This window comes from Mycobacterium asiaticum (genome assembly GCF_001673635.1).
Taxonomy (GTDB): Bacteria; Actinomycetota; Actinomycetes; order Mycobacteriales; family Mycobacteriaceae; genus Mycobacterium; species Mycobacterium asiaticum_C.
In genome coordinates this window covers 1-57,671 of the sequence record NZ_LZMH01000056.1, presented here as the reverse complement: position 1 = coordinate 57,671, position 57,671 = coordinate 1, and the positions used below count along the sequence as shown (strand labels likewise).

Here is a 57,671-nt window from a genome sequence, read left to right as displayed (position 1 = left end):
CTGGACCCGCTGCAATTCCGGGCCGACTCGGTGCTGGGCGTGGCCGGCCTGGTCAATGCCGCCCGGGCCGGCAACGTCGTCATCTCGAGCTCGATCGGCAACGGCGTCGGCGACGACAAACTCGTCTACACCTACGTGCCCACCATCATCGAGTACTACCTGGGCGAGAAACCGCTGCTGGCCAATGTTGACACCTATCGCTGCTGGCTCGACGACGAACGCGAAGAGGTGCTGGACCGCATCAACGAGCTGGTGATCAAGCCGGTCGAGGGGTCCGGCGGCTACGGCATCGTGTTCGGCCCGGAAGCATCCGACAGGGAGCTTGCCGCGATCAGCAAGAAGATCCGCGACGACCCGCGGGCCTGGATCGCCCAGCCGATGATGGAGCTGTCGACCGTGCCCACCCGCATCGGCGATTCGCTGGCGCAGCGCTACGTCGACCTGCGACCGTTCGCCGTCAACGACGGCAACGACGTATGGGTGCTGCCCGGCGGGCTGACCCGGGTGGCGCTGGTGGAGGGCTCCCGGGTGGTCAACTCCAGCCAGGGCGGCGGTTCCAAGGACACCTGGGTGCTGGCGCCGCGCGCGTCGGTGCTCGACCGCGAACTGGGGCGTGCGGAAGTGGTGCGCTCGCTGCCCCGGGCGGTGCCCGAGCAGAATTCCGACGACGCCCGGCCTACACCGGTCGCCCCGGTGCCGACCCGCCAGAGCCAGGGCCGATCCGAGGAGCCGCAACAGGAGCAGGAAGAGCAACAGCAACAGCAGAAGGCGGCCGACTGATGCTGGCGCGCAACGCCGAAGCCCTGTACTGGATCGGGCGCTACGTCGAGCGGGCCGACGACACGGCGCGCATCCTGGACGTCGCGGTCCACCAATTGCTCGAAGATTCCAGCGTCGACCCCGACCAGGCCTCCCGCTTACTGCTGCAGGTGCTGGGCATCGAGCCCCCCGAGCACCAACTCGATGTCTGGTCGCTGACCGACCTGGTGGCGTTCAGCGCCAACAGTGACGGAGGATCGTCGATCGTCGACGCGATCTCCGCGGCGAGAGAGAACGCGAGGTCGGCAAGGGAAGTCACCTCCAGCGAGACCTGGGAGTGCATCAACACCACCTACCATGCCCTACCCGAACGCGAGCGTGCCGCCAAACGTCTTGGACCGCACGAGTTTCTGTCGTTCATCGAAGGGCGCGCGGCGATGTTCGCGGGTCTGGCGGACTCGACGCTGTCCCGCGACGACGGCTATCGCTTCATGGTGCTGGGCCGCGCGATCGAGCGGGTCGACATGACGGTGCGCCTGCTGTTGTCCCGGGTGGGGGACAGCGCGTCGTCCCCGGCCTGGGTCACGCTGCTGCGTTCCGCCGGTGCGCACGACACCTACCTGCGGACCTACCGCGGGGTGCTCGACGCCGGCCGGGTCGTCGAATTCATGTTGCTGGACCGGCTTTTCCCGCGATCGGTCTTCTATTCGCTGCGGCTGGCCGAACACAACCTCGAAGAGTTGCTGCACAACCCGCACAGCCGCATCGGCGCCACCACCGAAGCCCAGCGACTGCTCGGGCAGGCACGCAGTGAGCTTGAATTCGTGCAGCCCGGGGTGCTGCTCGAGTCGTTGGACAGCAGGCTGGCGAGCTTGCAGAGAACCTGCCGAGATGTCGGAGATGCGTTGGCGTTGCAGTATTTTCACGCTGCGCCCTGGGTGGCATGGACGGATGCCCGGCAGCGCGGGGTACTGGCCGATGCCGTCGAGACCAATGGGGAATCCTGATGTGGCGGATGCGGGTGGTGCACACCACCGGGTATGCCTACCGGTCGCCGGTGACCGCGTCCTACAACGAGGCTCGGCTGACTCCGCGGTCCAACACACGCCAGAACGTCATCCTCAACCGGGTCGAGACCATTCCGGCCACCCGGTCCTACCGTTACATCGACTATTGGGGCACCGCGGTCACGGCATTCGACCTGCACGCGCCGCACACCGAACTCACCGTGACATCCTCATCGGTTGTCGAGACCGAGCGCCCGGAACCGCCCGCCGCCAAGACCAGCTGGGAAGAGCTGCAATCCATCGCCGTCATCGACCGCTTCGACGAGGTGCTTCGACCCACGAATTACACCCCGACCAGCAAACGCGTTGCGGCCGTGGGGAAACGGATCACGAAGAACTACGACCCGGGGGAAGCCATCGTGGCGGCGGCCCGCTGGGCCCGCAGTGAACTGGACTATCTGCCCGGTACCACGGGAGTGCATTCGTCCGGCCTCGACGCGCTGGAAAAGGGCAAGGGCGTGTGCCAAGACTTTGCACACCTGACCCTTATCCTGTTGCGCAGCATGGGAATTCCGGGCCGGTATGTGTCCGGTTACCTGCACCCGAATGCCGAGGCCGAGGTGGGTAAGACCGTCGCGGGCCGCAGTCACGCCTGGATCCAGGCGTGGGCCGGGGGCTGGGTCAATTACGACCCCACCAACGACACCGAGATCACCGAGCAATACATCAGTGTCGGCGTGGGCCGCGACTATGCCGACGTATCGCCGTTGAAGGGCATCTACTCCGGGTTGGGCGCCACCGACCTCGACGTGGACGTGGAAATCACCCGGCTGGCGTAGCGCAGTCGATAGGGCAGCCAGCCAATTCGGCCCGCGTGCGGGCCTCCGATAGCTTTCTGACCTGCGCAGACGACCTCCCTGGAAGGTTGCTGTGAGAAAGCTGGGCGATTCGTGTTTCGGGGTCACCCACCCTGGCAACCCAAGACTGCACGGGGGTCGCTCCCACAGCCCGGAGGGGCGGGGACCTAACTGCACAACTGTCAACCCCATGACTACAAGGAGTTCCCAATGGACTTGAAGAGGTTTTTCGCAGGCGCGGCCATGGCAGGCGCACTCGGAGCCGGTGCCCTCGGCATCGGGGCCGGTATGGCGCAGGCGGACCCGCATGGACCTAATATCCCTGGCTGTGTCGGCGGGCCCGGCGTCAACTGCAACGGTCCGGGCACGCCGCTGCCTCCGGGGCAGCGCGGCTTCCCGCCCCCTGGCCACTACAACGACCCGATCGGCTACGGCTTGCCGGCGGTCTGGATGCCGCCGGGACAACCCATCGCCTACCCGGTGGTCTTCAACGCGAGTGTGAACTCGTGGGGTGTGTTCCTGCCGAGCGGTGAATTCGTCGCCTACGTGACATAAGCAGGCCCAACGAGACAGCCGCCGCCAAATTTGGCGGCGGCTGTTCGTCTGTAAAGCCGATCAGGGGCCGCCGAGCAGCTCCCGTGCCGGGCCGTTGACCGCGCCGAGCCCACTCTTGAGTGCGGCTGCGCCCACCGCCTCCGCGTTGGCGTAAGCGTTACCGCCGGAGGCCACGGCCTGCACGAACTGGTCGTGGAACGTCGCCATCTGCGCGCTGATGTCCTGATACGTCTGAGCGTGGGCGCTGTAGAGCTGTGCGACCAGCGCCGAGACGGCATCCGCGGCCGGAGCCGGTATCGCGGTCGTCGGGGCGGCAGCGTTGGCGCTGGATTCTGCGAGCGTGGAGCCGATGCCGGCCAGGTTCCTCGCCGCAGCGGCAATCGCCTCTGGGCCTGCGACGAACCACGACATCCCGCACCTCAAATCAAGAACGGCAGGAGCGGATCGTACCGCGATTTATGCCCGAAAACAGCGTTTCGTCCGCTTTTGCCTGCCTGCGCCAGTACGAGTCTAACGGCACTGCGGCGCGGCCACCGACACGATCTTGCGCCGAGCGCGCCGGAGGGTTGGCTGGGAGTCTCCCGCGGGTTATTGCCGCCGCTGTACCTCCACCCGGTGCAGATCGTCGCCCAGCTCGACGCGCCCGCCGAATTCGGTGGCGGCAAGCGCCCGCCACTGCTCCTCCTGGCCGGGGGCGATGGCCGGCACGTAGTGGGTCAGGATGAGGGTCGCGACGCCGGCGCGTTGCGCGGTCGCGGCCGCCTCCTGGACGGAGGAGTGGTAGTCGCAGACGTCCTTGATCCGCTGTACCGGGGCGTGGGTGAGCATGTCCTTGCGAATCGCCGTGTGTACCAATGCGTCTGCGCCCGTTGCCAGTTCATCCAGGGTGGGGCACGGCACCGTGTCACCGGCCAGCACCACCGCGGCGCCGTCGAATTCGATCCGGAATCCGATCGTCGGCGCCACCGGGCGGTGGTCGGTGGGACCGACCCGGATCGTCATCCCGTCGCGGTCCCACACCGTGCCCTCGGTGTACTCGTGCACTTCCACCGGAGGTGGCGCATTCAGGTCCGCGTGGTGGGCGATGCGGTAGCCGATGTCGTGGCCGAACGCCTTGAGCGTCGCGTCGACCACCTCGGCGGTACCGGGCGGCCCGATGATCTGTAGCGGCGGGGGTTCCGGCGTGAAATTGCTCACCCAGGCGGTGATCAGCACGTCACCGAGGTCTGCGATGTGGTCGCTGTGCAGGTGGGTGAGCAGCAGCGCCGACAAGTTGGCCGCCCCCACGCCGACGGCGGCGGCGCGCTGCAGCACCCCGCGTCCGCAATCCACCAAGAACACTTGGCCGCCCGCGCGGACCAGGGTCGACGGGCCGGCGCGGTTCGGGTCCGGGATCGGGCTTCCGGTTCCGAGCAGGGTGACCTCGATCATGGCCACATATCTATCAAGCGCGCCCATCGCACATCACCCGTTTGACGGGAATCCGGATCGATTTCCTACCGTGACGGCGCCGTCAAGCCGACATGACGGTTTGGTGGCGACGCGGCCGTGGGTTGCGACGTTCGCTTTTGAACCGCCCGACTTAGCCGTAGCCTGGTGTGAAACCGGTCACTTTGAAGTTCCCCACGGACGGAGGCCTAGATGCGGATCGCGGACGTCTTGCGAAACAAGGGTGCGGCGGTGACGACGATCAACCCCGACGCGACGGTCCGGGAACTGCTGGCGGGTCTGGCCGAACAGAACATCGGCGCCATGGTGGTGGTCGGCGACGAGGGCGTCGTGGGCATCGTGTCCGAGCGCGACGTGGTGCGGCAGCTGCACGTCCACGGGGCCAGCGTGTTGTCCCGCCCGGTCGCCAAGATCATGACCAAGGCCGTCACCACCTGCACGAAGTCAGACACGGTGGACAGCGTCAGCGTGCTGATGACCCAGAACCGGGTGCGGCACGTACCGGTGCTCGACGGCCGCAAGCTGATCGGCATCGTCAGCATCGGTGATGTGGTGAAGACCCGGATGGGCGAACTGGAAGCCGAGCAGCAGCAGCTGCAGTCCTACATCACGCAGGGATAACTCAGCGCCACGCGTACTGCGCTTCCGGGCTTACGCAGCTGCGCGAGCCCAACGTGGCTGCGAAATTCACAGCGGAAAATGACAGCCAGGTTCGCCTCGCGGAGAAAGTGCACTAGCGCCAGGAGTATTCGGCCCGCAGCCGGGCGGCCACCACGTCGAAGGTTTCCCGATCCAGGATCGCGCCCTCGCGGCGGATGCTTTCCTCGGGCACGTCGAGCACCCGGTCCAGCCGCACCCAGCTCTGTCTGCCCTCGTAGTCCCAGTCGCCGGAGCCGATCTTGACCCAGTCCCGGTCGTCGTCGCGGCGTTCCTGGCTGGACAACATCAACCCCAGCAGCACGCTACGGTCCCGGCCCACCACGAGCACCGGCCGGTCCTTGCCGCGCGTCGGGTCATCCTCGTAGACCACCCACGTCCACACGATCTCGCCGGGATCCGCGCGGCCGTCGAGATCCGGCGCGTACACCACCTTGCGGGCTCGCTGCGCGGTGGGAAAGCTGGTCTTGGTCACCGGGCGGCCGGCGGTGATCTCGGCTGGCGCGGCCGGCAGCCCCATCGCCATGATGTTGGCGGTGATCTTCACCGCTTGCTGGATGGTCCGCAGCGTTTCCTGCGTGTTCTGCAGTCGCTGGACGACTTTCGGAGCCTCGTTGACGAGATTCTCCGCAAACCGCTGGAACGTCTTCCACTGTGACTTGCCGGGCGTCTTCCTGTCCGGTGCCATGTTTGCAGCATAGACGCGCAGCCAGACCCGCTCCGAAACCACAATTGTGTTCCGGCCGTTGAGCACCGATACGCTGGGCTTACTCATCAACCGTTCGCCAGGAGATTCCCATCAGCAGCTTCGCCGACAAAACCTTCACTGCGCCGGCGCAGATTCGGAACTTCTGCATCATCGCTCACATCGACCATGGCAAGTCGACGCTGGCCGACCGCATGCTGCAGTTGACCGGTGTGGTCGACGAGCGCTCGATGCGGGCCCAGTACCTGGACCGGATGGACATCGAGCGGGAACGCGGGATCACCATCAAGGCCCAGAACGTCCGGCTGCCCTGGCAGCTGTCCGGCGGGGTGGACGCCGGAAAGAAGTATGTTCTGCACCTGATCGACACGCCAGGTCACGTTGACTTCACCTACGAGGTGTCCCGGGCGCTGGAGGCGTGCGAGGGCGCGGTGCTGCTGGTCGACGCCGCCCAGGGCATCGAAGCCCAGACGCTGGCCAATTTGTATCTGGCACTCGACCGCGACCTGCACATCATCCCGGTGCTCAACAAGATCGACCTACCGGCCGCCGACCCCGACCGCTACGCCGGCGAGATCGCCCACATCATCGGCTGCGAGCCGAGCGACGTGCTGCGGGTGTCGGGCAAGACCGGCGAAGGCGTCGCCGATCTGCTCGACCACGTGGTGCGCGAGGTGCCGCCCCCGCAGGGCGACGCCGACGCCCCCACCCGGGCCATGATCTTCGACTCCGTCTACGACATCTATCGCGGCGTGGTCACCTACGTGCGTGTCGTCGACGGCAAGATCACCCCACGCGAGCGCATCGCGATGATGTCGACCGGCGCCACCCACGAACTGCTCGAGGTCGGCATCGTCTCCCCGGAACCGAAAGCCAGCGAGGGGCTGGGGGTCGGCGAGGTGGGCTACCTCATCACCGGGGTGAAAGACGTTCGTCAGTCCAAGGTCGGCGACACCGTGACCACCGCGCGCAATGGCGCCAAGGAGGCGCTCACCGGTTACCGGGAACCGAAGCCGATGGTCTATTCGGGCCTGTATCCGGTCGACGGCTCGGACTACCCGAACCTGCGTGACGCGCTGGACAAGCTGCAGCTCAACGACGCGGCCCTGACCTACGAGCCGGAGACCTCGGTGGCGCTGGGCTTCGGATTCCGGTGCGGCTTCCTGGGTTTGCTGCACATGGAGATCACCCGCGAGCGTCTGGAGCGCGAGTTCGACTTGGACCTGATCTCGACGTCCCCGAACGTCGTGTACCGGGTTGAAAAAGAGGACAACACTGAAATCGTGGTGACGAATCCGTCGGACTGGCCGGAGGGCAAGATCCGCACGGTTTACGAGCCGATCGTGAAGACCACGATCATCGCGCCGAGCGAATTCATCGGAACCATCATGGAATTGAGCCAGTCACGCCGCGGCGAGCTGGGCGGCATGGACTATCTGTCGCCCGAGCGGGTGGAACTGCGCTACACAATGCCGTTGGGCGAGATCATCTTCGACTTCTTCGACTCGCTGAAGTCGCGCACCCGCGGTTATGCCAGCCTGGACTACGAGGAAGCCGGCGAGCAGGAAGCTCAACTGGTCAAGGTCGACATCCTGTTGCAGGGCGAGGCCGTCGACGCCTTCAGCGCCATCGTCCATAAGGATTCGGCATTCGCCTACGGCAACAAGATGACCACCAAGCTCAAGGAGCTGATCCCGCGCCAGCAGTTCGAGGTGCCCGTGCAGGCCGCGATCGGTTCGAAAATCATTGCCCGGGAGAACATCCGCGCCATCCGCAAGGACGTGTTGTCCAAGTGCTACGGCGGTGACATCACCCGAAAGCGCAAACTGCTGGAGAAGCAGAAAGAGGGCAAGAAGCGGATGAAAACCATTGGGCGGGTGGACGTGCCGCAGGAAGCGTTCGTCGCGGCGCTGTCCACCGAGACTTCGGGGGACAAGGGCAAGAAATAGCAATGCCTTTCGCGGGGACGGTCCGTGCTCGCGTGATCGCGCTGTGCGCCGGGCTGCTTATCAGCGGCTGCGCCACCACCGTGGACGGCACCGCACGGTATTCGCCGTCGCCATCGTCGATGGCGCCTGTCGTCCAGATCATGCCCACCGACGAAGAGATCCGGGCCGCGGTGGGCAACGAACTGCAGCAGAATCCGCCGCCGCGGGTCGGCGGTATCGAGGTACTGCCCGACGGGATTCGCACCGATAAGGATGCCGCACCCATCGAGTGCCTCGGGGCCGTCAGCCCCCGGATGCATATCGTCTACGAAAAGGGTCCGGTCCGCGACGCCGCGGTGCAGGATTACTGGAACTACGACCTCGATGTGGCGGCGTCGAAAGCGACGGCAGCGGCCATCAAATTCGCCTCGACGGCCGATGCCGAGCGGTTGTTCGCGACGTTCGTTCAGCAGTGGCAGCACTGCCAGGGCACCACGCTGACGATGTTCACCTGGGACTCCAGCAAGACCCAGCTCTATCACCAGGTGACGGATGTCCAGGTGCGTGGACCGCTGCTCTCGGCCACGATCCTGAGCTGGGACAACCACCACACCCCGCAATTCCCGGTCGAGCGTGCCGTCGGCGTCGAGTCCGATGTCATCGTGGATGTGCAGGTCGCCGTGCGGCCGCACCTGCAAACCGGCAGCAGGGCAACCGATCTCGCTAGAACGATGCTGCGCAAGGTGGCCGGCTCGAGTTGAGGTCGAAACAGAGAGGCATCCGATGAAGTTCCGCTGGGTTGCCGCACTGTGGGCGGTGTCGCTGTTGGCGGGCTGCACGCACGCCATCGCCGGCACCGCCCGCCCGGCGGCCGGGTTGAAGCCCAATCCACTCACCGGCGAGGCGATCAAGGGGGTGCTGCTCGACGAGGTGGTGCTGGCCAACATGCTCGGTCAACCGTTCAAGGGGGACCCTCGCCTGCCGCCGCGATTCGGTGGTCCGGAAAAACTGCAGGCCGGGCTCGGTGACATTCAACCGGCCGAATGCGCCGGGGTCTCGACGATGACCATCAGGAGCGCCTACGAATCCGCCGACGTCAAAAACGTCGCTCGTGAAACGTGGTGGAGCGCAGGCGAATCCGGCAAGGTCATCAGCGTCGCCGAAGCCGTGGTGGCGCTGCCCACCGCCGCCGACGCCGCCGCGCTGTTCGCGCAGTTCACCCAGCAGTGGAACGGCTGCAACGGAAAGACCCTGACGATCTCGGGCGGCGCCCTCAATTTCAGCGACGAAATCACCGAGGTACGAGTGGACAACTCGGTGCTGGCCGCCACGGTCTACGTGCAGGCCGCCGGCGCGACCGGCGGACGCAGGCCCGAAGCCCGGGCCCTCGGGTTGCGAGTGAACTGCCTGGTCGAGGTGGAGGTCGCCTTCTTCAGCGTCCAGAATTCCTCGGACCCGGGGACGGGCGACCCGCACACCAGCGCCGTCACCATCGCCCAGGCGGTGATGGACAAGATCAGCGCGCGCAGCTGACCTCAGACGGGGGCGTTGGCAGGTTGGAACGCCCCTGACCCGTCGGCCTCCTCCTCAGCGCGGATCACGTGAACCACGGCGTTGATCAGCGCCAGGTGGGTGAACGCCTGCGGGAAGTTGCCCAGGTGCCGGCCGGTCCGCGGCTCGATCTCCTCGGCGTAGAGGTGCAACGGGCTTGCGTAGGCCAGCAGTCGCTCGCACAGCCGCTTGGCGCGGGCCACCTCGCCAATCTCCACCAGCGCCGACACCAGCCAGAACGAGCAGATGGTGAAGGTGCCTTCCTCGCCGGACAGGCCGTCGTCGGTCTCTTCGACCCGGTACCGCAGCACCAGGCCTTCCTCAGTGAGTTCGTCGGCGATGGCCAGCACCGTGTTGCGCACCCGGGGGTCATCCGGTGGCAGGAACCGGGTCAGCACCACCAGCAACAGCGACGCGTCCAACGCATCGCTGCCATACCGCTGGGTGAACACGCCGCGGGAGTCCACGCCGTTCGCCAGGATGTCTTCCTTGATCTCCTCGGCGATCTTGCGCCACTGCTGGGCGTAGCTTTTCTCGCCCTGCCGCTCGGCCAGTTTGGCGCCGCGGTCCAGCGCCACCCAGCACATCACCTTCGAGGAGGTGAAGTGCTGTGGCTCCCCGCGCACCTCCCAGATGCCGCGGTCCGGCTCGCGCCAGTGTTTGATCGCCTCTTCGACCTGCTTCTTCAGCACCGGCCACAGGTTCTCCGGAACCTGCTCGCGGGAGCGGGCATGCAGGTAGAACGAGTCCAGGATGGAGCCCCAGATGTCGTGCTGCATTTGGTTGTAGGCCCCATTGCCGATGCGGACTGGCCGGGCGTGGTCGTAGCCGGACAGGTGGTGCAGTTCCTCTTCGATCAGGCTGCGTTCGCCGCCGACGCCGTACATCACCTGCAGCGGGTGCCGCTCGTCGCTGTTGGCGCCCGACACGTCGGCGATGAACGCGAAGAAGTCGTCCGCCTCCCGATCCAGGCCGATCGTGTACAGGCCCCACAGCGCGAAGGTGGAGTCGCGGATCCAGGAGTAGCGGTAGTCCCAGTTGCGCTCGCCGTGCGGCGTCTCCGGCAGCGAGGTGGTGCTGGCGGCCAGCAGCGCGCCGGTGGGCGAGTAAGTCAGACCCTTCAGGGTCAGCGCGCTGCGCTGTAGGTAGGCGCGCCACGGGTGGTCCGGGAAGTTGCCGATGTTGATCCACTGCCGCCAGCATTCGGTGGTTTGCCACATCTTGTCGGCGGCCTCTTGGTAGGTCTGTGGTGCTGGGTGTTTGGTCCAGCTGAGCGCCACGAAGATGTCGTCGCCCTCTTTCATCCGGGTGCGGGCGCGCGCCTCCCGGCCTTCCAGCCCGATGTTGAGGTTCGTGGTCAGCCGCAGCGTGGGGTGGGCGTCGGGTTGTTTGGCGGCCCGCGCAATCGCCTCGCCGTAGGCGTTCGCCGAATATTCCCAAGTGGTGCCGACGCGGTGGTAGTCGAACGCCGGCTCGCAGCTCATCATCAGTTCCACCGTGCCGCTGACGCAGCGCACCGTGCGCAGCAGGATGTGCTCGGCGTCCCAGTCCATCGGGGTGCGCCGGTGGGTGCGGGACCGGCGCTCGATGTCGTGCCAGCGACCCATGACCAGCGCGTCACGCACGATCAGCCAGCCGGTGTGCGTCTGCCAGGTGGTCTCCATGATCAAGCTGCCGGGCAGATAGCGCCGCGCCGAGGGCACCGAGACGCCGTACGGCCCGATCCGAAAGTGGCCGGCGCTACGGTCCAGAATCGCGCCGAACACGCTGGGGGAATCCGGCCGCGGCACGCACAGCCACTCCACCGAGCCGGCCGGCGAGATCAGGCAGGTGGTTTCCCAGTCGGACAGGAAGGCGTAGTCGGCGATCGGGGGGAAGGGGTTGCGCGAGGGGGAACTGGAAACGTAGGGCGCCAGCGAGTCGAGTTCGGCGGCCGCCGCATCGATCGGCGCCAGCGCGGTGGGCTCAGGTACGGCGGGCAGCCCGTCGACCGAAGCTGCAAGGTGGTCGTTGACTGAGTCGGCAGAGTCGGCGTGCAGGACCATCCCGACATCATCGAACGTCGACCCGCTTCGCGTCCACCACTGCAACCTAGGTGTTACCGGGGCCGCCAGGAACGGCCGCGGGCCTTTCGGCTCACGTTGGCTTCAATTGACCGGACCAATAGGGTGGACGCGGTGAACGGGTTCTTGAGTTGGTGGGACGGGGTCGAGTTGTGGCTCTCCGGCCTGCCCTTCGTGCTCCAGGCCCTGACGGTCATGCCGGTCGTTCTGTTCGTGGCGTATTTCCTGGCAACGGTCCTGGACGCGTCGCTGGGCAGGGGAATCCAGCTGCTGCGCCGGGCCCGTCATTCCGACGAGGCCTCCGGATAGCCGGATGCCCCGTTCGCACGTCACGCTGATCCTGGTCGGACTGGTCGGTTTGGTGATCCTGATGTGGTTGCTGACGCACTGAGTCCGTTGCTCACACACCGCGTCGCCCGCCGAATTGCCAGCTGTGAGAACTCTGTTAGGCTTCGCGACATGCATGCAGCGGCCGGTGTTTTGGATCGCCACGTCGTGGCGTCCGGCTGCGCTACTTGCGCCGTGGTGGTTTGCCCCATGGCCGACGCACACTGTTGTCGCTGACTCACCGACCCGTGCGCGGCCTGGTGTGAGTTCGATGCGACTCCTCGAATTTGCCTGATTGCCATTCCGTAGCTACGGGGACACCTGATCCATCAGTCCCGCACCGGAAGGTCACCAATGTCGCAGATGTTCCCCGACGTCAGACGCGTGCCGCGGCTGCGGCACTCCGTCGCGCTGGCACTGGTCGTCGGCCTCGTCGGCGTCCTGGCGGCGTGCCGCGGCGGCCCCAGCGATGTCGTTGGCGGCGGGGGACTGGCCAATGCGAAATCCACTGTCACGCTGGTCGCGTATTCGGTGGCAGAACCCGGCTGGAGCAAGGTGATTCCGGCGTTCAACGCCTCCGAAGAAGGCAAAGGCATTCAGGTGATCACCTCCTACGGTGCCTCCGGTGACCAGTCGCGCGGCGTCGCCGAAGGCAAACCCGCCGACCTGGTGAACTTCTCCGTCGAGCCGGACATCACCCGGCTGATCAAGTCCGGCAAGGTCGCCAAGGACTGGAATACCGACGCCACCAAGGGCATTCCGTTCGGGTCGGTGGTGACCTTGGTGGTGCGCAAGGGCAATCCGAAGAACATCAGAAACTGGGATGACCTGCTACGCCCCGGGATCGACGTCATCACCCCCAGCCCGCTGAGCTCCGGCTCGGCCAAGTGGAACCTGCTGGCGCCGTACGCGGTGAAGAGCGAAGGCGGCCGAAACGGCCAGGCGGGCATCGAGTTTGTCAACCGATTGGTGAGGGAACACGTCAAAATGCGTCCAGGTTCGGGACGGGAGGCCACCGATGTCTTCGTCCAGGGCAGCGGCGACGTTCTGATCAGCTATGAGAACGAAGCCATCGCCGCTGAGCACGCCGGCAAGCCGGTCGAGCACGTCACGCCGCCGCAGACCTTCAAGATCGAGAACCCGATGGCGGTGATCGTGACGGGTACCCATCTGGCCGCCGCGACGGCGTTCAAGAACTTCCAGTACACCGCTGCGGCGCAGCGGTTGTGGGCGCAGGCCGGGTTCCGGCCGGTCGATCCGTCGGTGGCGGCCGCCTTCCGGGACCAGTTCCCGGTGCCGGCGAAGCTGTGGACCATCGCCGATCTCGGCGGGTGGGCCACGGTCGACCCGCAACTGTTCGACAAGAGCGCGGGCAGCATCACCAAGATCTACACACAGGCCACCGGATGACCGTGATCACGACCCCGAACCCGCCCGCCGACGAGGCGCCCGCCGTGCGCGGCGTCGGCCGCGCGGGCAGCACCTCGCTTCGCGTCGGTGTGGCGACCTTATGGTTGTCGGTCATCGTGCTGCTGCCGCTGGCCGCGATCCTGTGGCAGGCGGTCGACGGCGGGTGGAGCGCGTTCTGGCTGGCCGTCACGTCGCACGCGGCGGCGGAGTCGTTGCGGGTGACGCTGACCATCTCGGTCTGCGTGACGCTGCTGAACACGGTCTTCGGGCTGCTGATCGCCTGGGTCCTGGTGCGCGACGACTTCTTCGGCAAGCGCCTCGTCGACGCGGTTATCGACCTGCCGTTCGCGCTGCCCACGATCGTGGCCAGCCTGGTGATGCTTGCGCTCTACGGAAACCACAGCCCGGTCGGACTGCACCTGCAGCACACCGAATGGGGCGTCGGGATCGCTTTGGCATTCGTGACCTTGCCGTTCGTGGTGCGCGCGGTCCAGCCGGTGCTGCTGGAGATCGATCGGGAGACCGAGGAGGCGGCGGCGTCGCTGGGTGCCAATGGCCCGAAGATTTTCACCTCCGTGGTGCTGCCGTCGTTGTTGCCCGCCTTGTTGTCCGGTGCGGGTCTGGCGTTTTCGCGGGCTATCGGCGAGTTCGGTTCGGTGGTGCTGATCGGTGGTGCGGTGCCGGGTAAGACCGAGGTGTCGTCGCAGTGGATCCGGACGCTGATCGAGAACGACGACCGTGTCGGTGCCGCCGCGATCTCGATTGTGCTGCTGAGTATTTCGTTCGTCGTGCTGCTGATCCTGCGCCTCTTCGGCGCCCGGGCGGCCAAGCGTGAGGAGCTGTCGGCATGACGTCGTCGCGTTCGGTTCGCTACCTCCTTCGTTACACCGCCCTGGCGTATATCCTTGTGCTGCTGATCATTCCGGTGGTGCTGATCCTGTGGCGCACGTTCCAGCCGGGGCTGGGCCAGTTCTACGACTGGGTCAGTACGCCCGCGGCGATATCCGCGCTGAACCTTTCGCTGTTGGTAGTGGCGATCGTGGTGCCGCTGAATGTGGTGTTCGGCATCCCGACAGCGCTGGTGTTGGCGCGCAATCGTTTCCGCGGCAAGGGGGTCCTGCAGGCGATCATCGACCTGCCGTTCGCCGTGTCACCGGTGATCGTGGGCGTGGCGTTGATCGTGCTGTGGGGTGCCGGCGGGGCCCTGGGGTTTGTCGAGCGTGACCTCGGGTTCAAGATCATCTTCGGCCTGCCCGGCATCGTGCTGGCCAGCGTCTTCGTCACCCTGCCATTCGTGGTACGCGAGGTGGAACCGGTGCTGCACGAACTGGGCACCGATCAGGAGCAAGCGGCGGCCACCCTGGGTTCGGGTTGGTGGCAAACCTTTTGGCGGATCACGCTGCCATCCATCCGCTGGGGACTGACGTACGGCATCGTGCTCACCATCGCGCGTACCCTCGGCGAGTACGGCGCGGTGATCATGGTGTCGTCCAGCCTGCCGGGCCAGTCGCAGACGTTGACCCTGCTGGTGTCGGACCGCTACAACCGCGGCGCGGAGTACGGGGCCTACGCGCTCTCGACGCTGCTGATGGGGGTGGCGGTTTTGGTGTTGATCGTTCAGGTGGTGCTGGACGCCCGTCGGGCGCGGGCAAGCAAATAGGCCGGACTAAGGAGACGCAACGATGGCAAACACAGCCGGTCAAGGCAGTCACGCAATCGTCGTGCGCGACGCGTTCAAGGAATACGGCGACTTCGTCGCGCTGGACCACGTGGATTTCGTGGTGCCGCACGGTTCGCTGACGGCACTGCTGGGCCCCAGCGGCTCGGGCAAGTCGACGTTGCTGCGCACCATCGCCGGCCTCGACGAGCCCGACTCGGGAACCGTGACGATCAACGGTCGCGACGTCACCCGGGTGCCGCCGCAGCGGCGCGGCATCGGGTTCGTCTTCCAGCACTATGCGGCGTTCAAGCACCTGACCGTGCGCAACAACGTCGCCTACGGTCTGAAGATCCGCAAGCGTCCCAAGGCCGAGATCAACGAGAAGGTCGACCATCTGCTGGAAGTGGTGGGCCTGAGCGGTTTTCAGAACCGCTATCCCAACCAGCTCTCCGGCGGCCAGCGGCAGCGCATGGCACTGGCCAGGGCGCTGGCGGTGGACCCGCAGGTGCTGCTGCTCGACGAGCCGTTCGGCGCCCTGGACGCCAAGGTCCGCGAGGATCTGCGGGCGTGGCTGCGCCGCCTGCATGACGAGGTGCACGTCACCACCGTGCTGGTCACCCACGACCAGGCCGAGGCGCTGGATGTGGCCGACCGGATCGCGGTGCTCAACAAGGGCCGTATCGAGCAAGTCGGTTCTCCGACCGAGGTTTACGACACGCCCGCCAATGCCTTCGTGATGTCCTTCCTCGGCGCGGTGTCCGCGCTGAACGGTGCCCTGGTGCGCCCGCACGACATCCGGGTGGGCCGGCGGCCGGACATGGCGGTGGCCGGCGGCGACGGCACCGCCGAGTCGATCGGTGTGGTGAAGGCGACGGTCGACCGGGTGGTGGCGCTGGGCTTCGAGGTCCGGGTCGAACTGACCGCCGCTCCCTCGGGCAGTCCGTTCACCGCGCAGATCACCCGGGGTGACGCCGAGGCGCTGGCATTGAAGGACGGCGACACCGTCTATGTGCGTGCCACCAGGGTGCCGTCGATCGCGGACAACACGCTTTCCCCCGATGGCGACGAGGATCGGTCCGAGTTGACACCCGCCTGAGCGCAGCCTCAGGCGCTCACCAGCGCGCCACAAGTCCCACGGCCACGGCCACAAACAACGCGACAAAGATGGCGACCATGACGATGCTCGCGATCGCGAGCGGGGTGAGTCGACGGTTCGGTATCGGCTGAGACTCCGAGACCCCGGACGTTTGTGCGGAGTCCGGAGGGGTGGATCCCGGCGCGACACCCCCACCTGGTTCCAGGCCAGGGGTTTTCGACGGCTCGGGGTCCGGCGGCAGGGCGGTCATAGGAATAAGGGATACCCCGTCGCGGGTGGGTTACACAGTTCGAACCGGCCCGCTCCGGTGCCGTTGCTAGGCCGCGATGCGTGCACCGGCGGCCCGATCGAAGCGGGCCAGCACCGTCTCGGCCACCAACCGGTGCGCACCCAGCGGTGCCGCCATCGCAAGGCCGGCATCGCGTGCGAACCGCTCCACCCGGTCCGGGATGCGCCCGGGGGCGAGGAACCAGGGGGCGATGACCACCCGGCGCGCACCCATGTGCCGCAAGCGCTGCACCGACTCAGCCAATGAGGGTTCCGGGTGGGTCGCGAAAGCGGTTGTCGCAGCGGCCCATCGAGTACCGGCCAACAGTCTGGGCGCCACCCCGGCGGTGTGGGCGTTGGCGACGGGGTCGGAGGAACCGATCGCCACCACCAGCACACCAATCCGGTTGTCGCGCCGGGAAACCCGCAGCTCCGTCACTCGCTGGCGCAGCACCGACACCAGTCGGTCGTCCTCGCCGAGCACGTCGGCCTGCAGCACGCGGTCGGCGGCGCCGCAGCCGGCGATCTGGCTCGGGATATCGACGCGCGCATGGTAGGCGTTCGCCAGCAGCAGGGGAGCAACGACCGCCCGGTCCGGGCAATCGCGCAGCACATCGACCAGACCCGGAGAATTGTGCTCGCAGAACGCAACTCGCACATCCAGACCCGGTCGCAGGCGCGCCACCTCGCGGCCGATGGCCCGGGCGTTCGCCGCCGACCGCGGGTCCGCACTGCCGTGCGCAACCAAAACGAGAGGGGTCACGACGCGTGCAACCCGCATTCGGTCTTGGCCAGGCCCTGCCAGCGTCCGCTGCGCGGGTCGGCGCCCTCGATCGGCTTGGCCGTGCACGGGGCGCAGCCGATCGACGGATAGCCTTCGTGGACTAGAGGATTGACCAACACGTCGTGCTTTGCGATGTAGTCGTCCATGTCCTCGTCCGACCAGGCCGCCAGCGGGTTGATCTTCACCAGCTTGAACGCCTCGTCGAAGCTGATCAGCGGGGCGTTGGCGCGGGTGGGTGCGTCCACCCGGCGCAACCCGGTGACCCACGCCGAATACCCGCGCAACGCCTTCCCGAGCGGGAGAACCTTGCGCAGCCGGCAGCATTCACCGGGGTCACGGGCGAACAGGTCCTTGCCCAGCAACTTGTCCTGCTCGGCCACCGAGTGTTCCGGGGTGACGTTGACGACCCGGATGTCGTAGACGGATTCGATCGCGTCCCGGGTCCCGATGGTTTCGACGAAGTGGTAACCGGTGTCCAGAAACATCACCGGCACTCCGGGGCGCACCTTGGCGGCGAGGTCCACCAGCACGGCGTCCTGCATGTTGGACGCCACCACGTAGTTGCAGGTGGCCCATCCGCGCGGGCCGTTGATGTTGCCGAAGTGCCGCTCCGTCCACTGCAGCAACTCGGTGGCGTCGGCCCCTTCGAGCTCGGCGGCACCGCGGGCCGCCAACTCGCGCAGCTCGTCTTCGGTCAGTCTTGGCGCCTCCGTCATCTCAGGTCGTCCTCCTCGGCCCGAATTGCCCACTGCGCGAAGCGTTCCCCTTCGTTGCGGTGCTTGATGAAGTTGCGCGTCACCCGGTCGATGTAGTCGCCCAGCTCCTCGCTGGTGACCTTGTGCTGGCGCAACTTGCGACCGAACCCGCTGTCCAGGCCCAGGCTGCCGCCCAGGTGCACCTGGAAGCCCTCGACCGAACCGCCGTTGCCGTCGTCGACCATCTGGCCCTTGAACCCGATGTCGGCGACCTGGATTCGCGCACAGGAATTGGGGCAGCCGTTGATGTTGATGGTGATCGGCACATCCAGCTCGGAGTTGATGTCCTCCAGTCGGCTCTCCAGCTCAGGCACCAGCGACTGCGATCGCACCCGGGTGTCGGCGAACGACAACTTGCAGAACTCGATTCCGGTGCAGGCCATCAGGTTTCGCCGCCAGTGCGACGGCCGGGTCTGCAGGCCGAGTGCTTCCAGGCCGGCGATGGTCTCGTCCAGCTTGTCGTCGGGCACGTCGAGGATGACCAGCTTCTGATACGGAGTGAACCGGATCCGGTCCGAACCCGCCCGCTCGGCCAGCTCGGCGACGGCAGTGAGGATGCTGCCCGATACCCGTCCTGCGATGGGAGAGGCGCCGACGGCGTTGAGCCCGTTCTTGGTTCGCTGCACGCCGACGTGGTCGATCGGGTGTGTCGTCGGTGTCGGCGCCGGTCCGTCGATCAGCGGGCGCTTGAGGTACTCGGTTTCCAGGACTTCGCGGAACTTCTGGATGCCCCAGTCCTTGATCAGGAACTTCAGCCGCGCCTTGGCCCGCAGTCGGCGGTAGCCGTAGTCACGGAAGATCGAGGTCACCGCGGCCCACACCTCCGGCACCTCGTTCAGCGGCACCCAGACACCGACCCGCTGGGCCAGCATCGGGTTGGTCGACAATCCGCCGCCGACCCACAGGTCCAGGCCCGGGCCGTGCTCGGGGTGGTTGACGCCGATGAACGCGATGTCGTTGATCTCGTGGGCGACGTCCTGCAAGCCCGAGATGGCGGTCTTGTACTTGCGCGGCAGGTCGGCGAAATCCGGCTTGCCGATGTAGTTGCGGACGATCTCATCGATCGCCCAGGTCGGGTCGAGCACTTCGTCGAGGGATTCACCGGCCAGCGGGGAACCCAGAATCACGCGCGGGCAGTCACCGCATGCCTCGGCGGTCTGCAGTCCGACCGCATCCAGCCGCCGCCAGATCTCGGGGACGTTCTCGACCTCGATCCAGTGGTACTGGACGTTCTCCCGGTCGGAGATGTCCGCGGTGTCGCGGGCGAATTCGGTGGAAATTTCGCCCAGCGTGCGCAGCGCGGCCGTCGAGATGGCGCCGCCGTCACAGCGCACCCGCATCATGAAGTACCGGGCTTCGAGCATGTCCATGTTGTCGTCGCCGGTGAACGAGCCGTCATAGCCCTGCTCGCGCTGCGTGTACAGGCCCCACCAGCGGAACCGACCACGCAGGTCGCTCTTGTCGATGCTGTCGAACCCGTTCTTGGCGTAGATGTTCTCGATGCGCTCCCGCACCTCGAGCGGCGCGCCGGCCTGCTTCATCTCCTCGTTGCCGTTGAGCGGCTCGCGATTCCCCAGCGCCCACTGCCCCTCATTGCGGGGCGCCTTTGCGGGGCGTGCTGTGGTCATTGCGGATCTCCTTCGCAAACAAACTGGGCTGGATCCCGCGCAGCTCACCGATGGTCCCGGCGGCGCAGATCCGGCAGCCAGAAGTAGGTGGTGGGCTGGGTCTACGACATCAAGGCAGACAGCAACAGCTGCAAACGCGCTTGAGGTCGATGTGCCGTCGGGCCACCAGCGCTACACGCAGGCTCGAATTCGCAACGGTCACGGCTGCCATTCTGCCATGGATCGGGCACACCGTTGCTACCAGGTCAAATTTCGTCTCACGGTGATTAAAACTACTTGGCAAAGCTGGGTAGCTAGGTAAACAAAACCGGGAATTACCTGGGAAAACCGCCCGATCGGGGGCGTCGTGCCAAGATTTGGCCATGGCACCTGTTCAGGCGGCGATAGACCTGCCGGCAATGCGTCCGACTCCCGGTCGGCCGTTCGGCCTCTATGTGCACGTTCCGTTCTGCATCACCCGCTGCGGTTACTGCGACTTCAACACCTACACGCCGGCGGAGCTGGGCGGCGTCAACCCGGACGCTTGGCTGGATGCGTTGCGCACCGAGCTCGAGCTGGCGAGCGCGCGCCTGGACGGGCCGACGCTGGACACCGTGTTCGTTGGGGGCGGCACACCGTCCCTGCTGGGCGGGGCACGCCTGACCACCCTGCTCGACATGGTGCGCGAGCACTTCGAGCTGGCGCCCCAGGCCGAGATCACCACCGAGGCCAATCCCGAGTCGACCTGGCCGGAGTTCTTCGAGGCGATCCGGTCGGCCGGCTACACCCGCGTGTCACTGGGCATGCAATCGGTGGTCCCGCACGTGCTGGGCGTGCTGGACCGGGTGCATACCCCGAACCGGTCCGCGGGCGCCGCCCGCGAGGCCCTCGAGCTGGGCTTCGAGCACGTCAGCCTCGACCTGATCTATGGCACCCCCGGCGAGACCGACGACGATCTGCTGCGCTCGGTGGACACGGCGATCGAGACCGGCGTCGACCACGTTTCCGCGTACGCGCTCGTGGTCGAGGAGGGCACCGCGCTGGCGCGGCGGGTCCGTCGCGGCGAGCTGTCCGCACCGGACAACGACGTGCTGGCCCGCCGTTACGAATTGGTCGACGAACGCCTGCACGCGGCCGGTCTGAGCTGGTACGAGGTGTCAAACTGGTCGCGGCCCGGCGGCGAGTGCCGCCACAATCTCGGCTACTGGAACGGCGGCCAGTGGTGGGGCGCCGGGCCGGGGGCGCACGGTTACATCGGCACCACCAGATGGTGGAACGTCAAGCACCCCAACGCCTATGCGGATCTGTTGGCCGCCGCCGCCCTGCCGGTGTCCGGCTATGAGGAACTCGAAACCGACGCGCTGCACACCGAAGAGGTGATGCTGCAGATCCGGCTGCGCCAGGGGCTACCCATCAGCCTGCTGGACGCCGCCGAACGCGAGCGCGCCGACGTGGCGGTCGCCGACGGGCTGCTCCTCGCCCGGGACGATGCGCTGGTGCTCACCGACCGCGGGCGCCTGCTCGCCGATGCTGTTGTGCGAATGTTGTTGGACTAGGCGCTGTTTCAGGTCGTATGGAACCACTGCCCGACAATGCGGGCGATCTCGATGTAGAGCGGGATGCCGATGGTGACGTTGTAGGAGAACGTCAACCCCAGCGATGCCGCCAGCGGCAGCGTCGGGCTGGCCTCGGGGATCGCAAGTCGATGCACGGCCGGAACGGCGATGTAGGACGCCGCTCCGCACAGCACCGCGAACAGCACGTACGTTCCCGGCTTGAAGTCGGCGTTGGTGAGGGCCGCATAGCTGTGCGCCACGATGATGCCGAGTGTGGCAAACAGATTCGGCGCCAGCAGGCCGAAGAAGATGAAGCCCTTGCCCGCTGATCGCAGGTCACGCAACTTGCGGGACGCGGTCATGCCCATCTCGAGCAGGAACAGCGCCAGCACGCCCTGGAAGGCCGTGACGAAGAAGGTGTCGTCGTCGTGCACCACCTTCTCGCCCTGCAGTCCGCTCACCAGGCCGATGATGATGCCGCCCACCAGCAGGCAAAGTCCTGGGTTGAGGAAGACTTCCTGTAGCAGTTCGCGCGAGAACAGTGACGGCTTCTTGGCGGGGTCCCGCGTCTCATGAGCATCCCGGACGCCGTCCTCCCGCCGCTCCAGGGACAACCCCTGCTCGATCTCGCGGTGCTCACTTTCCACGCTGTGGCCGTCGGCCGGCCGAGCCACCGTGCCGGGGCCGATGCTGACCCGGGCGCGCGTGTAGCCGGGTTCGTCGGGCATGTTTCCCGCCTCGTCCATGCCGTGGTGTCGTAGGCGAGCCACCAGGTAGAGCGCCACCAGGCAACCCGGAATCTCCATGATGGCCAACATCACCGGCATGTAGGCGTTGAAGGCGATGCCGATGCTGGTGAGCACGGCGACGCAAGTGGCGAACGTGCCGGCCGAGTCTGACCCGTAGTAACCGGCGACCGTGGCCCGGTCGACTCGTCGCATCCGGCTCAGGTAGCGCAGTAGGTAGTAGGCGATGCCGCCGATGAGGAAATTCAGCAGGAAGCCCACCACCATGAAGCCGACGATGACGCCGATGCTGGACGGTTTGATCTTGGCCAGTTCTTCCCCCCCGTGCCAGCCGATGGCCAACAGCAGGTACATGGTCAGCCCTTGGTAGATCACGTAGGGAAACTCGAACCGCACCTTCAGGATCGGGATCAAGAAGCCGAAGTAGAAGAACAGCAGTAGCGGCTTGAACAGGTTGTGCGTGAAGTTTTCCCAGAACTCATGCAGCACCTGGCACCTCCCAGCGTCGTGCGGCGATTAAGGAAGTACTGACCGTCCAGGCTCTTTCAAGGCGACCACGAACATCCCAGATAACGCTGAGAATTTAGCCTGGGCTTTTGGCGAGCCGCCACTCAGAATTTCGGCGGAGACGACGATTTCCTGCGATGTCTCCAACGAGTAGCCGCGGCGAAACGCCCACGTAACGAGCCAAAACCCGAACTCCGCTGGCTAAAGCGTTTTCGCGGCTATAAGTGTGGATTGGGTACCAATCAGCTGCTAATTCGCTGGGAGATTTGTGTCGTGTCAGCGAACTGAAGAAAGGCGGGACGGCGCGACACCGATGTCCTTCTTTCGGTGCGTCACCGAGCGCCACCCGGCCGGCGAGTAGTGGGTGGTGGTTTCTTCGAAGCCGTCGACGGTGCGGACGGTGAGCACGCCGGTCTCGTGGTTGATCGACAGGTTCTCGGAGTCACCCTTGATCTCTTCGCCGTCGGTCGTCCGGATGATGAACATGGACTGGTCCTCCCCTTGCCGTGCTGACTCGAGTGCTGCGTCCCCGGGTTCGATCGGATCCTAGAAGTGAGCCTGGATCCCGGCCCGTCGGGCGGGCGGCGGTCAGGTGAACGGTTCGGAAACGTTCGGGGATTGCCGGCGAAACGTGGCTGCGGCGTAGATTCCAGGCCGGAACTCACCAGGGGGTCGCGCGCCCCGGCGTAGGTTAGGCTACATTTACTTTTGTGATGGAGGCCGGGGTGGAGACGAGTTCTGTCAGCACTGCGTCACTGAACCTGCCCCTGCCCGTCGGTATCGACCCCGCCGATCTGGCGGCCGAGCTGGCGGCCGTTGTGGTCGAACCGGCCGGCGAGGAATATCTGCTCTACGAACATGACGGGCAATGGACGCTGGCAATCGGCGTGCAGGCCATGGTCGAGCTGGACACTGACGAACTGCGAGTCACTCGCGACGGTGTCACCCGTCGCCAGCAATGGTCGGGGCGGCCCGCCGCGGTCCTGGGTGAGGCCGTCGACCGGTTGTTGCTCGAGACGGACCGGGCATTCGGCTGGGTCGCGTTCGAATTCGGCGTGTACCGGTACAGACTGCAGCAACGGCTGGCCCCGCACACGCCGCTGGCGCGAGTTTTCTGGGCCCGCACCTGCGTCTCGATCACCCAGGACGAGGTGCGCCTGTCCGGTGCCGCGACGCGCGAGCGGGAGGCGGTGCGGCGGCTGCTCAACGACGGGCTCCCCGAGGTGCCGCGGTCCCGCGCGGTGGACCTCTCCGCAGACCCGTCCCGCTACCGCGATCGGGTCGCCACCGCCGTGGGCGAGATCGTCAAGGGCGACTACCACAAGGTGATCCTGTCGCGTTCCGTCGAAGTGCCGTTCCCGCTCGACTTTCCGTCCAGCTACCGGCTGGGCCGTCGGCACAACACACCGGTGCGGTCGTTCCTGCTCAGGCTCGGCGGTATCCGGGCGCTGGGCTACAGTCCCGAGTTGGTCACCGCCGTCCGCCCGGACGGATTGGTGGTCACCGAACCGCTGGCGGGGACCCGGGCGCTGGGTCGCGGCGCCGCCCATGACCGCGAGGCTCGCGAAGATCTGGAGTCGAATCCGAAAGAGATTGTCGAGCATGCGATCTCGGTTCGCACCTCGCTGCAGGAGATCGCCGAGATCGCCGAGCCGGGCACCGCGGCCGTCGTCGATTTCATGGCGGTACGCGAGCGCGGCAGCGTGCAGCACCTCGGTTCGACGATCACCGGACGGCTGGATCCGTCGAGCGACCGGATGGACGCGCTGGAGGCGCTTTTCCCGGCGGTCACCGCGTCGGGCATCCCCAAAGCCGACGGTGTCGAAGCCATCCTGCGCCTCGACGAGGGGCCACGCGGACTGTATTCCGGTGCGGTGGTGATGTTCTCGGCCGACGGCGGGCTCGACGCGGCGCTGACCCTGCGGGCGGCCTACGAACGCGACGGCCGAACCTGGCTGCGGGCCGGTGCCGGCATCATCGAAGCCTCGGACACCGAGCGGGAATTCGAGGAGACCTGCGAAAAGCTGTCCACATTGGCGCCGTATCTGGTTGAGCGCCAACCGGACAGCGGCGTTTAGCCTTATTGCGCCGGCTGCCCGGCGGTATCCGCGCCCGCCGATTTCTCGAGGTATTCCGAGAGCAGCCGGCTGACCAGTGACTCGATCGTCGACTCGATGGATGACGCCAGCGTGGCGGTAACCGTCGCAACCGCCTGGGTACGGAACCGGACCAGCATGGTGATCAGCTCGGCCACCTCGGCGTCCGCGGGCAACGCTTCACCGGGTTTGATGCGGTCCGCGACATGTTCGAATCCCGCGCGCACCAGCAAGTCGCTGATCTCGTCGATCTTGGGCAAGATCTGCTCGTGCAGGTCGATCAGCTTGTCGGTGCTGACGCCGTAGCCCCGGACCTCGGTGAAGGCTTCGATGAGTTTGGGCCGGGTGACGGTCGCCCGGTCGCCGTCGAGGCGGATCACCCGCAACTCCACGAGACGCTCGAAGGCGCGTTGGCTGTCGACGAGTCGGCGGGCTTCATCCACCGACATCGTCTGCGGCTTTTCGGTGGCCCAACTGCCCACGATGGCGGTTTCGAGTCCCAGGACGTCGCCCAGGTTCTTGCCTTCCTCCCAGGCGCCGAGCATCTCCCGGACGTGGGCGATGTTGTACCCACGGTCGAGCATCGAGGTGATCAGGCGCAGCCGAGTCAGATGGGTGTCGTTGAACAGCGCGATCCGTCCGACCCGCCAGGGCGGCGGCAGCAGGCCGCGGTCGCGGTAGACCCGGATGTTGCGCGTGGTAGTACCGGCCAGCCGGGCCAGTTCGTCGATGCGGTACTCGCCTGACGCGGCGGCTCCGTGCGGATGGCGTACCGCGGCGTCGAACAGCTGGGTCACCGCCGTCTCGAGGAACTCGCGGGACTGGCGCCGGACGCGTTGCGGCGCGCGGCGCACGTTGTTCAACACGCTGGCGATGGTGCCGGGGTCGGGTCTCGACGATCGGTCGAGTGGACGTTCGACTGCCAAGTCGTACCGCCCGTCAGGCCGTCACGGCACCGCGGTCGCGGGCGACCGCGGTGTAGTGCTGGACGCGGAAATCACGCATCTGGCGAAGATACTGCGTCGCGGTGCCCGGGTACATGGATGCGTTGAAACCGTCCTTGGTGAGATACCAGCTGCGGCAACCGGACATCCAGGTCGTTCTGGTCAGCCGGCGCTGGATTTTCTCGTTGTGCCGCCGCTGCACATCTGCCCGCACATCCAGGTATCGCAGGTCGTTGTCCAGGATGGTGGTGATGCCGCGGACCGCATAGTCGAGCTGACCCTCGATGTAGACCAGCAGCGAGTTGTGGCCGGGCCCGGAATTGGGGCCGGTCATGAAGAACAGGTTCGGGTAGCCGTGCGCGTTGATGCTCTTGTAGGCCTGACCGCCGCCGGCCCAATCGTCGGCCAGTGACCGGCCACCCAAACCGGTGATCGCAAAGGGTGGTCCGGTCAGGTGCACGTCGTAGCCGGTGGCGAAGACGATGCAGTCCAGGTGGTGTTCGATGCCGTCGCTGGTCCGGATGCCCGCCGGGCTCAAAGTAGCTATCGGCCAGTCGATCAGCTTGCAGTTATCGCGTTGCAGCGCGGGGTAGTAGTCGCTGGACACCAGCATGCGTTTGCAGCCGGGCGTGAAGTCCGGGGTGAGCTGGCGCCGTAACCAGGGGTCTTTGACCTGCGCCCGGATATGCGCCTGGCCGAGCCGCGCCACCAGCGAAGTGAGGGGTGTATTCCACACCATTGCCGTCGCGGTGGCCTCGTGTCCCCAGAACAGCAGCTGCCGGGCGAACAGTTGGGCGGCAGGCACTTTGGCGAACAATTCCTGCACCGGCGCCGGCGTCGCGACGTCCAGCCGGGGCAGCACCCAGCCGGGGGTGCGCTGGAAGACCTTGACGAATCCGGCCTGCTTCACCAGTTCCGGGATGATCTGGATTGCGCTGGCCCCGGTGCCGATGACCGCGACCCGCTTGCCGGTGAAGTCGTAATCAGGATCCCAGCGGGCGCTGTGGATTTTGTGGCCGCGGTAACTGTCCAGCCCGCGGATGTCGGGCAGGCTGGCGTCGGAGAGCGGACCGGACGCCAGGATGACGGTGCGGGCACGGAAGTGGTCGTGATCGCTGGTCTGCGCGGTCCAGACGCCGGCCTCCTCGTCGAAAGTCAGTCCGGTGACCCGGTGGCCGAACCGGATACGTTGGCGGACGCCGAATCTCGTTGCCATGTCCTCGATGTGCTCACAGATCTCCGACGCGGGGGAGTAGGTGCGTGACCACCGTGGATTCTTGACGAACGAGAACGAGTAGAGCAGCGACGGGATGTCGCAACTGGCGCCCGGGTACCGGGTGTCTCGCCATGTTCCACCCACCCGATCGCCGCGCTCGAGGATGACGATGTCGGTGACGCCGGCCTCGGCCAGTCGGATGGCCGCGCCGAGCCCGGTGAAGCCGGCTCCGACGATGAGGGCGGCGTAGGTGTGATCCTCGGACATGGTCACGCCGCCGGTTCGTGGGTGAGTTCCCGGAACCAGCTAGGCACCGGCTTGAGCAGCGGGCGGGGATAACGCTCGGACAGCCAGACCATGGAATTGGCCAGCAGGTGGTAGGGGTGGTGTGGATTGACCACCATCGCGGCGTGCCGCTTCAGGACACGGTAGGCCGGTACTCGGGGGGTCCGTTCGCCGCGCTCGCCGAGTTGCTTGAATCGCTTGACCGCGTTGTAGAGCCGCTCGGCATCCATGCCCATGCCGGCCATCTCGTTGCGAATGCGATTCAGCAGCGGCACATACATCAACGCGCCGATGATCAGGCCCGGAGTCGCGACTGTGCCCACGAACTCGATGGCCAGCCGGCGTGCGGTGGCGTTGCCGATCATATCGAGGACCGCGAAATCGACTGCTATATGTCTAGATTCGTCATTGTTGATCTTTTCGAAAACCTCGTGACAAACCGGGTCCGTCACGGAGTCCAGCAGGAACTTCAGCAGTGCCCCGTCCAGGGCCACCTCCAGCATCGGGATGACCGTCCCCAACACCGACAGTGGCATGTCATCGGCATAGGTGTCGAGCCAGTCGATGGCCAACCGGATGTTGACGTTGGGCTCCGGCAATTCCCCGTCGTCGAGCATGCCCCACCGCTTCATCAGGGCCAGCTCGGCGTTGGCGTGGCGTTGCTCTTCGGCGTGGAAGTACCGGTAGATCTCGGCGATCGTCGGGTTAGGCGCCTTCTTTGCCAGGGCCGCGAAGCCGCGAGCGCCGATGTTCTCGATCCAGCACAGATCGGCCATGAAAGCTTTGAGTTTCGGCCGGAATTCGGGCCGGATCGTGTCGGCGCCCGGGGCGTCCCAGTCGATATCGGCCAGCGCCCACTGGCGGTCCTTGATCTTGGCGAGCATGGCTTCCATTTCAATGGCCACCAGGCGCTCCTTTCCAATCTTGGTCAAACGGCCCGGGGTATCAGGTATTTCCCACCCGGGATGCGAGGCCCACTGCGCGGGTGAAGGTGCCTGGCACCAAACGCTTGATGTTCCAGCCGATTTTGGCTTCCAGCTGTGGCATGCAATACAGATCGCCGCGGTCGTGGGCGTCCAGGCAGGTGCGCGCGACCTTGTCCGCCGAACGTCCGATCCAGCGCATGAACCTGTCGCCGATCTCGCCGTATTCGGTGCTGATGTGGCCGGCCTCGACGATGTTGGTCCTGACAAAAGTTGGGCACAGAGCGGTGACTTCAACTCTGCTGCCGGATAGTTCGGCGGCGAGTGTCTCAGACAGCGACAGGACGCCGGCCTTGCTTACGTTGTAGGCGCCCATGCCGGGGGCCGCGCCGTAGGCCGCTGCCGACGCGACATTGATGATCCCTCTGGGCGCGGGCAGGCGCGGGGCGTCGCGGAGGATGGGAGCGAACACATGGCAGCCGTGAATGGCCCCCCACAGGTTCACGTTGAGGATCCACGCCCAATCGTCTAGCGGCGTTTCGCCGATCGCGGCACCGGCCACCGCCACGCCGGCGTTGTTGACCACCAGCGTGGGCGGTGCGCCGAACCAGGCCTGCGCCTGTTCGGCCAGTGCCACGACATCGTCGAATCGGGATACGTCGCAGTGGATTACCTTGGCGTCGGCTCCGCTGTTGGTGATCGCTTCGGCGGTTTGGCGGGCCTTGGCGTCATCGATGTCACTGCAGACGACCGCGCCGCCACGGCGGGCGAGTTCGAGGGCGAAGGCGGCGCCGATGCCGCTGCCGGCGCCGGTGACGACTGCCAGGGCATCGTTGCTCGTCGCCGACCGGCTGAACACTCTGCCCAAGGGCCCGAACACTTTTCAGCCCGCCGTTCCGGTGGTCGGTTGTCGGCGCACCGAACCTGCCACCCGAACGCCGTCGTTCATCAATGCAGTCAATACCAAATGGTGACATTAGTCAATGGCAATGTTGGTTCGGACAAGCGCGAGGACACCCAAACCGGTAGCGCGGGCAGTTCTGCAGCGGTAGCGTTCATGCGATGAAGGGGCCGTGAAGGGGCCTGGTGACCACACCGCCGCGCTGCGCAGTCTGCGGTTGCCCGGGCGACCGTAGCGGTCGTCTGCGGCCGGTCCGGTTCGCCGATCAGGAATCTACGGCGAACGGCGATCTCGCGTCGTTTTGTCTCGCGGATTACCAAAGCGCTTTGCAATTACGCGAACTCGAACGGGCCGACGCCGTCGCGTGGCTAAAGGACGAGTTCGACTCCGGCGGCGACGCGTCCTGCCGAGTAGGGTCGCGGTTCGGCCCGTTCCAGCTGCTGCGGTTGCTGGGGCGCGGGCAGCTCGCCCGAGTGTATGAAGCCGAGCACTCGATCACCGACGCGAGAGTCGCCGTGAAGGTCGTCCTGCCTTGGCATTGCGCGGACCGGTCATTCCGCCTACGGATGTCGCGGAATCTTCCGCCCATCGCGCGGATACAACTGGCGGAACCGCACCTGGCGCCCATCTATGAATGGGGCGAGACCGACGAACGGTGCTACATCGTCATGCCGGTGATCGACGGCATCGATCTCGAGCGGGTGCTCGTCCGTCACAGGCGGTTGCCGCCGGCGCAGTCGGTCGGGTTGGTGAGTCAGATCGCCACGGCACTCGACGCGCTGCATTCCCAGGACTGGATGCATCGAAATGTCTGCCCAGGCAACATACTTCTCGGTCGAGATCAAGCGGTTCTGCTGGCGGGGTTCCGGTACCTCTCCAGCGAGGCCGTGGAAGACGCGCATCCGTTGCAGTACGCCTATGCGGCCCCCGAGACGCTCACCGGTGACGCGGCGACGTTCCGGTCCGACATCTACGCGCTGACTTGTGTTCTCTACGAGTGCCTGACGGGGTATCCGCCATATCCGTGCGACAACCTGGCCACGGTCCTCGGCGGCCATCTGCGGCAACCGGTCCCGCGGCCGGGCGCAGATATCCCGGCACTCAAGACCTTTGACGGGGTTATCGCGCGGGGAATGGCCAAGGAGCCCAAGCGGCGCTTCGCCACCGCCGGTGCCCTCGCGTTGGGCGCGCGGGAAGCTTATGCGACTGCCGGACGAGTGTAAAAGCGACACGTCAACGGGTTTGGGTTTCAAACAGCTCAGGACTGTTGTGAGCGATGTAGCGGGCGAGTCTCCAGGCGCTGTACAACAAATCCAACAGCGTCTCCACCTGATCGGGCATTGGCGGGCCGCCGGCGTCCGACCATTGTCTGTCGTCCGTGAAGCGGGCTCGTGGATATGCGGTCGGCAGATGCCACTCGCCGCGCCGTTGGTAGTGATCGTCGTCCCTGAAGCGCGAGAACGAGTGTCCGTGACCCAGATGGACGGTGGCCATGACTCCGGCGACGTGGACGTGAGCCGGTTCGATGTGCACTGTCTCTGCCGGCGGTTCGTCCCGCGGGGGTACGACCCGCCACAATTCAGAATGCATCCAGTCGGGCTCGGGCGGTCCCTCGCCGACGGTCTTGACGTCCGCCCAATCTCCGTCGCAGAGTCTGTGATCGAAGAATTCCGGTGCCAGCCAAAGATCCTCGGGAGGCTCACCTGGCCGCGCGTAGGAAAACCACACCCGATTCCCGTCCCGGCGGATGTTGTCGACGATGCCCACCCCCTGGCGCCAGGAGCACATTTCCACATTCGGCCTACCGTCCATGGAGCCACCGCCTTTCGGAGGAGTTCGAATGATTATCGTCGCTTCCCCGTTTGCGCACCAGGCCGATCTTCGGTGCGATGCGCACTCGAAATCCATGAGTGTCAACTGGATACAGCCGCCGGGGCTGCCGTCGGCCGCTGCCTGAGCGGACGGGGCCGCACGAACGTCGGCCACCAGAACCACGGCCCCAGGATCCGCAGGATGCACGGCACCACGAACGAGCGCACGATCAGCGTGTCGAGCAGCAAGCCGATACACACCGTGGAACCAACCTGGCCGATCGTCCGCAGATCACTGGTCAGCATGGCCAGCATGGTGAACGCGAACACCAGACCGGCGGATGTCACCACACCGCCGGTGCTGCCGAGCGCACGGATCAGTCCGGTGTTGATGCCGGCGTGGATCTCCTCCTTCACCCTGGCTATCAACAGCAGGTTGTAGTCCGAACCCACCGCGACCAGGATGATGAAGGTCAGCGGCAGCACTAGCCAGTGCAGGTGCAGGCCGATGAGATGCTGCCACACGAGTACCGATAGGCCGAATGCCCCCGCGTAGGAGAATGCGACCGTGCCCGGAATCACCAAGGCGGCCACCAGACTTCGCGTCAGGAACATCATGATCAGAAAGATCAGCACGAAGGCCGCGATCGCCGCGATCAGCAGATCGGACATTACGTACTCCTTGATATCTCGGTCGTTCGATCCCGAGCCGCCGATGTAAACTCTCGCGCCGGCCAGCGACGTTTCCTTCAGCACCGTGGTGATGGCGTCCGGGAAAGCCTCGACATGTTCCACGCCTTCGGGGCCCATCGCGTCGCCTTCGTGGGTGACGATGAACCGTGCGGCCTTGCCGTCCGGCGACATCATCAGTGTGATACCGACTTTGACGTCTTCGTTCTCGAAACCCTCTCTGGGGATGTAGAAGAAGTCGTCGCTGCGGGAGCGGTCGAAATCGAGGCCGACGTTGATCATGTCGTCGAAGGTCTGGTCGGTCTGGATCGACTGCAGATCGGCGGATCCGTAGGTGTTGACCAGCATTGCCTGCAGCGCCATGGTGTCATCTCGCATGATCTTCATCTGGGTGATCATCTGCGGCAACAGCCGGTCGATCACCTCGAGCGAACCGACCGCGTCCTTGATGTCCTCAGCCATCTTGTCGATGCCGTCGAGGGCGTCGAACAGCGACCTGAACGCCCAGCACACCGGGATGTCGAAACAGTGTTTCTCCCAATAGAAGTAGCTGCGGATCGGGCGAAAGAAGTCGTCGAGATTCGACAGCTCCTCGTCCAGTTCCATGGTGACCCGCTGCATGTCCTCCATGGTGAGCACCGTCTGGTGCATCTCGTCGGACATGTGCTGGAACAACCCGATCAGTCGGTCCAGTACCTCGACGGTGTTCGCCTGAATCTTCGCCTGCTGATCGGTGTTGGCGTTCTGCTCCCTGTTGAACGGAAGCTGCTGCCCGTTGCCGCTGCCCTGCGTGGTGAACAGATACGGCAGGGTGGCATGTTCCAGCGCCCGACCCAGCGGCCGGGTGATGCTCTGCACCATCGCCACGCCGTGCAACCGGATGAGCGCCTTGGCCACCCGGTCCAGCGAGATGAAATCGGCGGAGTTGCGCATGTCGTGGTCCGTCTCGACCATCAACATCTCGGAGAACAGCTTGCTCTTGGGGAAGTGCCGGTCCGCCGCGGCGAAGCCCACGTTGGCCGGGGCGTCGGCCGGCTGATATTGGCGGTCGTCGTAGTTCACCTGATACGTCGGCACGAACACCGCGCCGAACAAGACCACCGCGGCACTTGCCGCCAGGATCGGCACCGGCCACCGCACCACGCTCGCACCGATGCGCCGGTAAAGATGCGCCTTGGCCTGCTGTTTCGGATCGAACATCCCGAACAAGCTGCCCACGGTCAGCAGCGCCGGGCCGAGCGTCAGCGCCGCAGCGATGGTGAACAGCATGGTGGTGGCGACCGCCGGCCCCATGGTGTGGAAGTAGTTGAGCCGCGCCAACGTCAGGCAGTAACACGCTCCCGCGATGGTCAGGCCCGAGCCGATGATGATCGGCGCCACACCGCGATAGGCCGTATAGAAGGCGTCCTCCCTGCTCTCACCGGCCAGGCGCGCCTCGTGGTATCGACCCATCAGGAAGATGCCGTAATCGGTTCCGGCGCCCAGGGTTAGCGCGATCACGATGTTCACCGCGAAAGACGACAGCTCGATATAGCCCAGATGCCCGAGGGTCGCCACGATTCCCTTGGCGACGAGCATCTCGATCAGGACTCCGGCCAACGGCACCAGGAGCGTGCTGAGCGACCGATAGACCACCAGCAGCATCGCGATGATCAAAAAAATCGTCACGATGGTGACGTTGTTCAGACTCGCGTTGGCGATCGACAGGGTGTCGGATGCGAGCGGTGCCGCGCCGCTGACGTACACCTTCAGCCCGGGCGGAGGCATGTCCTTCTTGACGATGTCCCGAACGGCTTGGACCGACTCGTTCGCCTGGATCTGACCGATATCGCCGGCGAGGCGCAGCAGCACGTAAGTGGCTTTGCCATCGACACTTTGCGCGCCCGCCGAGGTGATCGGCTTGCCCCACAGGTCCATCACGTATTGGACGTGCTTTGTGTCCCGCTTCAATCGGCGCATCAGATCGTCGTAGTACCGGTGGTCCTGGTCGCCCAACGGCCGGTCGGCCTCGAACACCACCATGGTCAGGCTGGTGGAGTTCGACTCGCGAAACTTCTCCCCGATGTGCAGCATCGACCGCTGCGAGGGTGCGTAGTGCGGGATCATCGGGCCCGCCAGTTCCTCTGCGACCCTTTCCACCTGGGGCATGAAGGTGTTCGTGGTCACGGCGATGAGGGCCCAGAAGACCATGATCGGTATGGCCAGAGCGCGTACCGTTCTGGCGACGAGGGGTCGTTTCGCGCGATGCTCGCTCATGCCGATTTCACCCGGCAGATGACATCGGCGTTCTCATGCGTGGTGGACTGCTCGTCGCGGACAACGCCGTTGACCGATATCCGGCAACCGATCTGGCCACCCCGGCTGTGTGCCGAGACACTGCCCGATACCACAGTGAGTGTGGTGGTCTCGGTGTGCGACCACGGCAAGGTCGCGAAGTCGATTTGATGCGGGTGCCCGTCGACATCGACGTACACCAGCTTTCCGCCGTCACCGGACGACCCGAACAACTCGTAGGTGAGCCGTTTGGGCGTGGTCTGTTCGGGTGCCTGCTGTCCATTGACGGTGACGACCGGAGCGGGCTCCGAGAACTGATGAACCTTCCACATGCACAACCCGCCGGCTCCGATCGCGATGACGGCGACCAACGGCATCCACCCTCGGGCCAGGGCGGTTCGGCCCATGGAACGACGACTCATGGGATTACCCCCCGGCCTTCTTCAGGCGTCGTTTCAGCTTGGCGCTGCTCAGCATCCGAAGGGCCAGGCTGGTGGAGGTCAGTATCGGGATCACACCCAGAAATGTCCGCTCCGAGGGCGTCGCACCGTGCAGGTGCTCCAGGCTGCCGAACACATAGAAGCAGCCCAGCAGGAACACCATGCCGGGGATGGAAAGCGCCAGCAGAGATCCGCGGTTGGTAACGACTCGCTTCGCGTACTCCCATTCGTCCTGCGACATGGGCTCGCGGTGCCGCAACTTCTGCACCACTATTCGTGCGCTGCCCGGTTCTTCGCTGACCGCTGTGGTCGGTTGTTTACTGAGCCGCCTGACATAGACCGCGGCAAAGGACGCCGCTATCAGCATGAGCACCAGCGAAGCGACGGTCAGGAAACCGTATAACCCCGAACCAATCATTGCCCCAGCTCTTCCCCTGCGCCGTTGAATTTAGAGAACACTACCGTCTGCTATTGCGACATCTCAAGTGGTATCGGGCAACGTGTTACCGGCAGCCGCTCGGATAGGGCAGCGGGGCAGGCGCGAAGGAGCCGCAGGTTGCTGCGGCAGGTGCGGACTAGTGCGCGGCGAGCTGCGCGACGATTGCCTTCTTGTCGATCTTCCCGATGGGGGTCGTGGGCAATGTCGGCAGCGCGACCAGCTGGTCGATTCGGGCGTGGGTGGCGACGCCGCGCCCGTCGAGATGGGCGTTCAGCTCCGCGAGTGTGGCTGGGGGGCCACCGAAAACTACTGCGGCACAGATTCTTTCACCAAGATCCGGATCGGGGAGCGGCACCGCCGCCGCCGACCAGATCGCCGGATGGGTCAGCAGCTGCTCCTCGATGTCCTGGGCGCCGATCGTTTCACCACACCGGCAGATGACATCCTTGACGCGACCGGTGACCAGCAGGTACCCGTCTTCGCGCAGCCGCACCAGGTCGCCACTGCGGTAGAAGCCCTCGGGATCAAAGCTGCGTTCGTTGTCGCGCGCGGCACAGAAGTAGCCGTTGAGGGTGTATGGCCCCCTAACCAACAGTTCGCCTTCACCGCCGGGCGCGACGGGTGTGCCGTCGGCGTCGACTACCCGCACTTCGTCGCCCGGGCTCAGCGGTCGGCCCTGGGTATGGTCGAGCAGGTCGGGCGGATCGTCGAGTCGGGTGAAGTTCAGCAGACCCTCCGCCATGCCGAACACCTGTTGCAATCCCGGGGTCAGGGCTTCCCGCACCGCACGGGCGTCCTCGGGCTCCAGCTTGGATCCGCCAACCTGCAACAGCCGCAACGACTTCGGTGTCACGGGCTCCCAATCGCAGGCTTGCGCCCACAATTTCGCCAACGCCGGCACCAACGCGGTGACGGTGACGCCGGTGCGCTCGATCGTGGCGAATGCAGACTCCGGACTCGGGTCGTTGGTGAACACGACGGTCGCGCCGACACTGAGCGCCCCCAGCAGGCCCGGGCACGCCAGCGGGAAGTTGTGTGCGGCCGGCAACGCCGCCAGGTACACGTCGGAGCTGGTCAACTCGCACAGTCGCGCGCTTGCGGTGGCGTTGTAGACGTAGTCGTCGTGCGTGCGCGGGATCAGCTTGGGCAGGCCGGTGGTGCCCCCGGACACCAGCAGCAGCGCCGGGGCAGACGGGTCGACCACGACCTCGGGTGCGGCACCGCCGGGCAAGTCCGGCCAGGCCAGGAATGGGCCGGGCTCGCCGTCGACGACGACGTGCCGCAGCCGCGGATGCGTCGCGGCGAGTTGTTCGGCCATCGGTCGGTAGTCGAAACCGGCCGCGCAATCGGCGACGACCAGCGCCACCGCGTCGCTGACCTCGGCGAAGTGGGTGAGCTCCGCCAGCCGGTGTCCCGGCAGGCACATGACGGGGATGGCGCCGGCCCGTAGCAGACCGAACAGTGCGACGGCGAACCGGCAGGAGTTCGGCAACTGCAGCAGCACGCGTTCGCCGGGAGCGATCGGCAAGGCGGCGAACCCCGCCGCGGCCTGATCGGCGAGCCGGTCGAGGACGGCATAGCTGAGGGTGCTGTGGGCATCCCGCACGGCGGGACGGTCGGGCCACTGTGCGGCCGCCTGACGCAAGATCGAGTCCAGGGGGCGCCCGCTCCAGTAGCCCGCCGCGCGGTATGCCGCGGCTCGATCTGCGGGAAAGGGTACGAACCCAGTCGGAAACGCCCCCGACGGGCCAGAGGTAACAGGCACTCGACAGCTCCCTCGGGGCGAGCGTGTGTGCCCCGCGAATATAGGGTAGCGTACAGAAAAGTTAGGGCAGCCTGAGCTAAGCAACGGAGGTGGGGGACGTGGGCGACGCATCATTCGCCGGCTTGCCGGCGAACCGGGTGCGCCCCTGCCGCGTACCGAATGGCCCCTGGCGGGCGGGTGCAGCCCTGTGAGTGAGACCCTCGCCATCATCGGTGCCGGCGCAAAGGCGGTGGCAGTGGCCGCGAAGGCCGCGGTGCTGCGGGAGATGGGCATCGAGACGCCCGAGGTGCTGGCGATCGAACGGTCGTCGGTGGCGGCGAACTGGATCGCCGGCGGCGGCTGGACGGACGGCCGGCAGCGGCTGGGCACCAGTCCCGAAAAAGACATCGGCTTCCCGTACCGATCGGCGCTGGTGCCGGGTCGCAACGCCGAGATCGACGAACGGATGATGCGCTGGAGCTGGCAGGCGTACCTGGTCGCCACGAACCAGTTCGTTGGCTGGGTCGACCGGGGCAGGCCGGCGCCGACACATGACACCTGGGCTCGGTATCTGCGCTGGGTCGCCGACATGGTGGGGCTCAAAGTCGTTCGCGGTGAACTGATTCAGATGTCGGTGAGCGGCTCGCGCTGGAACCTGCACACCCGCGACACACAGCTGTCCGCGGACACGGTGATGATCACCGGGCCGGGCCAGCCGCAGCGCTCCATCCTTTCCGGGGACCCGCGCATGCTGTCGATCGCCCAGTTCTGGGAGCGCACGTCGTCCCATGATCGGATCGTTGCCGAGAAGGTGGCGGTGATCGGCGGCGGCGAGACGGCCGCCTCGATGCTCAATGAGCTGTTCCATCACCGGGTTTCGACGATTACCGCGATCTCGCCGCAAGCTACCCTCTTTACCCGCGGTGAGGGGTTCTTCGAGAATTCGCTGTTCTCCGATCCCACGCATTGGCGGACGTTGACGCTGGCGGAACGGCGTGACTGCATTGCCCGCACCGATCGGGGGGTCTTCTCCGCGCGGGTGCAGGAGTTGCTTCTCGCCGACGAGCGGATCAAGCACCTGCGCGGCCGCGTCGCACACGTCGCCGATCGTCATGAACGAATCTGGATCACCCTGCAAACCGACCAGTGCGGCGAACGACTGGAAAGCGTGCACGATTTCGACCTGGTCATCGACGGGTCGGGGGCTGACCCGTTGTGGTTCCTGCCGCTACTGAGCCAAGGTGCGGTCGACCTGCTGGAGCTGGGGTTGGGCGGACCGCTGACCGGCGAACGGCTCGAGGAGTCGATCGGCCACGATTTGGCTGTCGAAGGCGTCACCCCGAAACTGATGCTGCCGAACCTGTCCGGGCTCAACGAGGGTCCCGGCTTCCCGAACCTGAGTTGCCTGGGCCTGCTGTCCGATCGGGTCTTGGGCGGCGAGGCCGCCGTTCACACCGGGCCGCGCGGGAGAAGCGGTGAATATCAATCCGTTTGACGACGACGGCGGGACGTTTATCGTCTTGGTCAACGCGGAAGATCAACACAGTCTGTGGCCGGCGTCCGTCGCGGTGCCGGCGGGCTGGCGGACGGTGTTCGGCGCGGACACCCGGGCGAATTGCCTGAGTTACATCGAGCGGCATTGGGCCGACCTGCGACCCAGAAGTCTGAAAGAGGCGACGAACGCCGGCTGAGGGACGCTGAAAAACTACGCGTTCAGCTTGGCCAGCACGTCCGCGATCGATGCTCCGCCCAACAGGTCGGCGACCTCGAGATCCTGATTGAACTCCTGCTTGACCCGGCGCCGCAACTCCAACGCTTGCAACGAATCCAGCCCGATCGCGACCATGGGGACGCTGGTGTCGATCGTCTCGGCGCTGTCGAGTCCGATGGCTTGGGCCAGTAAATCCACGAACCGCTGCGACGGGCCGGTCACGACGGCGGGGTGCTGCACCCGGGGTTCGGCGGCGCGGCGCGGCGCCGATTCCAATTGGGACAACAGGGAATGACGACCGCAGGTCTGCAGCACCGATCGCGCCCGCTCCAGATCGAACGCCGCGACGATCACGTTATCGCCGAACCGCGCCGTGCCCACCGCGAGCGCGTCCGCGGGACGCATCGGTACGACCCCGAGGCCAGCCAGCATCGCCGCACCGGAGCGGTCCAGATGCACGTCCCAATGGCCCCACTGCACGGAAATGCACTCCGCGCCGGTGGATCTGACCTGGTGAGCCAACGCGTCGAGCATGCGGTTTCCGGCGGAGTAGAGCGCCAGCCCACGACCCCCGACGGTCGCGGACACCGACGAGCAGAGCAACACGCGGCTATTGGACGTTCGCGGATAACTGTCCAGCACTTGGGCGATGCCGACCACCTTGGCCCGCAACGCCACATTGACGTTGTCAGCAGTGATGTCTTCCAGCTCGACACCCGAATACTCCACTGCGGCATGGATTATCAGGTCTGCGGGCGGACCCTGGTGAGCCAGCTCGTGTATAGCGGACGAATCACCCAAATCGCAGGCGGCGACTTGGATATCGGTCCGGGTGACCGACCGGATGCGCTGCACCCGCGCCGCGGACGCGGCGCTCTCACCCGAGCGGTTGACCAGGGTGATCCGCTTCGCACCGCGGTGGGCGTAGTGCTCGCAGAATTCCAGCCCCAATTTGCCGGTCCCGCCGATGATCAGGACGTGCCCGGCGGCGCAGATATCGGATTCGGTTGCGGGGATATCAGTTTCGATCACTCGCTTGGCGTACAGACCAGCCTCGCGTATGGCGAGCTCTGACTCGTCAGCGGTGTGCAGCGCCGCCACGATGGCCGGTGCGGTCGCACTCGATGATGCGCCGGATACCGCCGGCAGGTCGAGGTGCCGGAACCGGGTGCCCGGGTATTTCGCTCCGACACTGCGGAATCCGGCACTCGCGCCGGCATGCACCAGGTCCGGTGTGGCATCACCGGCAACCACGGCCTCACCGGCCACGGTCACCAGCCAGAAGTCGGTGACCCCCGTAGCCATGCCAGGCCACCAGGTGCGCTCGGAGAAAAAGGCCGCCACCTGGGCTGCCGCTGCCGCGGCGTCGAGGCGCGGTGATTGCGGCATCAGGACCACAAGTGTGTCCAAACCCTCTGCCGCTGCGGTGGTCTCGGCGTTGACCAGCTGTGCGGTAGCGCCGACGGCACCGGCGGCAACGCAGAGCGCGTTGGCCAGCTCGGCGCACTCGCCGGTGTAGTCGATGACACCGATCATCCGTGGCGGCACCAGTGAGCGTCGGGACAGGCGGACCCATTGTTCGGTCAGCAGGCGCGGCGGCGTGATGCTGTCGCTTTCGGGGGCGGCTGCCTTGGTCGCTGGGGCGACGGTGGGTGTCCTTCCGGGAATGCGTGAGATGCCCTGTTCGTAGGGCATCCACAGCTTGGCGTCGTTGAAGACGGTATTCGGGAAGTCGACCAGCGGCAGCGGGGGAGGGCCGTCGAGTTCGGTGCCTAGGCCGTCCCACGGGAAGGCCAGGTCGTGCAACGCCAGTCGCATCAGGTTGCGGGTGAATTCGTCGAGATCGCCAGCGGTGCGCAGCGAAGTACCGACGACCAGGGTCGGCCTTTCATCCTCGACGCCGCTGTCGGCTGCCAGGTTCTCCTGAATGGCCAACTGCAAAGTGGGATGTTCGGCCAGCTCGACGAAGGTGTCCACGCCCGACGCCGTGGCGTCCGCGATCGCTTTGTCGAAGCGGACGGTGTTGCGCAGGTTCCAGAACCAGTACTGATCCACCGGCAGATCGGGGGTGATGGCGGCGCCGAGAGTGGCGCCGACGCAGTCGATGTCGGCATCGAGGAATTTCGGATTCTCCAGTTCGCGCTGGGTGGCTGCGCGCAGCTTGTCGTTGAGCTCGTTGATCACGCTGGTGTGCGCGGGATAGTGGACCCGGATGACGCGCGCGAAAATACCGCGCTCGGTGCAGCTGTCGACGATGCTCTGCACCGCGTCCTGGTCGCCCGAAATGCCGTTCAGGTTAGGCGAATTGACGACCGCGAGCTCCGCCCAGCCGCAAGCGCGGGCGAGCAGGTCCTCGCACGTCTCCCGGTCGGCGGCGATGACGGCCATCGCGTAGGCGCCGGAGACGAACTCGTCGGCGGCGCGCGAGCGGATCGAGACGATCCGGACCGCGTCATCCAGGGTGATCAATCCGGACAGATACGCCGCCGCGACTTCACCCTGGCTGTGTCCGATGGTGGCACGAGGTGCGACGCCGAACGACCGCCACATGGCGGCCAGGCCGGCCATCTGGGTGAACAAGGCCGGCTGAACGGTGCCGGCCTCGTCGTCGGCCGTAAAGCCTTCGTCGAGAAGGTATTTCAGCGGTGAGTGTCCCGTGTACGCCTCGAAGGCCGCCGCGCAGCGGTCGACTTCGGTTTGGAACGCCGGCATCGTTTCGTAGAACAACCGGCCCATACCCGGCCGCTGACTGCCTTGCCCCGGAAAGACGAATCCGACATTGCGGGGTGTGGCCGCTGCCTGGAAGCGGAGCACCAGCGAATGGTCGAGTCCCTGGGCGATTGCCCGCAGCGCGCTCAACAACCCGGCCCGGTCGGACACCATGGCCAGCGCGCGGTGTTTACGGGCGATCCGGGTGCGGAACAGCATGTCTGCGATCGCCTGCGGTGATACCTCCGAATGTGTTGTGGCGTAGGAAAGTAGCGCGGCGGCTTCGCGCGGCAGCAGTTCGGCGGCATCGGTGCTCAGCAGGACGGGAGTCGAGCCGTTCGGGAGCCGGTAGCTAAGAGGCGTCACGTTCTCACTCTCGGAAACTCAAGCGCTTGCGGGCATCGCGACGATCGCGTGCGCATTGGCGCCGCCGGCGCCGAACGACGACGCGGCACCGTACCGGACCCCGTTCTTGGGCTGCCACTCGTGCAGCTTGGTCGCCAGCCGGATGCCGACCAGGTCCCAGTCCAGCTTCTTGGTGGGGTTGTCGGAGAACAGGGTTGGCGGAATGTAACCGTGCTGGCCGGCGAGCAGCACCTTGATCAGCCCGAGGATCCCGGCCGCAGCCTGGGCGTGTCCGGCGTTGGACTTGATCGAGCCGAGCAGTGCCTCGGACCCCGCCGCGCCGTAGGTCTTGAACAGCGCCAGCAACTCCACCGGGTCGCCGGCAAGCGTCGCGGTGCCGTGACCTTCGATCATGCCGACGTCGGCGGGGTCGATACCGGCCGCATCCAGCGTCTTCTGCACGACCTGCTCCTGCGCGCGAACTCGGGGCACCAGGATCGGTTTACCCTTGCCGTTGTGGTTGGTACGAACCGCCAGGATCCGGCCGTAGATGCGGTGTCCGAGTTGACGTGCCCGCGATTCGCGTTCCACCACAACCATTCCCGCGCCCTCGCCCCACACCGTGCCGCTGACGTCGTCGGCGTATGCCCGGCAGTGGCCGTCATCGGACAGCGCGTGCAGCTTGGCGAACTCGAAGAAAGCGGCCGGTGAGCCGAGCACACAGACGGCACCGGCCAACGCCCACTCGCACTCGTCCATGGCCACCGAATTCGCCGCCAGTTGCAGGGCGGTCAGCGAGGAACCGCAGGCAGAGTCGATGCACATCGAGGGTCCGGTGAGGCCTAGGCAGTGCGAGATCCGGCCGGCACCGCCCAGCTGCCCCATCCCTACGGTCCGGTGGCCGGTGTAACCGTCGGCGACCGCGGTGCGGGTTCCGTATTCGGTCATCGACATCCCGACGAAACAGCCGCCGAATTCGCCCTCCCGGGTCGCCGGATTGATTCCGGCGTTCTCCAGCGCTTTCCACGCCACCCGCATCGCGACGCGTTGCTGGGGGTGCATGACGAGAGCTTCGCGATGGGTGATGCCGAAGAACGGCGGGTCGAACATCATTGCGCTTTCCATGAAACCGCCGGCGTCGCAGACCTTTCCCCAACCGTCGGTCTCGGACACCGCCAGCAGGTCCTCGACCGGCCATCCGCGGTCGCGCGGGAACGGCGAGATCAGCTCGCGGGACTCGCACAGCGCCTCCCACAGCGCAGCCGGGGTAACCAGGCCGCCGGGCGCTTCGACGGCCAGTCCCGAGATGACGACGGGGTCAGTCACCGAGCCCGCTCGCGTTGCGCACAGGCGGCCAACAATTCCGCCACGTCGTCGAGATGATCGTTGAGGAAGAAGTGCCCGCCGTCGAACATGGTGACCTCCACGCTGCCGGTGTGCTTGCCCCAGCCGTAGAGATCGCCGAGCGTGACGATCGGGTCCTGGTCGCCCCCGAGGGCATGGATGGGCGCCGAGATTTTGACGCCGTCGGTGCAGGAGTCGGTGCCGGAGTACGCGTCGCAGGCGCGGTAGTCGGCCTTGATGACGGGCAGCGCCAGTCTCATCAGATCCCGGTTGCCGAAGACGGCGGAATTGGTGCCTTCCAATGCCGTCAAATGGTTCAGGATGTCCTCGTCCTCCGTGGGGTGGGACGGTTTGGTGATCGCGTTGGCGGGGGCAACCGCCGCGGAGACGGTGAGTTGACGCACCTCGATCCCGCTGGCTTCGGCGAGCCGCACGAACTCGAAGGCGACCCACCCGCCCATGCTGTGGCCGAACGTGGCGACGGGGCCGCGATTGTGCTCGGATGTCGAGAATTCATGGAACGCTCCGGCGGCGATCTCGGGCAGCGTGGCCAGCGGCGGCTCGGCCGCACGGTCCTGGCGGCCGGGGTACTGGAAGATCAGGACGCTGAAGTCTCGGCTCAGAATCTTGGAGAAGGTGCGGTAGGCCGAGGCGCCGGCACCGGCGTGCGGGAAGACCAGCAGCGTGGGGCTCTCGGGAGAAGCCGGTTGGTGGAACTGCCTGATCCAGCCAAGTGTGCGCGGCATGCGCTCCCACCTCTCGTGAGCCCGGTCGGGTCGGCCCGCACGGATCGCCGCAAAGGCCGCGCGGGCATGAACTTAGCGAAGGCTAACATAACGCGGCGCGGGCGAAATGGGGTGTTCGGGTCTACAGCCAGTCCCGCTCGCGCACCATCAGGGCGGCGCGTTTTCCCGGCAGGTCGAGGTCGGCCACGTGCCGAAACCCGGCAAGTTCGGCCACCCGGAGCAGGCGCACATTAGCCGCGTCGGGTTCGCCGATCACCCGGGTGGCCAGGGGGTCCGCGTCCAGCTGCCAGGCCGAAATCACCCGCAGCAGGTCCGCCGCCAGCCGTCGCCCCCGGAATTGCGCCGGACCGAGCAGCATGTGGATCCCCGCATCGTGGGCGCGGGCCTCGTAGAACTCAGCCAGCGGGTCGAGGTCGGCGCGGTAGAGCTCCCAGTAACTCATCGGCACGCCGTCAAGCTCACCCAGGTACGGGCTGGAGTGGTCGCTGAGCTCCTGCTCACGCAGGTACGACTTGATCCGGGTCCGGGACCACGGCTTCTTCCAATACGTGGCGACCACCGGGTCGTTCATCCAGGAGTGCAGCAGATCCAGGTCGCGGTCCACGTCTAGGGAACGCAACGAAAAGGTGCCTTCAAACCCCTGGTGTTCGAGTGCGGCGCGCCGACCCGCGAGGTCCGGCCTGTTCGCCTGCACCGCGTCTTGCACGCGGGTATCTTCCCGCACCACTGACCAGGCTGTACCGGTTTCGTGGCGAACGTCGCACAACTCAAATGGCCAGGCCGCACCCGGTGGCCGGCTCAGTCGATTGACATGGCCGCACGCGCCCAGCAACTTAGCGAAGGCTAACATAATCTGCTGGTGCGGATTGGGTGCCGGTGGGGGCCGCAGCGATGACGAACGAGACGGAGGGGTTCATGCAGGGGTTCACAGAGGGGTCCATGGAGGGGAACGCTTGATGCGTGTCGTGTCGTTCGGATTCCAGACCTGGGGACACAAGACCCTGCAGGCTGTGATCGACCTCGGTCACGAAGTTCCGCTCGCGGTGACGCACCCGGCCAGCGAACACTCCTATAAGGCGATCTTCTCGGCGTCCGTCGAGGAGCTGGCGCGCGAGCACGGTATCCCGGTGCATCTCACCGACCGGGTCGACGCGGAAACCATCGACCGGGTTCGCCGCGCCGAACCCGATGTCATCGTGGTCAACAGTTGGTACACCTGGATGCCGGCCGAGCTGTACGACCTTCCACCCCACGGCACCTTGAACCTGCACGATTCGTTGCTGCCCAAGTTCACCGGATTCTCCCCGGTGCTCTGGGCGCTGATTTCCGGCGAGACCGAATTCGGTCTGACCGTGCACCGGATGGACGACGGCCTGGACACCGGCGACATTCTGGTTCAGCACGCGCTGCCGATCGGGCCGACCGATACCGGCACCGAGCTGGTGATGCGGGGCATGGATCTCATTCCCGGGGCGCTCGCCGAAGCGCTGAGTGCGCTCGAGTCGGGCACCGGGGTCTGGCGTCCGCAGAACAAAGCCGAACGAACCTACTACCACAAGCGATCGCAGCGGGACAGCCTGATCGACTGGAGCTGGCCGGCGGCCGACCTCGAACGGTTCGTGCGTGCGTTGTCCGATCCCTACCCTCGGCCCTTCGCGTTCTACCGCGGTGAACGGATCGAGGTGCTCGAAGCCCGGATCTCCGAAGCGCGATACGGCGGCACCCCGGGCCGGGTGATCGTGCAGGAAGGCGGTGGTGCGGTGGTGTCGGGGCCGGAAGCGTTCCGGGGCCGAAACCGCGCGCTGGTGGTCACGCTGGTGCGGACCGCCGACGGTGTCGAGCACAGCGGCGACAAGTTTTTCGCGCGCGGCGGCTATGTGACATCGGAAACTGGTTCCTGGCCGCAGGCGGTATGAGAGAGGCAGTGAGACCGACGATGGCACCCGATGCCAAGACCGTGCAGGAGCGTCGCCGTGAGCTGCTGCGCCGTCGCATCGCCGAGAGCGGCGCGGCGGGAAGCGTGCCCGCGACGGACGTGGCCGTCCTCGAAGCGGGCCGACACTACGGTCTGTCCGCCGGCCAGCGCCGGATGTGGTTCGTGCAAGCCATGGACGCCGCCGACACGACACTGAACATCTCTGTGGCATACCGATTGACGGGCGCTCTGGATGAGGAGCGGTTGCGGGCTGCGGTCGGTGAGGTCATCGCGCGTCATGCGGTCCTGCGCTCCACCTACGGTGTGGACACCGAGGGCGAGCCGTATCAGGTCTTCCACGATGACGTTCAAATCCCCTGGCAGACACACGATCTAACGGAACTCGCCGGAAACGGGCAGACCGTCGAGGCACTGGCTCACCGGGAGTTCGGCAGGCCCTTCGATCTCACCAGCGAATTGCCGCTGCGGGTCACCCTACTTCGGACCGGCGCCGATGAATTCGTGTTGCTGCTGGTGGTGCATCACATCTGCTGGGATGACGATTCCTGGGCGGTGTTCTTCGACGAACTGAGTGCGGCCTACAACACCGGCACGGTCAACGGCCAACCGCCGCAATATGTTGCGGTGGAGGTGCTGGGTCGCGCGGGAACCGAGGGGACGGATCCGTCGCCCGCCGATATCGCATACTGGCGCAACAACCTGCTGCCGCTCCCCGATCCGCTGCAGCTGCCCGGTGCGTCGTCCCCGAACCCGTCCAAGCACGCGCAGCGGCGTAGCTGGGCGGTTCCGGCCGACCTGTTCAATCGGCTCGAAGAGTTCGCCCGTCATCGCTCGGCCACACCGTTCATGGTGCTGCTCGCGGCCTACGGTGCGCTGATTCGTCGGTATACCGGTGCCGCGGACTTCCTGATCTCGGTGCCGGTGACCGAACGACGAGCCGCCGCCGAACGCGCGCTCGGATATTTCGGTAACACCCTGTTGCTGCGCATCGCCGTGCGACCGGACGACACGTTCACCTCGTTGGTCGACCGGGTGAGCGAAGCCTGCTTGCAGGCCTTCGCCCGGCAGTCCGTCGGCCTCGATCGCGTGGTGCGCGAGCTGAATCCGGAGCGCACCGCAGGCCGCGACGGGATGGACCGCCTGGTCCGGCTGGGCTTCAGCATGCGCAAGACGGTATCCGGCTTGCGCCTCGACGGTGTCACCATTCGACAACTCGAACTCGGTGCCGTAACCGCACCGGTGCCGCTGGCGCTCGCGGTGGTGCTCGACCCGGACGGCATGATCGCCGAATTCGAGTACCAGACCGAGTCGCTGTCGAGCGCGCTGGTGGATCAGATGCTGTCGCATTACGTGCAGTTGCTGGACCATGCGTTGCGCGAGCCGGCCCATCGCGTCGCCTCACTCGACCTGATGGGGCCCGGCGAGCGGGACGCCGTGCTGGCGCAATCGCACGGTGAGCTCGTCGCCAGTCCCGCCGCCACCATGGTGGCCGCGCTAGAAGCGGCGGCCGCCGCCGCGCCGGATTCCCTCGCCCTGGTGTCCGACGACGCACAGCTGACGTATGCGCAGTTGCATGGCCGCGCTAATCGCCTGGCGCGCTGGCTTATCGGCAACGGCATAGGTGCCGAGGACATCGTCGGCCTACGCATGACGACGTCGATCGAGTTCATCGTCGCCATGTTCGCCGTACTGAAGGCCGGCGCGGCCTACCTGCCGATCGACCCTGCTTTTCCCGAGGACCGCATCGAGTATCTGGTGCGGGATGCGAATCCGGTAATGGTCATCGGGCAAGCCGAATTCGCGGCAGCGGAGAACGTCGCGGCGAACCTGTCCGACACCGCGCCCACCGACGCCGATCGGTTGCAGCCGTTGCGTCCCGATCACCTGGCGTACGTGATCTACACCTCCGGCTCCACCGGCCAACCCAAAGGCGTGGCGGTGCCGCACCGCGCGATCGCCGAGCACATGGACGGTTTTCTCGCCGAATGGAGCCTGACCTCCGACGACCGGGTGTTCCAGTCATCTTCGGTGAGTTTCGACGCCTCACTGATGGAGATCTTCGCCCCGCTGTCACTCGGGGCGCGGCTGATTATTCCAAAGCCCAATGCCTTCAACGACATTCCGTATGTCGCCGAGCTGATCAGCCGCCACGGCGTCACGACTCTGCACATGGTGCCCTCGATGCTGAGCACGCTGTTGCTGCTGCCGCAGGTCGGTGAATGGCGGCAGTTGCGCCATGTGCCGGTGGGCGGAGAGGCGCTCTCCGGGGAGGTGGCCGACAAATTCGCCGGCTACTTCGATGCCAAGTTGCGCAATCACTACGGCCCGACGGAGGCCGTCATCTGTGCGACTCACCTGCCCGTCGAGGGGCCGCAAGGAACCGGGGTGGTGCCGATCGGCATTCCCAACCGGAATGTCTATACCTACGTGCTGGACGAGGAACTGCAACCCGTGCCCGCCGAGGTGGTCGGCGAACTGTATCTGGGTGGCGCGCAACTGGCGCGCGGCTACTTGGGGCGACCGGCCCTGACGGCGCAGCGCTTCGTTGCCGACCCGTTCAACCCCGGACAGCGACTGTACCGGACCGGGGATCTGGTCCGCCGCAACGTTTCCGGGAAACTGGAGTTCGTCGGCCGCGCCGACGAGCAGGTCAAGGTCCGGGGCTTCCGTATCGAACTCGGCGAGGTCGAGTCGGTGATCGCGACGCATCCCGCCGTGCGGCACTGCCTTGTTATCGCCGAAGACACCGAGGTCGGGCCCAGACTGGTCGCCTACGTCGTGCCCGGCGGCGGAAACAACATCGAACTGAGCGAGATTCACGCCCACGCCGCGGCGGTACTGCCCGAATACATGGTGCCCACCGCGTTCGGCGTGATCCCCGAGATCCCGATGACGGTGCACGGGAAACTGGACAAGCGGGCATTGCCCCCGGCCACCCCGGTTGCGCTTCGCAGCTACCGGGAGCCGACCACCGACGCCGAGTACCGCCTGTGCGCAATCTTCGGGCGGCTGTTCGGTTGTGAGCGGGTGAGCGTCGACGATTCGTTCTTCGACCTGGGTGGTCACTCGCTGCTGGCGGCGCGGCTGGTCGCCCAGATCCGCGCCGAGTTCGACGTCGACTGCAACGTCCGGGCCGTCTTCGACGCTCCGACGCCGGCGGGATTGGCGGAGCTGTTGGGCGAGCGGCCCGCGGCCGCCCGCCCCGGGCTGGCCCACGAGACCCGGCCCGACCGGCCGCCGCTGTCCTACTCCCAACTCGCCATGTGGTTCCAGCACCGGATGCGCGGTGCGAACGATGTCTTCAATTTGGCTCTGTCACTTCGCTTCACCGGTCCGTTGAACATCGCGGCGCTCGCCGACGCGCTGCACGACGTGGTGGCCCGGCACGAGGCGCTGCGCACATCGTTCGCCGAACACGACGGCATGCCCTATCAGCGCGTGCAGCCGGCCCTCAACGTTGAGCTCGCGGTCGCCGACATTGCCGCCGAGCAGCTCGACGAGAAGGCCAGCGAGTTACGCCGGCACCTGTTCGATCTCGAGTCGGGGCCGCTGATCAGGCCCACGTTGTTGGCGCTCGGACCGGACCAGCACGTGCTGGTGGTGCTGATCCACCACATTGTCACCGATCACAACTCGCTGGGGGTCATCTACGACGACCTTGTCCGGGCCTACCGGGCCCGGCTGGCCGGGGCGGCGCCGCACTGGGAAACCCTGCCGTTCCAGTTCATCGACTACGCGCTGTGGCAACGAAATACCTTCGACGTGCCGAACGAGTGGGCCCAGGGTGAGCTGAACTACTGGTGCGACGCACTGGCGGGAATGCCCACCGAGCTCTCCCTGGCTGCCGACCATGCGCGGCCACCGGTGATCGGCAGGCGCGCCGCCGTGGCGGCCTTCACCCTCCCGGCCGCACGCCGCGCGGCGCTCACCCGGCTCGCCGATGCGCAGGGCGCCAGCGAGTTCATGGTCTATCAGGCAGCGCTCGCGGTATTGCTGCACAAGTTGGGTGCGGGCACCGACATCGCGATCGGCAGCCCGGTGGCGGCCCGCGGTGAACTGGCCATCGCTGCGGCGAACGGGCCGTTCGCGAATGTGGTGGCGCTGCGTAATGACTTGTCGGGCGACCCGAGCCCGCGCACCGCACTGGCGCGATCCCGCGAAGTGGTGCTCGATGCGTTGGCACACCAGGAAATACCGATCGACCGGCTGGTCGAAGCGCTGAACCCACCGCGCTCGAGGTCGCGCAACCACCCGCTGTTCCAAACTTCGATCCACTTCCGGGCCGAGGACTGGGCGCTGGCGCCGCGCGATCTCACGCCCGAAACGACGGTCGTTGCGATTCCGATGGAATTCGATGTCTCGCTGCTGGATCTGAACGTCAGCATGAACGTGCTCGCGGACGGCGGGCTCGAGGTACGCATCGTCGCCAACGCCGACTTGTACGAACCCCAAACCGTGCAGCACATCGCCGAGGCACTGGATGTAGCGCTGGAAGCCTTTGCAGTTCAGCCCGATTCGCCGTTGTCGGCGCTACAACTGGCGCCGGCCGAAGTGATGGAAAAACTCCTGGCGCCCCCGACGCCGGTCGGCGCCCGTCCCGAACAACCCGTGGCGGGCGGCTCGCCGCAAACCCAGCAGGCCCTCATCGCCCTGCTGGAGGAACTCCTCGAGATCGACGGCGTCGAACCGGAAGACAATTTCTTCGCACTCGGCGGTGACAGCATCATCGCGGTCCAGATGTCGGCCCGGGCCAACGCGCAGGGACTGGCACTGGCGCCCGCAATGGTGTTCGAGCACATGACGATCGCCGAGGTGGCCGCGGCGGTCGACGCGGCGGCCGATCAGTCTGCCGGCCGGGCGGAATCGCAGGTCGATGCGACCGCGACCAGCGCGCCGATGAGCGCATCCGGCTTGGACGCCGACGCGTTGGCGGCGCTCACCGCATCCTGGCAGAACCAGGCCTGAGCCGACCATGACCGCCGCGCCGCCGCAGATCGAGGATGTGCTTGCGCTGAGCCCGTTGCAGGAGGGCTTGTTCGCCTTATACCGCCTGGCCGAGGACAGCCTCGACATCTACACCATGCAGTTGGTGGCCGACATCGACGGGCCGCTCAACGTCGCGCTGCTGCGCCGTAGCGCCCAGGCCATGCTGGACCGCCACCCCAACCTCCGTGCGGCGTTCTGGGATCGCGATGTCCCGCGGCCGGTGCAGATCGTTCCCGCCTATGCCGAGTTGCCGTGGTCCGAACGGGTCACCACGGCAAGCGAATTCGACTCGATCGCGCGCTCGGAACGGCGTCGGCCGTTCGACCTGAGCCGCGGGCCGGCCCTGCGCGTCGTGCTGCTGTCGGTGCCCGGCGAAACCAGGCGCCGGATGATCTTCACCGCCCACCACATCCTGGTGGACGGTTGGGGACTCGGCATCTTCTTCACCGAGATGCTCGCGGTGTATCAGGCCGGCGGCTCGACCGACGGGTTGCCCGCCCCGCGCCCTTACCGGGACTACATCGCCTGGCTGTCCCGGCAGGACCGCACGGTCGCGACCGCAAAGTGGACGGACTATCTACAGCGCGTCTCCGCGCCGCTCATCGTGGCCGATGGCATACCCACCGCAGCTCACGGCGTGCCCGAAAAAGCGAACCTGCTGCTGTGCGCCGGCGACACGGCGCGGCTGCGCCAGTGGGCGGGCCGGAACGGGCTCACGCTCAACACCGCGGTGCTTTTCGCCTGGATCGTGGTGCTCAGCCGGCTCACCGACCGGCGCGACGTGGTCTTCGGGACCGTCGTCTCCGGCCGGCCCGAACACCTGCCCGGCGTCGAGACCATGGTTGGGATGTTCATCAACACCGTTCCGGTGGTGCATCACCTCAGCGGCGCCGACGCCGTGGTCGAGCAATGCAGACGACTGCAGCGGGAATCCTCGTCGTTGCGTGACATCGGCTACCTCAGCCTGTCCGAGCTGCAACGGGCGCACGGCCACGGCAGCCTTTTCGACACGCTGTTCGTGTTCGAGAACGCGCCGCTCGAGGATGCCGTCCGGCCGGTCACCACCGCGGACGGAACCCGCTTCACCCCCGTCGAAGGGGAAAGCCTGACCCACTACCCGCTGACGGTGGTCTCGCACCTGATCGAGGACGCTTTGATTGTGGTCGTCGAGGCTATTCGTGAAGCGTTGCCGCATCTTTCGTCCGCGCAACTGTGCGAGCGATTGGTCTCGGTGCTACGGCAGCTGCCCGACATTGAGAACCAAGGTCCCGACGCGCTGGATGTTCTCACCCCCGCGGAGCGCGCGGAGTTGGACGAGCTGGCCGCGGTCTCGGTACCGGCGACCGAGCAATCGGTGTGGCAGAGCTTCGAGCGGCAGGTCCGCGCCACGCCGGACGCGGTCGCACTGACGACCGGCGACGGCGTGCGCTACACCTACGCCGAACTACATGCCGAGGCGGCCCGGCTGGCCTGCGAGTTGGCGCAGCAGGGTGTGGGGCCGGAAACCGTTGTCGCGCTGGTGTTGCCGCGATCGATCTCCTCGGTGGTCGCGATCATGGGGGTGCTCGCGGCTGGCGGCGCCTACCTGCCCGTCGACGTCGCACTGCCGGATGCCCGCATCGATTCGCTTCTGCGCCAATCAGCACCGGTGCTCGCGATCACCCAGACCGGTCAATCGGAACGGATCGACGGTCGGCTACCCACCCTGGTGTTGGACGATCCCGCTGTGGCGCAACGTCTCCGGCAGCACGACCCTGTTGCGCCCGCGGTCCGTCGCCATCCCGAACACAGCGCCTACGCCATCTTCACCTCCGGCTCCACCGGCGAGCCCAAGGGCGTCGTCGGCACGAATGCCGCTCTGCTGAGCTATTTCGCCGACCACCGCGACCGTGTCTACCGGCCCGCCGTGGCGCGGTTGGGCCGTCCGTTGCGGATCGCTCATGCATGGGCGTTCAGCTTCGACGCGTCCTGGCAGCCACTGGTCGGCCTGCTCGACGGCCATGGTGTGCACCTGTTCGATGCGGACGAGATGCGCGACGCGGACCGGTTGGTCCGGGGCCTGGCCGACTTCGGCGTCGACATGATCGACACCACGCCGTCGATGTTCGTCCAGCTGCGGGCCGCCGGCCTGGCCGAACGCAAGCTGTCCGTGCTAGCGCTCGGCGGCGAGGCGATCAATGCCACGATGTGGCGCCAACTGCGCGCGTTGGCGCCGACGGCGGTCCACAACTGTTACGGGCCAACCGAGACGACGGTCGAGGCGGTGGTGGCCGAAGTAAACGAATACCTCGCGCCCACGATCGGCACGGTCAACTCCGGAACCTTCGGCTATGTACTGGATTCGGAGCTGCGCGTGGTACCCCACGGTGTGGTGGGGGAGCTGTATCTGTCGGGTGCGCAACTTGCCCGCGGTTACGTTGGGCAGCCCGCGCTGACGGCCGCGCGCTTCGTCGCGGATCCGTTCCGCCCTGGCCGGCGCATGTATCGCACCGGGGACCTGGTGCGCCGGCTGCCGCACGGAGGCTACGCGTACCTGGGACGGGAGGACGACCAGGTCAAGATCCGGGGCTACCGCGTGGAGATCGGGGAGATCGAGTCCGCACTGCGCAATCAACCCGAGGTGCACGACGCGGCGGTGTCCGTGCTGCGCCGCGAATCCGGCCCCGTCCTGGTGGGATTCGTTGTCTGGCAACAAGGCTCAGAATCCGATCCGGTCCGGCTGCGCGCCGCGCTCACCGAGCACCTGCCGTCCTACATGGTCCCGGCCAGGATCGTCGCGTTGCCCCGCCTGCCGGTGAATGCCAACGGCAAGCTCGATGGGGCGGTGCTGGACGAGCTGGCTCAGGACGCACTGACTTCTGTGACGGCGAGCGGCGCGGCGGCTTCCACTGAAACCGAACGGGTGTTGTGCGAGATATTCGCGGAGCAGTTCAGTGGCGTGATGCCGCATGTCGACGACGACTTCTTCTCGCTCGGGCTGGACAGCATCTCGGCCATCTCGGTGGTGCACAAGGCCCAGCGCCGCGACATCCCCTTGACACCGCGGATGGTGTTGAGTTGCCCGACCGTTCGCCAGCTGGCGGCGGCTGTCGACGCGTGGAACGACGCGGACAGTGCTGCCACGTTCGCCGACTACGGCGAGGTGCTGCCGCTGCCGATCGTGTCCTGGGTGAACGAGTTCGGTAACTACCGGCGCTTCACCAACACCATCCTGATGCGAGTGCCCGCCGGGATCGAGCGGGCGGTCATCGAGCTGATACTGCAACTGCTGCTCGACGGACACGAAGTGCTGCGCTCGACGCTGACCGAAACGCCCGACGGAGCCCGCCTGGTGACCCGTCCGCCCGGCGTGGTGAGCGCCGCCGAGTTGTTGTCCGAGGTGAAGGTGCCAACCGGAACCGCCCTGGCCACGGTCATCCCGGACGCCGCGCGCACGGTGATGGACGAGATCGACCCGCACGCGGGCGCGATGGTGCGGGCGGTGTGGTTCACCGGCGCCGGTGCCGATGTGCTGCTGCTCACCATTCACCACTTGGTGGTGGACGTGGTGTCCTGGCACATCCTGGTCAGCGACATCCAGGAGGCGTGGCGTTCCCTACAGGCCGGCGAAACGCCGAGGGTGTTGCCGGAGTTCACCTCCTACCGCCGCTGGTGCCGGCTCATCTGGGAGCGGGCGGGGCAACCCGAGGTGCTGGCCCAGCGCGACTACTGGCTGGCGCAGGTCCGCGACGCCGATCCCGCGCTGGGTACGCGACATCCCGATCCGAGCCGTGACACCTGGTCGCAACTCCAGGTGACCACCGTGTACACCCCGGTCGAAATCACCGAACGCCTGCAAGCCGCGCTCACGCGCGAGGACCGCATGCGCGCGATCCTGTTGTGCGCGGCCACCATCGCCATCGGCAACTACCGCCGGGTCGCCGGGCACGATCCGTCTTCGGGCGCGTTGATCGCACTGGACAACCATGGCCGCGCCGACGCGGTCCTGGATACCGACACCGCGAACACCGTCGGTTGGTTCACCAACACCTTCCCGGTGCGGCTGGGGGTGGGCACCGGCACGGACACGATGGACATCGATCGGCTCGAGGCGAACCCCGCGGCGGCGCGCGCCCTGCTCGACTCGGTGACGACGCACCTGGACGAGGTCCCGCACGAAGGCCTCGATTACGGGTTGCTTCGCTATATCGCCCGAATCCCCGGACTGCAAGGGGCGGCCGAGCCGCAATTGCTGTTCAACTACATGGGCCGGCTGGACCTCAGCGGCACCACGAACGAACCGTGGTCACTGCTCAGCGGAGCCGAAATCGAAACGCTGCCGGTCGATCCCGAGCCGGAACTGCCGCTGCGCTTCGCGCTGAACATGAGCGTGCTGATCGGTGCCGCCCCGGCCGGTTGGGTGCTGATCAATAACCTGCTGTGGAGTGACGCCCTGTTCGGCAGCGCCGATATCGATCGCCTCACCGAGCATTGGCAGCGGGCGATCGCGGTGTTGGCCGCCGCGCTGGACCAAAATCCCGAAGCGGATTAGGAAGGACTGCACATGCCGGCGCGCGGCGAAGAGTGGATCAGCAAGGACGAGATCAAAGCCACGATCGCGGCCCACCTCGGTTGCCCGGTAACCGACGTCGCAGATCACGACGACCTGATCCAGCTGGGGCTCAACTCTATTCGCATGATGTCCCTGGCGGGCGGCTGGCGTAAGCGCGGCGCGGACATCACCTTCGCCGAGCTCGCCGCCAGTCCCACCGTCGAATCCTGGCACGGGCTGCTCAGCGGTGACCAGGCGCCGCCACCCAGCCCGGAGTGGCCGCAACCGGGCGAACCAGCCACCGACGCCCCGTTCCCGCTGGCCCCGATGCAGCACGCCTATTGGATCGGGCGATCCGACGAACAGGAACTCGGTGGCGTCGCGGCCCACCTCTACGTTGAGTTCGACGGTGCCGCAATCGATCCGCAGCGGCTGCACCGGGCGGTGGACGCGCTGGTCGCGGCTCACCCGATGCTGCGCACCAGGTTCCTGCCGGACGGCACCCAGCAGACCCTGGCGCGGCCGGGTCGACCGGTGTTCGAGGTCGTCGATCTGCGCGACCGTGCCGCGGATGCGGTGGAAGCAGAGCTGGCGGCGATCCGAGACCGAAAGACGCACCAGCGGTTGGCAATCGAAGACGGGCAGGTCATCGACGTCACCCTGACGCTGTATCGGGACCGGGCGCGGTTGCACCTGGACGTCGATATGCTGGCCGGCGACGCGGTGAGCTATCGGGTGCTGGTCACCGATCTCGCCGATGCCTATGGCGGCGCCACCCTGCCGATACCCGGCTACAGCTACCAACGCTACCTCGACCAGCGCCGGGCCGGCCGCGATGGCGCCGCCGCACATGAGCGGGACCGGCAGTGGTGGCAGCAGCGGCTCCCCGAAATGCCCGGTGCCCCTGAGCTTCCCCGGGCGCCAGAGCGCCCCGCGTCGCGCCGCACCGTCCGGTACCACCATTGGTTGGCGCCGGAAGCCAAGGAGAGATTGATCTCCGGGGCGCACGCGCGCGGCGTCACTCCGGCCGTGGCGTTGGCGGCGGTATTCGCCGACACCATCGGTGGCTGGTCGGCTCAGGACAGGTTCCTCCTGAATGTTCCGTTGTTCCACCGGGAACCCGTCCATCCCGAGATCGACCGGGTGATCGGGGACTTCACCTCTTCGATCATGCTCGAGGTCGACGTCAGCGAAAACATCTCGATCACCCAGCGCGCCAAAGCCGTCCAGCGCATCATGTACGACAGTGGCTCGCACGCCGCCTATTCCGGCCTCGAGGTGCTGCGCGACCTGGGCAGGCATCGCGGTGAACCGGTGCTGGCGCCAGTGGTCTTCACCAGCGCCCTCGATCTCGGGGAGCTGTTCTCCGACAACGTCATCCGAACGTTTGGCGACCCGGCGTGGATCATCTCCCAAGGACCGCAGGTGCTGCTCGACGCCCAGATCACCGAACTGCGCGGTGGATTGCTGATCAACTGGGATGTCCGGGAGGCGGCCTTCCCGCCGGGTCTGGTCGACGCCATGTTCGACGCGTTCACCAAGACCGTCCGACGCCTTGGTGACGGTGACACGGCCTGGGACGCCGAAGCCGCGGTGCGGCTGCCGGCCAACCAGGCGCAGGTGCGTGCGGCGGTCAACGCAACCGACGGCCCGGTCAGCGGTCGTCGCCTGCACCAAGGCTTTTTCGACCGTGCCGCGGCACATCCCGACGATGTGGCCGTCTTGTGGGGCTACGACGACGGGGCCGGCGGCTGGAGCTACGGGCAACTCGCCTCGGCTGCGCTGGCGGTCGCGGGCGCGCTGCGCGCACAGGGTGTGGCTCCGGGTGACACGGTCGCCGTCCGGTTGCCCAAGGGCAGGGACCAGATTCTTGCCGTGCTAGGCGTGCTGGCCGCCGGCGCTGCCTACCTGCCGATCGGTGTGGACCAACCCGCGGCGCGGCAAACGAAAATCCTTGCAGCCGCCGATGCTGCCGCGGTGCTGACGGCCGACGGGTCTCCGGTGGACACGGGTATCGCCGGCTTGTCCATCGAGGCGGCACGCGAGTATCCGGAACCGCTGCCCGCTGCGGTCATTCCGGATACCAGCGCGATCGCATACGTGCTATTCACATCGGGCTCTACCGGCCAGCCCAAGGGCGTGGAGGTGCCGCACAGCGCGGCGATGAACACCATCGACGCGGTCAACGATTGGTTCGGGGTGGGCAACAGGGATCGTTCGCTGGCATTCTCCGCGTTCGAATTCGACCTCTCGGTCTACGACATCTTCGGCATGTTCGCGACGGGTGCGGCGGTGGTCGTGGTCGAAGAGTCCCAGCGGTCCTCGGCGAATGCCTGGGTGGAACTGATTCGGCAACACCGGGTTTCGATACTCAATTGCGTGCCGGGCATTCTGGACATGATCCTGGAATCCGGCGCAAACCGCCTTGGCGATTCCTTGCGCGCGGTCATCCTCGGCGGTGACTGGGTAGCGGCTTCGTTGGCCCGCCGGCTGACCGCAATGATCCCCGGATGCCGATTCGCCGGACTCGGCGGAGCCACCGAGACAGCGATCCACAGCACCATCTGCGAAGTGGCCGGCGAACCGCCACCGCACTGGACGACGGTGCCGTTCGGTGTGCCGCTGCGCAACGTGCGGTGCCGGGTCGTGTCGCCGTCGGGCCGGGACTGCCTCGACTGGGTGCCGGGCGAACTCTGGGTGGGCGGGGCCAACGTCGCCGCGGGCTATCGCAACGACCCGGAACGCACCGCGCAACGTTTCGTCGTGCACGAGGGCATGCGCTGGTACAAGACGGGCGACCTGGCCAGATATTGGCCCGACGGCACCATCGAATTCCTCGGCCGCGCCGATCACCAGGTGCAAATCCGGGGATACCGTGTCGAACTTGGGGAGGTGGAGAGCGCGTTGCGCAGCCTGCCCGGGGTCCGGCACGCCGTCGCCGCCGTCGTCGGCACCAATGCGCCCCACCTGGTGGCGGCCATCGCCGGTGACCCGGTCGAGGGTGACGTCATGGTCGCACTCGCCGAGCTGCTGCCCGGCTACATGATCCCGTCGCGCATCTTGATGCTTGAGCGAATCCCGTTGACTCCCAACGGGAAGCTGGATCGCCGTGCCGCGGTGGCACTGCTCGGGGAGCCCGACACCCCGGCGGGGCCGCACGTCGCCCCAACCAACGACCTGCAGGCCGCGCTGGCCGAGATCGTCGCCGAGGTGCTCGACGTGCACCCGGTCGGCGTGCACGACGACTTCTTCGCCCTCGGCGGTGACTCGGTGTTGGCCACCGCGGTCGTCGCACGCGTGCGGGACTGGTTAGAGGTCGACCACGCGGTGGTCACCGACCTTTTCGCGACCCG

Annotated in this window: 46 protein-coding genes (1 of these 46 running past the window's edge); 22 read left to right on the top strand and 24 right to left on the bottom strand. The window is 66.4% G+C overall.

Annotated features, from left to right (window positions below; translation table 11 throughout):
* The 4 genes from A5645_RS16605 to A5645_RS16590 all read left to right on the top strand — a co-directional run.
* Window positions 1–780, top strand: the end of a protein-coding gene (locus tag A5645_RS16605) for a circularly permuted type 2 ATP-grasp protein (protein WP_065036851.1). It extends 918 nt beyond the left edge of the window; 780 of the gene's 1,698 nt are visible here — the last part of the coding sequence; its start codon lies off the left edge, out of view; the stop codon is at window positions 778–780.
* Window positions 780–1,766, top strand: coding sequence for an alpha-E domain-containing protein (locus tag A5645_RS16600; RefSeq protein WP_065036852.1), 987 nt, complete (start codon window positions 780–782; stop codon window positions 1,764–1,766). Before A5645_RS16605 ends, A5645_RS16600 begins: the two co-directional genes overlap by 1 nt.
* Window positions 1,766–2,605: a transglutaminase family protein gene (locus A5645_RS16595; RefSeq protein ID WP_065036853.1), complete on the top strand. Its 840-nt coding sequence runs from the start codon at window positions 1,766–1,768 to the stop codon at window positions 2,603–2,605. Before A5645_RS16600 ends, A5645_RS16595 begins: the two co-directional genes overlap by 1 nt.
* A 228-nt stretch (window positions 2,606–2,833) precedes the next feature.
* Entirely contained in the window at window positions 2,834–3,178 is a 345-nt protein-coding gene (locus A5645_RS16590) for a hypothetical protein (protein WP_065036854.1), read from the top strand.
* Between the two features lie 60 nt (window positions 3,179–3,238).
* Here A5645_RS16590 and A5645_RS16585 read toward each other — a convergent pair whose 3' ends face one another.
* Complete coding sequence (locus A5645_RS16585) at window positions 3,239–3,589, bottom strand: PE family protein (RefSeq protein WP_065036855.1); 351 nt, start codon at window positions 3,587–3,589, stop codon at window positions 3,239–3,241.
* A gap of 177 nt (window positions 3,590–3,766) precedes the next feature.
* Entirely contained in the window at window positions 3,767–4,609 is an 843-nt protein-coding gene (locus A5645_RS16580) for a ribonuclease Z (RefSeq protein ID WP_065130336.1), read from the bottom strand.
* A 210-nt stretch (window positions 4,610–4,819) separates the two neighbouring features.
* Between A5645_RS16580 and A5645_RS16575 the strand changes: the two genes are divergently transcribed.
* A complete protein-coding gene (locus A5645_RS16575; protein ID WP_065036857.1) occupies window positions 4,820–5,248 on the top strand; it encodes a CBS domain-containing protein in 429 nt (142 codons plus the stop codon).
* A 112-nt stretch (window positions 5,249–5,360) separates the two neighbouring features.
* On the opposite strand, the gene A5645_RS16570 is transcribed toward A5645_RS16575, so the two are convergent.
* On the bottom strand, window positions 5,361–5,972 hold the full coding sequence (locus A5645_RS16570) for a type II toxin-antitoxin system PemK/MazF family toxin (protein WP_065036916.1): 612 nt from the start codon (window positions 5,970–5,972) through the stop codon (window positions 5,361–5,363).
* A gap of 68 nt (window positions 5,973–6,040) precedes the next feature.
* Here A5645_RS16570 and lepA point away from each other — a divergent pair, with 68 nt between their 5' ends.
* From lepA to A5645_RS16555, 3 genes are read left to right on the top strand one after another with little or no spacing between them, the layout of a single operon-like run.
* Window positions 6,041–7,939 carry a translation elongation factor 4 gene (gene lepA, locus A5645_RS16565; RefSeq protein ID WP_081288389.1) on the top strand — a complete coding sequence of 633 codons (1,899 nt, stop codon included), beginning with the start codon at window positions 6,041–6,043 and terminating at the stop codon, window positions 7,937–7,939.
* Window positions 7,940–7,941: 2 nt separating this feature from the next.
* Window positions 7,942–8,679: a sensor domain-containing protein gene (locus A5645_RS16560; protein WP_065130326.1), complete on the top strand. Its 738-nt coding sequence runs from the start codon at window positions 7,942–7,944 to the stop codon at window positions 8,677–8,679.
* 22 nt (window positions 8,680–8,701) lie between these two features.
* Window positions 8,702–9,451, top strand: coding sequence for a sensor domain-containing protein (locus A5645_RS16555; protein WP_065130324.1), 750 nt, complete (start codon window positions 8,702–8,704; stop codon window positions 9,449–9,451).
* Between the two features lie 2 nt (window positions 9,452–9,453).
* Here A5645_RS16555 and A5645_RS16550 read toward each other — a convergent pair whose 3' ends face one another.
* Window positions 9,454–11,514, bottom strand: coding sequence for a glycoside hydrolase family 15 protein (locus tag A5645_RS16550; protein WP_155768044.1), 2,061 nt, complete (start codon window positions 11,512–11,514; stop codon window positions 9,454–9,456).
* Between the two features lie 132 nt (window positions 11,515–11,646).
* Between A5645_RS16550 and A5645_RS16545 the strand changes: the two genes are divergently transcribed.
* The 5 genes from A5645_RS16545 to A5645_RS16525 all read left to right on the top strand — a co-directional run bounded on the left by A5645_RS16545 (window position 11,647) and on the right by A5645_RS16525 (window position 16,025).
* Window positions 11,647–11,841, top strand: a complete 195-nt coding sequence (locus tag A5645_RS16545; protein WP_036360794.1) for a hypothetical protein — start codon at window positions 11,647–11,649, stop codon at window positions 11,839–11,841.
* Window positions 11,842–12,222: 381 nt separating this feature from the next.
* On the top strand, window positions 12,223–13,269 hold the full coding sequence (locus tag A5645_RS16540; RefSeq protein WP_065130333.1) for a sulfate ABC transporter substrate-binding protein: 1,047 nt from the start codon (window positions 12,223–12,225) through the stop codon (window positions 13,267–13,269).
* The gene (gene cysT / locus A5645_RS16535; RefSeq protein WP_065036861.1) at window positions 13,266–14,120 is read left to right on the top strand and encodes a sulfate ABC transporter permease subunit CysT; all 855 of its coding nucleotides are present in this window, start codon (window positions 13,266–13,268) and stop codon (window positions 14,118–14,120) included. Before A5645_RS16540 ends, cysT begins: the two co-directional genes overlap by 4 nt.
* The gene (gene cysW / locus A5645_RS16530) at window positions 14,117–14,929 is read left to right on the top strand and encodes a sulfate ABC transporter permease subunit CysW (protein WP_065036862.1); all 813 of its coding nucleotides are present in this window, start codon (window positions 14,117–14,119) and stop codon (window positions 14,927–14,929) included. Before cysT ends, cysW begins: the two co-directional genes overlap by 4 nt.
* A 22-nt stretch (window positions 14,930–14,951) precedes the next feature.
* Window positions 14,952–16,025: a sulfate/molybdate ABC transporter ATP-binding protein gene (locus A5645_RS16525; RefSeq protein ID WP_065036863.1), complete on the top strand. Its 1,074-nt coding sequence runs from the start codon at window positions 14,952–14,954 to the stop codon at window positions 16,023–16,025.
* A gap of 16 nt (window positions 16,026–16,041) precedes the next feature.
* Here A5645_RS16525 and A5645_RS27190 read toward each other — a convergent pair whose 3' ends face one another.
* From A5645_RS27190 to A5645_RS29300, 5 genes are all read right to left on the bottom strand, one after another.
* On the bottom strand, window positions 16,042–16,275 hold the full coding sequence (locus tag A5645_RS27190; protein ID WP_065123118.1) for a DUF6480 family protein: 234 nt from the start codon (window positions 16,273–16,275) through the stop codon (window positions 16,042–16,044).
* A gap of 66 nt (window positions 16,276–16,341) precedes the next feature.
* Window positions 16,342–17,073 carry a sirohydrochlorin chelatase gene (locus A5645_RS16520; protein WP_065130322.1) on the bottom strand — a complete coding sequence of 244 codons (732 nt, stop codon included), beginning with the start codon at window positions 17,071–17,073 and terminating at the stop codon, window positions 16,342–16,344.
* Window positions 17,052–17,792, bottom strand: a complete 741-nt coding sequence (locus tag A5645_RS16515; protein WP_065130320.1) for a phosphoadenylyl-sulfate reductase — start codon at window positions 17,790–17,792, stop codon at window positions 17,052–17,054. Before A5645_RS16515 ends, A5645_RS16520 begins: the two co-directional genes overlap by 22 nt.
* Complete coding sequence (locus tag A5645_RS16510; protein WP_065130319.1) at window positions 17,789–19,459, bottom strand: nitrite/sulfite reductase; 1,671 nt, start codon at window positions 19,457–19,459, stop codon at window positions 17,789–17,791. Before A5645_RS16510 ends, A5645_RS16515 begins: the two co-directional genes overlap by 4 nt.
* 109 nt (window positions 19,460–19,568) lie before the next feature.
* Window positions 19,569–19,670 carry an Ms4527A family Cys-rich leader peptide gene (locus A5645_RS29300; protein WP_366663724.1) on the bottom strand — a complete coding sequence of 34 codons (102 nt, stop codon included), beginning with the start codon at window positions 19,668–19,670 and terminating at the stop codon, window positions 19,569–19,571.
* Between the two features lie 151 nt (window positions 19,671–19,821).
* Here A5645_RS29300 and hemW point away from each other — a divergent pair, with 151 nt between their 5' ends.
* On the top strand, window positions 19,822–20,994 hold the full coding sequence (gene hemW / locus A5645_RS16505) for a radical SAM family heme chaperone HemW (protein WP_065130317.1): 1,173 nt from the start codon (window positions 19,822–19,824) through the stop codon (window positions 20,992–20,994).
* 8 nt (window positions 20,995–21,002) lie between these two features.
* Here hemW and A5645_RS16500 read toward each other — a convergent pair whose 3' ends face one another.
* Window positions 21,003–22,229 carry a sodium-dependent bicarbonate transport family permease gene (locus tag A5645_RS16500; RefSeq protein WP_065130315.1) on the bottom strand — a complete coding sequence of 409 codons (1,227 nt, stop codon included), beginning with the start codon at window positions 22,227–22,229 and terminating at the stop codon, window positions 21,003–21,005.
* A 294-nt stretch (window positions 22,230–22,523) separates the two neighbouring features.
* Window positions 22,524–22,733, bottom strand: coding sequence for a hypothetical protein (locus A5645_RS16495; RefSeq protein WP_036358594.1), 210 nt, complete (start codon window positions 22,731–22,733; stop codon window positions 22,524–22,526).
* A gap of 227 nt (window positions 22,734–22,960) precedes the next feature.
* On the opposite strand from A5645_RS16495, the gene A5645_RS16490 reads away from it, so the two are divergent.
* Window positions 22,961–24,325, top strand: coding sequence for a salicylate synthase (locus tag A5645_RS16490; protein ID WP_436405504.1), 1,365 nt, complete (start codon window positions 22,961–22,963; stop codon window positions 24,323–24,325).
* 2 nt (window positions 24,326–24,327) lie between these two features.
* Here A5645_RS16490 and A5645_RS16485 read toward each other — a convergent pair whose 3' ends face one another.
* From A5645_RS16485 to A5645_RS16470, 4 genes are read right to left on the bottom strand one after another with little or no spacing between them, the layout of a single operon-like run.
* Complete coding sequence (locus A5645_RS16485) at window positions 24,328–25,269, bottom strand: MerR family transcriptional regulator (RefSeq protein WP_065036870.1); 942 nt, start codon at window positions 25,267–25,269, stop codon at window positions 24,328–24,330.
* A 13-nt stretch (window positions 25,270–25,282) separates the two neighbouring features.
* Window positions 25,283–26,776: a flavin-containing monooxygenase gene (locus tag A5645_RS16480; protein WP_065130311.1), complete on the bottom strand. Its 1,494-nt coding sequence runs from the start codon at window positions 26,774–26,776 to the stop codon at window positions 25,283–25,285.
* The gene (locus A5645_RS16475; protein WP_065036872.1) at window positions 26,773–27,693 is read right to left on the bottom strand and encodes a ferritin family protein; all 921 of its coding nucleotides are present in this window, start codon (window positions 27,691–27,693) and stop codon (window positions 26,773–26,775) included. The genes A5645_RS16480 and A5645_RS16475 overlap by 4 nt, the downstream gene beginning before the upstream one ends.
* Before the next feature lie 40 nt (window positions 27,694–27,733).
* Window positions 27,734–28,591 carry an SDR family NAD(P)-dependent oxidoreductase gene (locus A5645_RS16470; RefSeq protein WP_065130309.1) on the bottom strand — a complete coding sequence of 286 codons (858 nt, stop codon included), beginning with the start codon at window positions 28,589–28,591 and terminating at the stop codon, window positions 27,734–27,736.
* A 347-nt stretch (window positions 28,592–28,938) separates the two neighbouring features.
* Between A5645_RS16470 and A5645_RS16465 the strand changes: the two genes are divergently transcribed.
* The gene (locus A5645_RS16465) at window positions 28,939–29,835 is read left to right on the top strand and encodes a serine/threonine-protein kinase (RefSeq protein ID WP_065130307.1); all 897 of its coding nucleotides are present in this window, start codon (window positions 28,939–28,941) and stop codon (window positions 29,833–29,835) included.
* A 10-nt stretch (window positions 29,836–29,845) separates the two neighbouring features.
* Here the strand turns inward: A5645_RS16465 and A5645_RS16460 are convergent, their stop codons facing one another.
* From A5645_RS16460 to A5645_RS16440, 5 genes are all read right to left on the bottom strand, one after another.
* A complete protein-coding gene (locus A5645_RS16460; RefSeq protein ID WP_216638322.1) occupies window positions 29,846–30,424 on the bottom strand; it encodes a hypothetical protein in 579 nt (192 codons plus the stop codon).
* 101 nt (window positions 30,425–30,525) lie between these two features.
* On the bottom strand, window positions 30,526–33,369 hold the full coding sequence (locus tag A5645_RS16455) for an MMPL/RND family transporter (protein ID WP_065130304.1): 2,844 nt from the start codon (window positions 33,367–33,369) through the stop codon (window positions 30,526–30,528).
* Window positions 33,366–33,809: an MmpS family transport accessory protein gene (locus tag A5645_RS16450; RefSeq protein WP_081288387.1), complete on the bottom strand. Its 444-nt coding sequence runs from the start codon at window positions 33,807–33,809 to the stop codon at window positions 33,366–33,368. The genes A5645_RS16455 and A5645_RS16450 overlap by 4 nt, the downstream gene beginning before the upstream one ends.
* Window positions 33,810–33,813: 4 nt before the next feature.
* Window positions 33,814–34,242 (bottom strand): uroporphyrinogen decarboxylase/cobalamine-independent methonine synthase family protein, encoded by a 429-nt coding sequence (locus A5645_RS16445; protein ID WP_081288392.1) that lies wholly within the window; start codon window positions 34,240–34,242, stop codon window positions 33,814–33,816.
* Between the two features lie 160 nt (window positions 34,243–34,402).
* On the bottom strand, window positions 34,403–36,031 hold the full coding sequence (locus tag A5645_RS16440; RefSeq protein WP_065130300.1) for a (2,3-dihydroxybenzoyl)adenylate synthase: 1,629 nt from the start codon (window positions 36,029–36,031) through the stop codon (window positions 34,403–34,405).
* Between the two features lie 187 nt (window positions 36,032–36,218).
* Here A5645_RS16440 and mbtG point away from each other — a divergent pair, with 187 nt between their 5' ends.
* Together mbtG and A5645_RS16430 are read left to right on the top strand one after the other, a co-directional pair.
* Window positions 36,219–37,505, top strand: a complete 1,287-nt coding sequence (mbtG, locus tag A5645_RS16435) for an NADPH-dependent L-lysine N(6)-monooxygenase MbtG (protein ID WP_065130298.1) — start codon at window positions 36,219–36,221, stop codon at window positions 37,503–37,505.
* Complete coding sequence (locus A5645_RS16430) at window positions 37,486–37,701, top strand: MbtH family protein (RefSeq protein ID WP_065130296.1); 216 nt, start codon at window positions 37,486–37,488, stop codon at window positions 37,699–37,701. The genes mbtG and A5645_RS16430 overlap by 20 nt, the downstream gene beginning before the upstream one ends.
* Before the next feature lie 14 nt (window positions 37,702–37,715).
* On the opposite strand, the gene nbtC is transcribed toward A5645_RS16430, so the two are convergent.
* The 4 genes from nbtC to A5645_RS16410 all read right to left on the bottom strand — a co-directional run bounded on the left by nbtC (window position 37,716) and on the right by A5645_RS16410 (window position 43,589).
* Window positions 37,716–40,796: a nocobactin polyketide synthase NbtC gene (gene nbtC / locus A5645_RS16425; RefSeq protein ID WP_065130294.1), complete on the bottom strand. Its 3,081-nt coding sequence runs from the start codon at window positions 40,794–40,796 to the stop codon at window positions 37,716–37,718.
* An 18-nt stretch (window positions 40,797–40,814) separates the two neighbouring features.
* Entirely contained in the window at window positions 40,815–42,101 is a 1,287-nt protein-coding gene (locus A5645_RS16420; protein ID WP_172830548.1) for a beta-ketoacyl [acyl carrier protein] synthase domain-containing protein, read from the bottom strand.
* Window positions 42,098–42,865 carry a thioesterase II family protein gene (locus tag A5645_RS16415; RefSeq protein WP_065130292.1) on the bottom strand — a complete coding sequence of 256 codons (768 nt, stop codon included), beginning with the start codon at window positions 42,863–42,865 and terminating at the stop codon, window positions 42,098–42,100. The genes A5645_RS16420 and A5645_RS16415 overlap by 4 nt, the downstream gene beginning before the upstream one ends.
* Window positions 42,866–42,986: 121 nt before the next feature.
* On the bottom strand, window positions 42,987–43,589 hold the full coding sequence (locus A5645_RS16410; protein WP_253867023.1) for a GNAT family N-acetyltransferase: 603 nt from the start codon (window positions 43,587–43,589) through the stop codon (window positions 42,987–42,989).
* Window positions 43,590–43,821: 232 nt separating this feature from the next.
* Between A5645_RS16410 and A5645_RS16405 the strand changes: the two genes are divergently transcribed.
* The 4 genes from A5645_RS16405 to A5645_RS16390 form a co-directional block, all read left to right on the top strand.
* On the top strand, window positions 43,822–44,781 hold the full coding sequence (locus tag A5645_RS16405; RefSeq protein WP_065130290.1) for a methionyl-tRNA formyltransferase: 960 nt from the start codon (window positions 43,822–43,824) through the stop codon (window positions 44,779–44,781).
* Between the two features lie 20 nt (window positions 44,782–44,801).
* A complete protein-coding gene (locus A5645_RS16400; protein ID WP_065130288.1) occupies window positions 44,802–49,766 on the top strand; it encodes a non-ribosomal peptide synthetase in 4,965 nt (1,654 codons plus the stop codon).
* A gap of 7 nt (window positions 49,767–49,773) precedes the next feature.
* On the top strand, window positions 49,774–54,318 hold the full coding sequence (locus tag A5645_RS16395; RefSeq protein WP_065130286.1) for a non-ribosomal peptide synthetase: 4,545 nt from the start codon (window positions 49,774–49,776) through the stop codon (window positions 54,316–54,318).
* A gap of 12 nt (window positions 54,319–54,330) precedes the next feature.
* Window positions 54,331–57,671 (top strand): non-ribosomal peptide synthetase (locus A5645_RS16390; RefSeq protein ID WP_065130284.1); only part of this gene is annotated, 3,341 nt, incomplete at its 3' end.

Excerpts from the sequence above, each read along its gene's own strand:
- A5645_RS29300 (WP_366663724.1), bottom strand. The coding sequence starts at position 19,670 with ATGGCAGCCGTGACCGTTGCGAATTCGAGCCTGCGTGTAGCGCTGGTG.
- A5645_RS16510 (WP_065130319.1), bottom strand. The coding sequence starts at position 19,459 with ATGACCACAGCACGCCCCGCAAAGGCGCCCCGCAATGAGGGGCAGTGG.
- cysW (WP_065036862.1), top strand. The coding sequence starts at position 14,117 with ATGACGTCGTCGCGTTCGGTTCGCTACCTCCTTCGTTACACCGCCCTG.
- hemW (WP_065130317.1), top strand. The coding sequence starts at position 19,822 with ATGGCACCTGTTCAGGCGGCGATAGACCTGCCGGCAATGCGTCCGACT.
- A5645_RS16415 (WP_065130292.1), bottom strand. The coding sequence starts at position 42,865 with ATGCCGCGCACACTTGGCTGGATCAGGCAGTTCCACCAACCGGCTTCT.
- A5645_RS16460 (WP_216638322.1), bottom strand. The coding sequence starts at position 30,424 with ATGGACGGTAGGCCGAATGTGGAAATGTGCTCCTGGCGCCAGGGGGTG.
- A5645_RS16575 (WP_065036857.1), top strand. The coding sequence starts at position 4,820 with ATGCGGATCGCGGACGTCTTGCGAAACAAGGGTGCGGCGGTGACGACG.
- A5645_RS16515 (WP_065130320.1), bottom strand. The coding sequence starts at position 17,792 with ATGACGGAGGCGCCAAGACTGACCGAAGACGAGCTGCGCGAGTTGGCG.
- A5645_RS16540 (WP_065130333.1), top strand. The coding sequence starts at position 12,223 with ATGTTCCCCGACGTCAGACGCGTGCCGCGGCTGCGGCACTCCGTCGCG.
- A5645_RS16400 (WP_065130288.1), top strand. The coding sequence starts at position 44,802 with ATGGCACCCGATGCCAAGACCGTGCAGGAGCGTCGCCGTGAGCTGCTG.
- A5645_RS16405 (WP_065130290.1), top strand. The coding sequence starts at position 43,822 with ATGCGTGTCGTGTCGTTCGGATTCCAGACCTGGGGACACAAGACCCTG.
- A5645_RS16595 (WP_065036853.1), top strand. The coding sequence starts at position 1,766 with ATGTGGCGGATGCGGGTGGTGCACACCACCGGGTATGCCTACCGGTCG.
- A5645_RS16560 (WP_065130326.1), top strand. The coding sequence starts at position 7,942 with ATGCCTTTCGCGGGGACGGTCCGTGCTCGCGTGATCGCGCTGTGCGCC.
- A5645_RS16450 (WP_081288387.1), bottom strand. The coding sequence starts at position 33,809 with ATGAGTCGTCGTTCCATGGGCCGAACCGCCCTGGCCCGAGGGTGGATG.
- A5645_RS16455 (WP_065130304.1), bottom strand. The coding sequence starts at position 33,369 with ATGAGCGAGCATCGCGCGAAACGACCCCTCGTCGCCAGAACGGTACGC.
- A5645_RS16585 (WP_065036855.1), bottom strand. The coding sequence starts at position 3,589 with ATGTCGTGGTTCGTCGCAGGCCCAGAGGCGATTGCCGCTGCGGCGAGG.
- A5645_RS16495 (WP_036358594.1), bottom strand. The coding sequence starts at position 22,733 with ATGTTCATCATCCGGACGACCGACGGCGAAGAGATCAAGGGTGACTCC.
- A5645_RS16580 (WP_065130336.1), bottom strand. The coding sequence starts at position 4,609 with ATGATCGAGGTCACCCTGCTCGGAACCGGAAGCCCGATCCCGGACCCG.
- cysT (WP_065036861.1), top strand. The coding sequence starts at position 13,266 with ATGACCGTGATCACGACCCCGAACCCGCCCGCCGACGAGGCGCCCGCC.
- A5645_RS16520 (WP_065130322.1), bottom strand. The coding sequence starts at position 17,073 with ATGCGGGTTGCACGCGTCGTGACCCCTCTCGTTTTGGTTGCGCACGGC.
- A5645_RS27190 (WP_065123118.1), bottom strand. The coding sequence starts at position 16,275 with ATGACCGCCCTGCCGCCGGACCCCGAGCCGTCGAAAACCCCTGGCCTG.
- A5645_RS16590 (WP_065036854.1), top strand. The coding sequence starts at position 2,834 with ATGGACTTGAAGAGGTTTTTCGCAGGCGCGGCCATGGCAGGCGCACTC.
- A5645_RS16600 (WP_065036852.1), top strand. The coding sequence starts at position 780 with ATGCTGGCGCGCAACGCCGAAGCCCTGTACTGGATCGGGCGCTACGTC.
- A5645_RS16395 (WP_065130286.1), top strand. The coding sequence starts at position 49,774 with ATGACCGCCGCGCCGCCGCAGATCGAGGATGTGCTTGCGCTGAGCCCG.
- A5645_RS16570 (WP_065036916.1), bottom strand. The coding sequence starts at position 5,972 with ATGGCACCGGACAGGAAGACGCCCGGCAAGTCACAGTGGAAGACGTTC.
- A5645_RS16555 (WP_065130324.1), top strand. The coding sequence starts at position 8,702 with ATGAAGTTCCGCTGGGTTGCCGCACTGTGGGCGGTGTCGCTGTTGGCG.
- A5645_RS16525 (WP_065036863.1), top strand. The coding sequence starts at position 14,952 with ATGGCAAACACAGCCGGTCAAGGCAGTCACGCAATCGTCGTGCGCGAC.
- A5645_RS16490 (WP_436405504.1), top strand. The coding sequence starts at position 22,961 with ATGGAGGCCGGGGTGGAGACGAGTTCTGTCAGCACTGCGTCACTGAAC.
- A5645_RS16550 (WP_155768044.1), bottom strand. The coding sequence starts at position 11,514 with ATGGTCCTGCACGCCGACTCTGCCGACTCAGTCAACGACCACCTTGCA.